The sequence below is a fragment of the Sphingobium sp. WR1 genome (assembly GCF_059693745.1).
In genome coordinates this window covers 1-42,916 of sequence record NZ_JCATID010000033.1, presented here as the reverse complement: position 1 = coordinate 42,916, position 42,916 = coordinate 1, and the positions used below count along the sequence as shown (strand labels likewise).

The 42,916-nt window shown below is 63.4% G+C and carries 34 protein-coding genes and 2 pseudogenes; 17 read left to right on the top strand and 19 right to left on the bottom strand.

Features of this window, described 5'->3' with window-relative positions:
- Positions 1-73: 73 nt before the first annotated feature.
- Together AC58EF_RS25155 and AC58EF_RS25150 are read right to left on the bottom strand one after the other, a co-directional pair.
- The gene (locus tag AC58EF_RS25155; RefSeq protein WP_497279212.1) at positions 74-940 is read right to left on the bottom strand and encodes an SDR family NAD(P)-dependent oxidoreductase; all 867 of its coding nucleotides are present in this window, start codon (positions 938-940) and stop codon (positions 74-76) included.
- 27 nt (positions 941-967) lie between these two features.
- The gene (locus AC58EF_RS25150) at positions 968-1,894 is read right to left on the bottom strand and encodes a LysR family transcriptional regulator (protein WP_497279211.1); all 927 of its coding nucleotides are present in this window, start codon (positions 1,892-1,894) and stop codon (positions 968-970) included.
- A 169-nt stretch (positions 1,895-2,063) separates the two neighbouring features.
- On the opposite strand from AC58EF_RS25150, the gene AC58EF_RS25145 reads away from it, so the two are divergent.
- From AC58EF_RS25145 to AC58EF_RS25120, 6 genes are all read left to right on the top strand, one after another.
- Positions 2,064-3,506, top strand: coding sequence for an efflux transporter outer membrane subunit (locus tag AC58EF_RS25145; protein ID WP_497279209.1), 1,443 nt, complete (start codon positions 2,064-2,066; stop codon positions 3,504-3,506).
- A gap of 23 nt (positions 3,507-3,529) precedes the next feature.
- Positions 3,530-4,690 carry an HlyD family secretion protein gene (locus tag AC58EF_RS25140; protein ID WP_497279208.1) on the top strand — a complete coding sequence of 387 codons (1,161 nt, stop codon included), beginning with the start codon at positions 3,530-3,532 and terminating at the stop codon, positions 4,688-4,690.
- 24 nt (positions 4,691-4,714) lie between these two features.
- Positions 4,715-6,265, top strand: a complete 1,551-nt coding sequence (locus tag AC58EF_RS25135; protein ID WP_497279207.1) for a DHA2 family efflux MFS transporter permease subunit — start codon at positions 4,715-4,717, stop codon at positions 6,263-6,265.
- 92 nt (positions 6,266-6,357) lie between these two features.
- Entirely contained in the window at positions 6,358-6,975 is a 618-nt protein-coding gene (locus AC58EF_RS25130) for a DUF4136 domain-containing protein (RefSeq protein ID WP_497279206.1), read from the top strand.
- A 14-nt stretch (positions 6,976-6,989) separates the two neighbouring features.
- Positions 6,990-7,613 carry a TetR/AcrR family transcriptional regulator gene (locus AC58EF_RS25125; RefSeq protein ID WP_497279204.1) on the top strand — a complete coding sequence of 208 codons (624 nt, stop codon included), beginning with the start codon at positions 6,990-6,992 and terminating at the stop codon, positions 7,611-7,613.
- Positions 7,610-7,909, top strand: a complete 300-nt coding sequence (locus AC58EF_RS25120; protein WP_497279203.1) for a hypothetical protein — start codon at positions 7,610-7,612, stop codon at positions 7,907-7,909. Before AC58EF_RS25125 ends, AC58EF_RS25120 begins: the two co-directional genes overlap by 4 nt.
- Positions 7,910-8,080: 171 nt before the next feature.
- Here the strand turns inward: AC58EF_RS25120 and AC58EF_RS25115 are convergent, their stop codons facing one another.
- The gene (locus AC58EF_RS25115) at positions 8,081-8,725 is read right to left on the bottom strand and encodes a TetR/AcrR family transcriptional regulator (RefSeq protein WP_497279201.1); all 645 of its coding nucleotides are present in this window, start codon (positions 8,723-8,725) and stop codon (positions 8,081-8,083) included.
- Positions 8,726-9,060: 335 nt separating this feature from the next.
- On the opposite strand from AC58EF_RS25115, the gene AC58EF_RS25110 reads away from it, so the two are divergent.
- Complete coding sequence (locus AC58EF_RS25110) at positions 9,061-11,163, top strand: TonB-dependent receptor (RefSeq protein ID WP_497279200.1); 2,103 nt, start codon at positions 9,061-9,063, stop codon at positions 11,161-11,163.
- A gap of 87 nt (positions 11,164-11,250) precedes the next feature.
- Here the strand turns inward: AC58EF_RS25110 and AC58EF_RS25105 are convergent, their stop codons facing one another.
- Genes AC58EF_RS25105 through AC58EF_RS25095 form a run of 3 tightly spaced genes read right to left on the bottom strand, consistent with a single transcriptional unit; the run spans position 11,251 to position 14,754 of the window.
- Positions 11,251-12,753 carry a bifunctional 3-(3-hydroxy-phenyl)propionate/3-hydroxycinnamic acid hydroxylase gene (locus AC58EF_RS25105; RefSeq protein ID WP_497279198.1) on the bottom strand — a complete coding sequence of 501 codons (1,503 nt, stop codon included), beginning with the start codon at positions 12,751-12,753 and terminating at the stop codon, positions 11,251-11,253.
- Between the two features lie 4 nt (positions 12,754-12,757).
- Complete coding sequence (locus AC58EF_RS25100; protein WP_497279197.1) at positions 12,758-13,597, bottom strand: fumarylacetoacetate hydrolase family protein; 840 nt, start codon at positions 13,595-13,597, stop codon at positions 12,758-12,760.
- Positions 13,594-14,754 (bottom strand): VOC family protein, encoded by a 1,161-nt coding sequence (locus AC58EF_RS25095; protein WP_497279196.1) that lies wholly within the window; start codon positions 14,752-14,754, stop codon positions 13,594-13,596. Before AC58EF_RS25095 ends, AC58EF_RS25100 begins: the two co-directional genes overlap by 4 nt.
- Before the next feature lie 146 nt (positions 14,755-14,900).
- Here AC58EF_RS25095 and AC58EF_RS25090 point away from each other — a divergent pair, with 146 nt between their 5' ends.
- Entirely contained in the window at positions 14,901-16,454 is a 1,554-nt protein-coding gene (locus tag AC58EF_RS25090) for an AMP-binding protein (RefSeq protein ID WP_497279194.1), read from the top strand.
- A 30-nt stretch (positions 16,455-16,484) separates the two neighbouring features.
- Here the strand turns inward: AC58EF_RS25090 and AC58EF_RS25085 are convergent, their stop codons facing one another.
- Positions 16,485-17,537, bottom strand: a complete 1,053-nt coding sequence (locus tag AC58EF_RS25085) for an IS3 family transposase (RefSeq protein ID WP_497279193.1) — start codon at positions 17,535-17,537, stop codon at positions 16,485-16,487.
- Positions 17,538-17,850: 313 nt separating this feature from the next.
- Between AC58EF_RS25085 and treA the strand changes: the two genes are divergently transcribed.
- Positions 17,851-19,425 carry an alpha,alpha-trehalase TreA gene (gene treA, locus AC58EF_RS25080; protein ID WP_497279192.1) on the top strand — a complete coding sequence of 525 codons (1,575 nt, stop codon included), beginning with the start codon at positions 17,851-17,853 and terminating at the stop codon, positions 19,423-19,425.
- Positions 19,426-19,479: 54 nt separating this feature from the next.
- Here treA and AC58EF_RS25075 read toward each other — a convergent pair whose 3' ends face one another.
- From AC58EF_RS25075 to AC58EF_RS25050, 6 genes and pseudogenes are all read right to left on the bottom strand, one after another.
- Positions 19,480-21,804: a TonB-dependent receptor gene (locus tag AC58EF_RS25075; protein WP_497279191.1), complete on the bottom strand. Its 2,325-nt coding sequence runs from the start codon at positions 21,802-21,804 to the stop codon at positions 19,480-19,482.
- A gap of 367 nt (positions 21,805-22,171) precedes the next feature.
- Positions 22,172-22,576 (bottom strand): annotated as a pseudogene (locus AC58EF_RS25070) (transposase); the annotation flags it as partial.
- A 164-nt stretch (positions 22,577-22,740) separates the two neighbouring features.
- Positions 22,741-23,206: pseudogene (locus AC58EF_RS25065) on the bottom strand (nuclear transport factor 2 family protein).
- Positions 23,206-23,835, bottom strand: a complete 630-nt coding sequence (locus AC58EF_RS25060) for a pyridoxamine 5'-phosphate oxidase family protein (RefSeq protein ID WP_497279190.1) — start codon at positions 23,833-23,835, stop codon at positions 23,206-23,208. Before AC58EF_RS25060 ends, AC58EF_RS25065 begins: the two are co-directional and overlap by 1 nt.
- 60 nt (positions 23,836-23,895) lie before the next feature.
- Positions 23,896-24,867 carry an alpha/beta fold hydrolase gene (locus AC58EF_RS25055; RefSeq protein WP_497279189.1) on the bottom strand — a complete coding sequence of 324 codons (972 nt, stop codon included), beginning with the start codon at positions 24,865-24,867 and terminating at the stop codon, positions 23,896-23,898.
- 127 nt (positions 24,868-24,994) lie between these two features.
- The gene (locus tag AC58EF_RS25050) at positions 24,995-25,879 is read right to left on the bottom strand and encodes a LysR family transcriptional regulator (protein ID WP_497279188.1); all 885 of its coding nucleotides are present in this window, start codon (positions 25,877-25,879) and stop codon (positions 24,995-24,997) included.
- Between the two features lie 270 nt (positions 25,880-26,149).
- On the opposite strand from AC58EF_RS25050, the gene AC58EF_RS25045 reads away from it, so the two are divergent.
- Positions 26,150-27,637: an ATPase domain-containing protein gene (locus tag AC58EF_RS25045; RefSeq protein ID WP_497279187.1), complete on the top strand. Its 1,488-nt coding sequence runs from the start codon at positions 26,150-26,152 to the stop codon at positions 27,635-27,637.
- A 23-nt stretch (positions 27,638-27,660) separates the two neighbouring features.
- Entirely contained in the window at positions 27,661-29,286 is a 1,626-nt protein-coding gene (locus AC58EF_RS25040; RefSeq protein WP_497279186.1) for an ATP-binding protein, read from the top strand.
- A gap of 157 nt (positions 29,287-29,443) precedes the next feature.
- Here the strand turns inward: AC58EF_RS25040 and AC58EF_RS25035 are convergent, their stop codons facing one another.
- Positions 29,444-30,367, bottom strand: coding sequence for a LysR family transcriptional regulator (locus tag AC58EF_RS25035; protein ID WP_497279185.1), 924 nt, complete (start codon positions 30,365-30,367; stop codon positions 29,444-29,446).
- Positions 30,368-30,467: 100 nt separating this feature from the next.
- On the opposite strand from AC58EF_RS25035, the gene AC58EF_RS25030 reads away from it, so the two are divergent.
- Both AC58EF_RS25030 and AC58EF_RS25025 read left to right on the top strand, forming a co-directional pair.
- Positions 30,468-31,883 (top strand): aldehyde dehydrogenase family protein, encoded by a 1,416-nt coding sequence (locus AC58EF_RS25030; protein WP_497279184.1) that lies wholly within the window; start codon positions 30,468-30,470, stop codon positions 31,881-31,883.
- Positions 31,880-32,611 (top strand): SDR family NAD(P)-dependent oxidoreductase, encoded by a 732-nt coding sequence (locus AC58EF_RS25025; RefSeq protein WP_497279183.1) that lies wholly within the window; start codon positions 31,880-31,882, stop codon positions 32,609-32,611. The genes AC58EF_RS25030 and AC58EF_RS25025 overlap by 4 nt, the downstream gene beginning before the upstream one ends.
- 14 nt (positions 32,612-32,625) lie before the next feature.
- Here AC58EF_RS25025 and AC58EF_RS25020 read toward each other — a convergent pair whose 3' ends face one another.
- Together AC58EF_RS25020 and AC58EF_RS25015 are read right to left on the bottom strand one after the other, a co-directional pair.
- Positions 32,626-33,129, bottom strand: a complete 504-nt coding sequence (locus tag AC58EF_RS25020; RefSeq protein ID WP_497279182.1) for a cytochrome P460 family protein — start codon at positions 33,127-33,129, stop codon at positions 32,626-32,628.
- Positions 33,130-33,171: 42 nt separating this feature from the next.
- Positions 33,172-34,206 carry an alpha/beta fold hydrolase gene (locus tag AC58EF_RS25015; protein WP_497279181.1) on the bottom strand — a complete coding sequence of 345 codons (1,035 nt, stop codon included), beginning with the start codon at positions 34,204-34,206 and terminating at the stop codon, positions 33,172-33,174.
- Between the two features lie 217 nt (positions 34,207-34,423).
- On the opposite strand from AC58EF_RS25015, the gene AC58EF_RS25010 reads away from it, so the two are divergent.
- Both AC58EF_RS25010 and AC58EF_RS25005 read left to right on the top strand, forming a co-directional pair.
- On the top strand, positions 34,424-34,990 hold the full coding sequence (locus tag AC58EF_RS25010; RefSeq protein ID WP_497279179.1) for a TetR/AcrR family transcriptional regulator: 567 nt from the start codon (positions 34,424-34,426) through the stop codon (positions 34,988-34,990).
- Between the two features lie 50 nt (positions 34,991-35,040).
- Complete coding sequence (locus AC58EF_RS25005; protein WP_497279178.1) at positions 35,041-36,003, top strand: quinone oxidoreductase family protein; 963 nt, start codon at positions 35,041-35,043, stop codon at positions 36,001-36,003.
- A 69-nt stretch (positions 36,004-36,072) separates the two neighbouring features.
- Here the strand turns inward: AC58EF_RS25005 and AC58EF_RS25000 are convergent, their stop codons facing one another.
- The 3 genes from AC58EF_RS25000 to AC58EF_RS24990 are packed head-to-tail and all read right to left on the bottom strand — an operon-like array spanning position 36,073 to position 38,580.
- On the bottom strand, positions 36,073-36,843 hold the full coding sequence (locus tag AC58EF_RS25000; protein WP_497279177.1) for an alpha/beta fold hydrolase: 771 nt from the start codon (positions 36,841-36,843) through the stop codon (positions 36,073-36,075).
- 25 nt (positions 36,844-36,868) lie between these two features.
- On the bottom strand, positions 36,869-37,282 hold the full coding sequence (locus AC58EF_RS24995) for an organic hydroperoxide resistance protein (RefSeq protein ID WP_497279175.1): 414 nt from the start codon (positions 37,280-37,282) through the stop codon (positions 36,869-36,871).
- A gap of 26 nt (positions 37,283-37,308) precedes the next feature.
- On the bottom strand, positions 37,309-38,580 hold the full coding sequence (locus tag AC58EF_RS24990; RefSeq protein WP_497279173.1) for an epoxide hydrolase family protein: 1,272 nt from the start codon (positions 38,578-38,580) through the stop codon (positions 37,309-37,311).
- A gap of 215 nt (positions 38,581-38,795) precedes the next feature.
- Between AC58EF_RS24990 and AC58EF_RS24985 the strand changes: the two genes are divergently transcribed.
- Together AC58EF_RS24985 and AC58EF_RS24980 are read left to right on the top strand one after the other, a co-directional pair.
- On the top strand, positions 38,796-39,881 hold the full coding sequence (locus AC58EF_RS24985; protein WP_497279171.1) for a redoxin family protein: 1,086 nt from the start codon (positions 38,796-38,798) through the stop codon (positions 39,879-39,881).
- Positions 39,882-39,988: 107 nt separating this feature from the next.
- Positions 39,989-42,730 (top strand): ATP-binding protein, encoded by a 2,742-nt coding sequence (locus tag AC58EF_RS24980; protein ID WP_497279169.1) that lies wholly within the window; start codon positions 39,989-39,991, stop codon positions 42,728-42,730.
- Positions 42,731-42,916 lie beyond the last annotated feature (186 nt).

The following is a 42,916-nucleotide window of genomic DNA, read 5'->3' as shown; positions in this document are numbered from 1 at the left end:
TGATGCCCTTGCACGCCGTTCCGGTATTGTTCGTCCTTAGCGTTGCTTGGCGTACCTCCCACGCTATGCCCTCTTAATGTGCGAGCGTTCCGCCATTCATCGGCACGCACACGCCAGTAATGAAGTTCGATTTCGAACTGGCCAGGAAGAGCACGATCTCCGCAATCTCGGCCGACTTTTCGAGACGGTTCATCGTAGCGCGCATCGCGAGTTTCGCTTGATCCTCATCGGAACCAAGCGCGCCCAGCGATGCGTCGATAAGCCCCGGCACAATTGCATTGGCGCGGATGCCCTGCTGCGCATAGTCCGCAGCGATGCCTTTGGTGAGTGCGATCAGACCTTGGGACGACGCGCAATAGGCCCCCCATCCTGGTGCAGCGTCCGCGCTGGCAATGTTGGCGAGGTTGACGATTGCGCCGCCGCCAGCCTCGATCATCGCCGGAATCTGCGCGCGCACCGCGTAGAAGAGACCAGATAGATTGGTGGTGGTGATTTCGTTCCAGGTCGCCGGTGAAAGCCCGGCGAGGGGCATCGATGGCGAGCTCATCGCTGCATTGTTGACGGCGATATCGAGCCAGCCATATCGATGCCTGGCGAAGGTCGCCAACCCGAGATGATACTTAGGATCGGCAAGGTCTCCAGGATAAAAGCAGGCGCGACCTTCCGCCGCCTCGATCGCCGCGACGGTTTGCTCGCCGGCCGCGCTGTCCTGGTCAGCGACGATGACGTTGGCGCCCTCATTGGCGAATAGAAGCGCGACCCCGCGCCCGACGCCCGAACCTGCACCCGTGACGATGGCGGTCTTGCCTTGAAGGACTGGAAGGCGCTCTTCTCTGGCGCGAGCGGTATGGAGCGGGAGATCCCGGTAAGTCATGCGTGCTACCTTTTTCGGAATTAGGGGAGACACGCTAAATGTCACGATGCCGGTGGCGCCGATCAACCGCTCATCAGTTCATGGTTGCTGTCCTTACAGTGCGCGATCGCGTGCCTCGCGCTCGCGGTTGATCTGCTGAATTCCGGCATTGAAGAAATCGATGAAGGCACGCACCTTCGCTGAGAGGAATTTGCGGCTGGGATATACCGCGTAGATCTTGGTGGCGATCTGGGCGCTTTCCGGCAGCACCATCTCGAGGCTGCCCGCGATGATGTCGTCCTCGACCATGGCGTGGGGCAATATGGCCATGCCCATGCCTTCGAGCACGACGAGGCGCAGAAGCGATTCACTGCCGCTTTCGAAGCCGACCTGGAACCTGACGACCTCGCGGCCATGCGGCCCCTCGAACGGGACTGCTGCGCCGACGTGCATGCCCTTGCACAGCAGAAGCTTCTGCCCGTTGAGGTCCGCCAGATGCTCCGGGCGTCCGATGCGGTCGAGATAGGCGGGGGTTGCGACGAGATAAAAGGGCAGATCCGCCACCGGACGGGCGATGAGGCCCGGATCAAGTGACCCGGGGACCGTGGCACACAGCAGAAGATCGAAGCCTTCCTCCACCAGATTCACAAGCCTGCCGCTGAGCTCGACATCGAAACGAACCTCTGGATAAAGCAAATCGAATTCGGCGAGCATGGCCGAGAAGCGCGGATTGTCGAACCAGAGCGGCGCAGCGAGCCGCAGCGTTCCGCGCGGAACGACGGTCGTGTTGCCAACAGCCGCTTCAACCTCGTCGAGCGACTCCAGCGTTTGTTTCGCCTGGTTGAAATAAAGCGCGCCGGTTTCGGTCAGGCTGACGTGACGGCTGGTGCGGTTCAGTAGCCGCGTTCCGAGCCGGTTCTCGAGAGCGCGCACATGCTTGCTGGCCATGGTCGGCGACATGTCGTGCCGTTCCGCGGCGGCGGTAAAGCTCTTCAGTTCGACGACGCTGCAGAAGACGCGGAGGCTTAATAGAGTATCCATAGATCATGAACCTACAGGACATGCTGATTGAACTCAAGGCGCGTTGATAAAGCTACAGGACAGGTGCATTTCAACCGGCGTCGGCGGTCGTTGGACTTGCCCCCTCCCAGCCCCCCAGTCGGCGGCTGCCGACAGCTCCTTTTAGATCAATAGCGCAGGACAGATCAGCATGGCGTCGAAAATTGTTCCGCACAAAGCTGCGCGGTTTGGCCGCGTGGCTTTGCTGCTACCCTTTCTCCTCACAGGCGCTTGTGCGTCGATACCCGATCTCGGCACGCAGCCAGAGCCGCGCGCCGCGAGTGACTATGCGTCAACGGTCTCGCTGGCGGGGCCGCGTGCCGAATGGCCGGGTGACGGCTGGTGGCGGGGTTATGGCGATGCGCAGCTGACGCGTCTCATCGATGAGGCGCTCGCCGGCTCGCCCGACCTTGCGGCCGCGGCGGCGCGCATGCGTACCGCCCAGGGCTATGCCCAGGCGGCCGGCGCGGCGCTCAAGCCCAGGATCGATGCCTTCGGCTCAATGGATGCATCCAATCTCAGCCAGAATCAGAGCCTGCCGGCCTCGGCAATCCCGGACGGCTGGAACGACAGCGGCGAGGTCGGTATTGGCCTCACGCTCAACCTCGATCTGTGGGGCAAGAACCGCGCCGCCATGCGCGCCGCACGTCTCGACGCAACCGCCGCCGAGCTCGAGCTCGACGAAGCACGGCTTGCCCTCACGACGGGGATCGCGTCGACCTACGCCGAGCTGGCGTCGCTTTATGCACAGCGCGACAACCTCGAATCCGCGCTCGACATCCGCACCCAGTCGCTCACCCTCGTCAAGCAGCGCGTGGCGTCCGGCCTCGACAATGACAGCGCACTGCGGTTGGCCGAAGCGCGCATCCCCCAGACGCGCGCCGATCTGGCCGCGACCGACGAGGCGATCGCGCTCGCCAAAAACGCGCTCGCCGCCCTGCTGGGCGCGGGGCCCGACCGGGCGCTCACGATCGAGCGCCCCGATATCGCCGCGCTGCAGATGCAGGGCGTGCCCGGCACCGCGTCGATCGATCTTGTCGGCCGTCGTCCCGATGTGGCGGCCGCGCGTGCGCGCGTCGAAGCCGCAGCGCAGCGGATCAAGGAAGCCAAGGCAGGCTTCTATCCTGATGTTAATCTCAGCGCGGTGGCCGGAATGCAGTCCTTCGGTCTCGACAACCTCTTCAAGAGTGGCTCGTCCTTTGGCAGCGTCGGGCCCGCGGTAAGCTTGCCGATCTTCCACGGCGGCGCGCTCCAGGGCCAGTATCGCGGTCGCCGCGGCGAGTATGACGAGGTGGTCGCGCTCTATGACCGCCAGGTCATCCAGGCGCTGCGCGAAACCGCCGACGCCGTGACGAGCCAGAAGATGCTCGTCCAGCGACTGGCGGAATCACGCGACGCACTCGCAGATTATGAAGACGCGCTCCGCCTCGCGCAGCTGCGCTACAAGCAGGGCCTGTCGCCCTATCTCGATGTGCTCACCGCCCAGGAAAGCGTCGTCGGCGCGCGCCTCAAGGTCGCCGAACTCGAAACTCGTGCCTTCACACTCGACGTGCAGCTGATCCGCGCCCTTGGCGGCGGTTTCTCGGCTGCCTGACCCCGTCAAAAAGGAGATTTAAAATGGCTGATAGAGATCCCGGCACCCTGGGTGCCACCGAAGAAGTTACCATCGATGCGGTTGCCGACACCAAAGTGAAATCCAAGCGCAAGAGGCTGTTCGGTGCGCTTGCCGGTGGCATCGCACTCATCGGGGCGGGCGGTTATGCCTATGATGCCCTGGTCGGTTCAAAGCATGCCGTTACCGACAATGCCTATGTCGGCGCCGATGTCGCGCAGGTCACGTCGCAGCTTGCTGCTCCTGTGAGCGCCGTGCTTGTCCAGGATTCGCAGCAGGTGCGCCGCGGCGACGTGCTCGTACGGCTCGACGATACCGACGCGAAGATCGCGGTCGCGCGTGCCGAGGCCGATCTCGCAAGGGCGGTCCGCAAGGTCCAGGGCCTTGTCGCGACCGACGGCGGCCTTGGCGCGCAGATCAGCGCGCGCGCCGCCGACGAGGCGCGCGCCGATGCCGAGATCGCTGCGGCCAGGGCAAGCTTCGACAAGGCGCGGATCGACCTCGAGCGCCGCCAGGCGCTGGTCGACACGGGTGCTGTGTCCGCCGACGAGGTGACCACCGTTCGCAACGCGTTCAACAATGCCGCGGCCGGCCTTCGCGCCGCCCAGGCCATGCGCGCCCAGGCCGCCGCCGCGCGCAATGCCGCTATCGGGGAGCGCGACGCCAACCGTGCGCTGATCGCCAACACCACCGTCGACAACAATCCCGAAGTGCTTGCGGCGCGTGCAGCACTCGCCCAGGCGCGTGTCGATCTCGAGCGCACCGTCATTCGCGCACCGTTGGACGGTGTCGTCTCACGCCGCCAGGTTCAGGTCGGCCAGCGCGTTCAGCCGGGCGCGATGCTGATGGTCGTCGTGCCGGTTCAGGCCGCCTATGTCGATGCCAATTTCAAGGAAGTCGAGCTCGCCCACGTCCGCCCGGGGCAAAAGGTCGAGCTGACGTCCGACCTTTACGGCGAGGACGTCGTCTTCCACGGCAAGGTCGCCGGCTTCTCCGGCGGCACCGGCGCGGCCTTCGCGCTCGTCCCCGCGCAGAACGCGACGGGCAACTGGATCAAGGTGGTTCAGCGCCTGCCGGTGCGGATCACGCTCGATCCCAAGGAGCTCAAGCAGCACCCGCTGCGCGTCGGCCTCTCGATGAACGTCGACGTCCAGATCGCCAAGTAAGGCCCGGCAAAAAGGGGCACGCACATGTCCATATTCAAAGCCTTTGCGGAGGCGCGAGAGGCGCCTCCGCTCACCGGCATCAAGCTCTATATCGCGGCCATCCTGATCGGCCTCGGAAACTTCCTCGTCGTGCTCGACACCACGATTGCCAACGTGTCGATCAACACGATCGCCGGCGACCTTGGTGTGTCGTCGACGCAGGGGACCTGGGTAATCACCTCCTATGCGGTGGCCGAGGCGATCACCGTCCCGCTCACCGGCTTTCTGGCGATGAAATTCGGCGCCCAGCGCACGTTCCTCGTCTGCTATCTGGCGTTCGCGGCGATTTCGCTGCTGTGCGGAATGTCGAGTTCGCTCGGTATGCTGCTCGGCATGCGCGTGCTGCTCGGCCTGTTTGGCGGGCCGATCATGCCGCTGTCGCAGATGCTTCTGCTGCGCATCTTTCCCAAGGAGAAGGCGACGCTCGCCACCGTCATCTGGGCGATGACCACGCTGACCGGGCCCGTCGCGGGCCCGATCCTCGGCGGCATCATCTGCGACAATTACGGTTGGGAATGGATCTTCTTCATCAAGGTGCCAGTCGCTGCGGCCGCGGGAATCGTGCTGTTCATGCTCATGCGCGGTCAAGCCGATCCGAAGTTCAAGGCGACGATCGACAAGATTGGCCTCGCGCTGCTCGTCATCTGGGTCGGCGCGCTCCAGATCATGCTCGATGAGGGCCGCAACCACGACTGGTTCAACGATCCGCATATCCGGATGTACGGCATCGTCGCTGCGATCGGCTTTGTCGCCTTCGTGATCTGGGAGCTCACCGAGAAGAATCCGATCGTCGACCTCAAGATCTTCCGGCACCGCGGCTTCGTCGGCGCCGCGACGACCTACTCGCTGGGCTTTGGCGGCTTCTTCGCGAGCATCGTCATCCTGCCGCTCTGGCTGCAGTCCAACATGGGCTATACCGCCACGTGGGCCGGCTATGCGACCGGCATCATGGGGATCCTCGCGGTCATCTGCTCGCCGCTGGTCGGAAAGGCGGTCGAGAAGTTCGATCCGCGTGGGGTTGTCTGCCTTGGCATCCTCGGCCTGGCCGGGGTCATGGTCTGGCGCATGCTGGAATTCAGTACCGACGTGACCTTCCTGCAGATGGCCTGGCCGACGCTCGTCACCGGCGTGTTCATGGTGATGTTCTTCGTGCCGGTCACGGGTCTCGCCATGGCCAGCGTGGAACCCGAGGAACAGGCGAACGCGGCGGGTATCTCGAACTTCATGCGGACGCTCGCCGGCGCCTTCGCCACCTCGCTCATCCAGAGCGAATGGTCGAACGCTACCCGGGTCAACACGACCGAGATCGCGAATGCGATGCCCCACGGCCAGGCGGCGGTAGACGGCATGATCGCGCAAGGCGTCCCGGCGGACTCGGCGCGAACCATGCTCTCGCATGTCGTCGAAGGTCAGGGAGTCATGCTCGCGACGCTCGACATGTTCGGCCTGATCGCGGTCTGCCTCGGCGTCGCCGCCATGATCATCTGGCTCGTGCCCAAGCCCAAGGGCCCGATCGACACCAGCGGCGCGCACTAACATTGCCGGCACCGCCCTCGAAGCACCGTCAAACGTGCTTCGAGGGGCCGGAAAGCCGGTCCACTCCTCCCTCGTTACAAAAAGGAAATGCAATGACTCTATTCAAGTGGTTTGCCGCAGGCGCGGCTCTGATCAGCGTCGCCGGGGGCGTTCCCGCCGCAGCGAAGGTGGATGTGATCCAGTCGTCCTCCCCCGCGCTCGCCCAGGGCTCTACCTTCGCCTGGGCCTCCATGCGCGCCATCGGATTGGGTGTCCCCGACCCCGCCATCGCCAACGAGATCACGGCCGACCGGCTGCGCTCAATCACCGAGACCGCCCTGACATCGAAGGGCTATCGGCAGATCGACAATCCCTACGAGGCCGACCTGGTCGTCGCCTACACGATCGTGATGCAGCCCGAGACGGACGGAAAATTGACGTCTGACCGGGCGGGCTGCAGTGCTCCGTTCTGCGCTGCACCCAGCAATTACAGCCTCGACATGAACCACTATACCCAGGGCACGCTGGTGCTCGATTTGATCGAGCGCGAGACCGGGCGCCTGGTCTGGCGCGCCACTTCAAAGAAGCGCGTCACCGGCAAGGATGCGTCGGAGAAGAAACTGACCGCGCTGCTGCGCGAGATGACCAAATCGCTGCCCACAAAAAAATCGGTCAGCAACGTGCCTGGCAATGAGTCGGGCCGCCCGCCGGCCGCCAGCTCGCTGCGCTAAAAGGATCGCTGCAGATGTCCAGGGCCGATGAAAAACGGCAGCAATTTGTCACGGCCGCGGCCGAGCTGTTTGAGGAGCGGGGGTTCGACGGGACCTCCATGACGACGATTGTGCAACGAACGGGCGGATCGATGGGCACGCTCTACGGCTATTTCCGCTGCAAAAAGGAACTGCTTCGGGCGGTGCTCGATTTCGATCTGACCGATTGGGTCGACCGGCTTGGCGACGAGTTGCTCGAGAGTGAAAACCTCCGGGATGGTCTGATAGGGCTCGGCATTGCCTATCTGACCCGAAGGATGAGCGGCTCGCACGTATCCCACCTCCGCCTCGGCGCTGCGCAATCAACCCGCTCGACGATCGGCCAGGACTTCTATCGAACGCTTTTACGACCGGCCTGGCAGCGGCTTGCCGATCGATTCGAGCGGTTGATGGATGATGGAAAGCTTCTTCGCGCCGACCCGTGGATGGCGGCCATCCAGTGGAAAGCGCTCAGCGAATGCGACATGTTCGAGCGTCGATTGCTGGGCGATCTGGCAGAGCCCGCTGCCGCGCAGATAGAAGGGGCAGCGACAAGCGCTGCGGACGCCTTTCTGAAAATCTACGAAAAACCTGCAGATCGCAGGCTGCCGTGGTCATGAGCGGGGCATCCCGTTCGGCGGAGGTCGGACATCCTCGTGGCATCGCCCATCGCTTCCGACATCCGCTTCGGCAGTTCGGGGATCGCCGCACCTCCGGCGATGCCCAGATTCAGAGTAAGTTGACGATGCGCGTATTGCTGCTGACCTCAATCATCGTGACAATGATGTCGGGCCTTTTTTCCGTCCTGCAGGCCGCTACCGGCGATGCGCTGAGCGCGATCGTGCTCGAAATCGTCCTGCTGATCACCCTTGCCGGCTGGTTGGCGGCGCCGCTGGCTGCAAGCCGGCGATTTTAGCAAATTGGGAGATATCGAACCGCCCAAAGAATACGCACATCCCAAGAGGATGCGAAAAATCGCGACCGCGCTCTTCGCGACCCGCCGTCATTGCGCATTCAGGGGGGCGCACCCAAAAGGCCTGCACTGACAGTCGGCGCCATTCGCTCAGCCCAGCGCCAAGCGCCGCCGCTACGCAGCCAGTTGATCGGCCTTCAGCATGAAGATGACATTCGTCATCCGCACCGCCTTTTGCTCAGCCATGTCATACGGCAGGCCAAGTCCGGCGAGAAGCATGGTCAGCATCTCCTGTGTCACCGGTACCACCATCGCTTCCTGCTCCAGCTCGAGCAGCCGCGCGACAAGCGCCTGTGTGACCGCGCCGGTGAGACTGATCGCGGCCTCGATCGTGGTGAACCGGAACAGCCCCCCTTCCCGGCCTTCCTCGAGATCTGCGATGAGATCGGCGTTGAGCGGTTCCTCTTCTTCAAAGCTGATCACATGGAACTGCGCAAAAAAGCGCGCATGCAGCGGATCGACGATCGCCATCCGCGCATGAATCGCAACGCCCTGGGCAAGTCGGTCGACAGGGCTTTCTACGCCTGCATTGGTGCGCGCCACGACCTTTTCGAAAATCCGGCGTGATTCAATGCGCAATTCGGCAAGAAACGCCTCGCGATCCATGAAGTGATTGTAGAACGTTTGTTTGGAGATGCCGGCGAGGTTTGTGATCTCGTCGACGCCGAAAGGACCAGCTCCCTGCTGCCCGAGCAGTTCGAAGCCGGCCCGCACAAGGCGTTCGCGCGTCTTGATCCAGCGTTTGTCCTTGATGGTCACGCTTTGAATGGTTCGTCCTCCGCCCCCAGGTTTCGCCAGCCGACGCCCTCTCCGGCGCGGCTCAGCCGAGCGTTCATAGCATAGCTGTCCATCAAGAGTCGGCAATCTGTGCTGCACGCTTGCCTGAGCGGGCTCATTCGGATATTTATTAGACTAATTGGCAAATAAAAAGCGAGCCGTTTGACGGTAACGCCGTGCCGATGGGCCAAAGTGCGGCCCAAGGTTGCAAGAGGAGGGAGACGCTTGTGGAGGTAAGATACGCTATAGCTGTAGGTTTTTTCGCCAGCACATGTTTGCTGACCCCCGCGCATGCACAGGTCGCCGGAGGGGGCGACGTGACGGCGCCCGAGGAACACCAAATGGACTCGGAGGACATCATCGTCACGGCGCGCAAGCGCGGCGAGTCGGTGCAGCAAATCCCGATCGCCATCGATGTCGTGAGCGACAAGACGCTCGCCGCTACGGGCGCCGGATCGCTGCTCCAACTCGAATCGGTCGCCCCAGGGCTCAATCTTGCCAAGGGACCGTCCGGCGCCGAGGTCGGCGTCACGGTGCGCGGACTGGGCTCGGCGCCAGGTGCCCCCTCGTTCGACAGCTCGGTCAGCCTGTTCGTGGACGGCATCTACGCACCGCGCTCGCGCGAGTTCGCAGCATCAGTATTCGACGTGGAGCGCATCGAGGTCATCAAGGGCACGCAGGCCGCGCTGCTCGGCAAGAATACGAGCCTCGGCGCGATCAACGTGCTCACGCGCAAGCCCGGCGACACGCTCGCGGCCGACCTGCGGGGCTCGTACGAATTCGAATTCGGTTCGACCCAGCTTGCCGGCGGCGTCGATCTGCCGCTTGCAGATGGCCTCGCTTTGCGCGTCTCCGGGCAGCGGATCGACGATAATGGCTGGGTTCGCGACACGGTGGCAGGCAGGAAGGCGCCGCGCAATCGGGACGATGCGGTTCGCGCGGTCATGACGTGGGCGCCTTGGGCGGGCGTCGATGTCACGCTGGTCGCGCAGCACGATGAAGCGAAGCAACGAGGCAACCTGGTCGAATTCGCGACGCTCAACCCGGCGGCAGAGCTGCTCGCCGCGCTTGCGGGCGCGCCCGGTTCGCTCGACGACCGCCTCGACTTTGTCAACGCCACCAGCCTGATGGATCCGGGCACCGAGCAATTCGAGCGGATCAAGGTCGATCGCTTCTCGGGGACGGTCAATCTCGATCTCGGCGGCGGCACGCTCACCTCGGTCACGGGCTATTCGCGCTACACCGATGACAACCAGTCCGACGTCGACTTCCTGCCTGGCGCCTGGGCGATCCGTGGCGTGGACGAGACCTCGAAGCAATTCTCGCAGGAGCTGCGCTACGTCTCGCCGACCGGCGGCACGATCGATTACGTCGTCGGCGCGCTCTATCTCAACAACACGCTGGACAGCACGTCGACCCTGACCGCCAACTATCCTTTCGGCCCCGCGCCCGGGGTCAATGTCGCGGGCAGCTTGCGCAACGACTTCGAGCAGAAAACCAACACCTTCTCGGCATTTGGTCAGATGACAGTGCATGCGACCGACGCACTGCGTCTGATCGGCGGGCTTCGCTACACGCATGAAAAGAAGTCCGTCGATCTGGGGCGTGAGGTGCTGGTGCCGGGGCTCTACAGTCTGGTGATCTTTCCGCCCTATGCGCCGTTTCGGTTGTCGCGGCCCGACGATCCGGTCGATTATTCGGTTGGCATCCAATATGATCTGAGCCCCGACATCACGACCTATGTCTCGTACGGCAAGGGCACCAAGACCGGCGGTTTTGCCTCGTCGACGACGTTTCTCGATCAGTCCGAATACGACCGCGAGACGGCGCGGACGCTCGAGGGTGGCATCAAAGCGCAGGACGCGGGGCGTCGCTGGTTGCTCAACCTGTCCGTTTTCGACACCAGGGTGGAAGACTTCCAGGTTGTCACCTTCAACGGCACAAGCTTCAACATCTTCAATACCGACTTGCGCAGCACCGGCGTCGAACTTGAAGCGAGCTGGCGGCCGGTGGAACCACTCAGGCTGTACGTCAACAATACCTATGCCGACGCGCGCGACCGCCGCACCGACGCCCGGATCCCGCTCGCGCCTAAATGGAGCGGTTCGGGCGGCTTTTCGCTCCGTCTGCCAGCGTCCAGGGAAGTCGATGTCCTCGCCGATGGCTCGATCGACTACCGCTCGAGCCGCACCTATCAGCAGGAACCGGACGCGGCCGTAATCGGCAATCCGTTCACGAGCTTGAACCTCAGCCTTGCCGCCGCAGACAGCAACGAGCGCTGGGAAGTGCGGCTGATCGGGCGCAATCTGAGCAACAAAAAGGGCGTCGCCTTTGCTTTCCCGACCCCAATCATCGCGACACAATCGGTGATGTCGGAGCGAAGCCGCACAATCGCGCTGCAGCTTTCCGTCAAGATGTGATGGACATGGGGCAGGCCATCACCTGCCCCATGTCGGCATCCGGCATCTCGGGCCCGGGCGCAAACTCGCCTCCGGGCCCGCTTCCTGTCAGGCGGCGACCAAGGCCTGAGGAGCCATCAGCGCCAACCAGGCAGCGGCGAGCGCGGCGGCACTGCCGGTGCCGAAAATATAGCGATCCGGTCGGACTAGCACCGCCTCTGCTGCGTGTGCGACCAAGACGCGCTCGAGCGTATCGCGGAACGGCGCGATCTGTGGATCGTCGAGCGATACCGTGACCAGCGCGTCGACCGGCGCGACCGGCGTTCGCGCGATCAGCCATGCGCCGGAACCGAGCACATCGTCCAGCTTCAGCTCGCAATCCTCACCCGCGCAGGGCTGTGCGAAATATTGCCCAGCGCCGGAGGCGCCTTCGATAACGAGGCCGCGCTCGATCGGTGGATAGTTGAATGTGCCGTCGGGCGACTGGCCGGCCGCGCGTGCAGCGAGCATCTGGCGGTCGCGTTCGGCAGCGGCCACGGGATCGGTGGTGCAGACGGTGCGGCCCATCATGATCGCCATGTCAATCGTCGCCCGCACATTGGGCTCGCGCTCGGGCTGGTAGCTGTCGAGCAACCAGTCGGGCGCGCCGTCACGCACGATCGCGGCGAGTTTCCAGGCAAGGTTCGCGCCGTCCCGCAACCCCGAGCACAGTCCCTGACCGGCAAATGGCGGCGTCTGATGCGCGGCATCGCCGATGAGCAGGACGGGTCCCTTGCGCCACGCGCGCGCGACGCGGGCGCGGAAAGTGTAGACCGCCGTGCGTTCGAGCGAGACGGCGCCGTCCACGTTCCACGGTTCGAGCAGACGGGCGATCGACTTATCCTTCGACATTTCCTCTGCCGTCTCGCCGGGCTTGATCATGAACTCCCACCGATGGCGGCCTTCGCCCATCAGCGAACAGGTCGTCGGGCGGGCGGGGTCGCAAACCTGCATGATGAATTTGGGCAGCCGGTCAAAGTCATGGACGATCGCGTCCACCACCAGCCATTGCTCCTCAAAGCCAAGATCATCGAACTCAATTTCATAGGCCTTGCGGACAGTGCTGCGCGCGCCATCGGCGCCGACCAGATAGCGCGCATGAACCTCGCGGATGCCATCGGGCGTCGCGCAGTCCACCACCACCCCGGCTTCGGTATCGCGAAAGCTGGTCGCTTCCCATCGCGCGCGGAGCGCATTCGGATCGAGCTTCACCAATGCTTCGCGCAGATGCATCTCGATCGAGGGCTGGTGGATCATGTTGCCGGTTGGCCAGCCGCCCGGCGAAATGCGCTCACCGCTCGCGAAGCTCAGCAGCACCTCGCCCTTCGCATTGATGAAATCATAGCGCTCGCCGCGGCGGCTGGTGCGCATGGCCTGCTGCGCGACACCAACCTCTTGCAGGACCCGCATGCCTTCATGGTCAATGTGCGCGGCACGGGGCAGCGGATGAATTTCCGCGTTCCTCTCGGCAACGATCACCGACACGCCGCGCTGCGCCAGCAGCACGGCCAGGGTAACACCCACTGGTCCACCGCCGACGATGACAATGTCGCACTTCAATGCGCCGCCCATCGCCTCAATCCTCCGCGGCCATTGTGCCGGTAATCGTGCCGAGTTGCTCGACCTCGCAGCGCACCACGTCGCCTGGCGCAAGGAAGCGCCGCGGATCCATCGCCGCGCCGATGCCGCCGGGCGTGCCCGTGAAGATGACGTCGCCCGGCTCGAGCGTCATCCCGACGCTTAAGTGCTCGATCTGCTGCCACAGGTTGAAGACAAGCTGCCTGGTGTTTGACGACTGCCGCAACTCGTCATTCACCCAGCACTTGATGGCGAGCGCATGGGGATCGGCGATCTCATCGGCCGTCGTCAGCCAGGGACCCATCGGCGCATGGGTGTCGAAGCTCTTGCCCAGCGACCATTGCGGCGTGGAGTGCTGCCACAGGCGCTCGGTCACATCGTTCCCGACGCAATAGCCAAAAACATGCTCATGCGCCCGGTCGGCAGGGATATGCTTGCCGGTCTTGCCGATCACCGCGACCATCTCGACCTCATAGTCGGCCGTAGCGGTGCCCTTGGCGATCAGGATCGGATCGAACGGGCCGTTGACCGATGTCTGCGCCTTGGTGAACCAGACCTGCCGCTCGGGCGTGCCCATTTTCGATTCCTCGATATGGTCGGCATAGTTCAGACCGATCGCAAAGATCTTGCCCGGACGCAGCACTGGCGCGCAAAGCTTCACCGACGCGAGCGGCACACCGCCGCCGGACGCTGCCTTTTCATCAAGGGCGGGTTTCACCTCGTCCCAGCGCGCGATCAGGTCGATCATCGTGCCGTCAATGCCGGTGTCGACGAGCGATTCACCGATCACGATCCCGGTCCGGGCGACGCCGTTGGCAAGATAGGTGGCAAGTTTCATGCGGATTGTACCTTCGAGTTGCGCCGGAACAGCCGGCGGATGCGCAGATTGAGGGCGGTCACAAAGGCGATCAGGCCGGGGCTGGGCGCGATCTTGCCTTGGAACATCGGGTTGGGGGCGCCCCACTGGACGGCCAGCAGGTCCTGCATCGTCATCTTGTTGGGCGGAAGGTCGGCGGTCAGAAGATCGCCATCGGTCCAGTGCTCAAGCTCATGGCCCCAGGGATCCAGCCAATAGTCGAAGATCTGGCTGCCCATGATGTGGCGCCCGACGCCCCAGGCAGCGGTGCGCTTCTTCGCCTTGAGATGCTGGTGACCAAGCATCAGGTCGTCAAAATTGGCGACCTCGAAGGCGGCGTGGAGGAAACCCGCCTTCTGAGGCAGCTGGGCGAGGAACAGCGTGTGGTGATCGGCCGGACGGTCGCCGAGGTCGCAACGCATGAACGCGCCGAGCGCGACATTGGGCGCCGCCTCGATTTCATCCGAGGTCAAAAATCCGAACCTCGCCTTGTACCAGGCTTCCGAGGTGCGGAAGTCGGAAACATTGAGGACGCAGTGGCCGATCCTATGAACATGCGCGGGACTCGCGGTGAGGCGGACCAGCTTTCTGAATCGCTCCTGTCGCGTCGCCGAGTTCCGCGGCTGTTCGGGAAACGGCGATGGGATGTCCAGGCGCGCCTGCCCGGCAACGACTTCGACGAGGAAGCCGTCCGGATCGCGCAGCCGGACGACCTTGCCGCCGCCTGGGGCATCAAGATCCTCTATCCTAGCGCCTTCCGCAGCAGCGAGCACATCGAGGTCGGACGTGTCGCGGGCCCGCAGCCCGAGTCCAAGGAATGCAGGTTTTCCCTTCTCGGTGACATGGACGAAGGGACGTCCGTCGGTGCCGCGGGCATAAAGCCGCCCGTCGAATTTGGCACTGGCGAGGCCGAAATCGTCGAGGAAGGCGCGCATTTCAGAAAGATCGGGCGCCGCGAAACGCACATGCGCGATGTCCTCGATCCGAATCAGGCTCATTGCTCTCCACTCCCAGCGATTGAGATGCGCCGTGCTTGACGTGACTGTTCGATAAGAGTTATTGGACGCATAGTCAATTAGAGAGGTCAAGCGGCGCCACGCGAGAAGCGCTCTTTTCGTCGCAACGCCCGTCGCTGGCATTGCGGTGCCCAGGCCGCTCGATCGCCCCTCGTTCGATGCGGTCGGTGACGTAGGGTAGAGGAACAGGTGCCCGGTCGAGGCGCCAAGGACAGAAACGATTCTGGAGAGCGTGTGAGATGCCGAAGTCGATAAGCGCATTCGAAGGGATGGATATCCGAAGCCTGCTCGATTCTGCCGCCGATGACCGGGGCGAGCACCCCTTCCTTATCTGGGAACCCTTTGCAGGTGAGGGTCGGCAATGGACTTATTCCGCGTTTTTCGAGCGCGTGCGCCGTTTCGCTGCGGGTATCGTGGCGCGTGGCGTGAAGGCCGGTGATCGTATCCTGATCCATCTCGACAATTGCCCCGAGGGCCTGATCGCATGGCTCGGCTGCGCCTATGCCGGCGTGGTTCCCGTTACTACCAACGCCCGATCGACCGAGGACGAACTCGCCTATTTCGCGCAGCATAGCGGTGCAGTGGCGGCGATCACCCAGCCCTGTTTTGCCGATATCGTGCTCGCTGCCACGCCCAATGTAGCGTGGCGCGTGGTCACCGAGACCGACAATGGCGAACCCGCAGCAGTGCCCAAACAGGGCTTTTCAGCATTCGGTATTTTCGATGCCTCCCCCGAAGCTCTGCCTGAGCGGCCAATGGACCCCTGGGCGCCGTTCGGGATCCAGTACACGTCCGGGACGACGGCGCGCCCCAAGGCAGTGCTCTGGACCCATGCCAATGCGCTCTGGGGCGCGATGGCGTGCGCGCGGCACGAAGATCTGCGCGCCGAGGACGTGCACCTCGTCTTCCTCCCGCTGTTTCACACCAATGCGCAGGTCTATTCGGTGCTGGCGTCGCTGTGGGTGGGGGCCACAATCGTGCTGATGCCGCGCTTTTCCGCCTCGCGCTTCTGGCCCGTTTCAGTCAAGCATCGCGCGACCTGGACTTCGCTCGTCCCCTTCTGCCTCAAAGCACTGATGGACCAGCCGGTGCCCGAGCAGCACAGCTATCGACTGTGGGGCAATGCGGTCTGCGAGCCGCCGACCGACCACCATTTCCGGGTCAGGACGATTGGATGGTGGGGCATGACCGAGACCATTGCGCACGGAATCGTCGGCCCCGTGCATCGTCGCAACGCGCCGATGTCACTCGGTCGGCCGGCGCCCGGATATGACGTGTATGTGCTCGACGACGAGGACAAGCCTGTTCGCGCCGGCGAAGTCGGAAATCTCTACATCGGAGGCGAGCGCGGCGTATCCCTGTTCCTCGAATATGCCGGCGATCCCGAGGCGACGCAGGCGGCGTTCCGCCCCGACGGCCTGTTCATCACGGGCGACCGCGTCCTGCTCGGCGGGGATGGCTTCCTCTATTTCGCCGATCGGTCGAAGGACATGCTCAAGGTCGGCGGCGAGAATGTCGCGGCATCGGAAATCGAGCAAGTGATCGCAACGGTCCCGGGCGTTGCCGAAGTTGCGGTCGTCGCGATGCCCGATCCGATGCTTGATGAAGTGCCCGCCGCGTTCGTAATCCCGACCGCTGAGGGTGGCGCGGATCTGGCGGAGCGGATCGTCGAGGTGTGCTCGGCGAAACTGGCGCGCTTCAAACAGCCGAAGCTCATCAGGATCGTCGAGACCCTGCCGCGGTCGACGCTCGAGAAGGTCGCCAAGTCCGAGTTGCGCGTGTCCGTCGTCAGAACATTCGGCACAACTCGCGGCGTAGATTAGCGGAGTGCGGGCCTCGTCTGGGGGTTGATGTTAGGCGGCCAGCTTGCGGTGTTGCAAGCGCCGATGCTCGATGGTCTGTCGTTTGATCCTTTCACGCTGTTTGATGATGGCCGGCGCCCTGCCGAAGTAGGCATCGGCGGGTGTCACGTTGTTCAGGCTCTCGTGGTAGCGCTGGTGATTGTAGCGCTCGATGAAGGCCTCGATCTGAGCCTCGAGGTCACCGGGCAAGAAGTAGTTTTCCAGCAGGATGCGGTTCTTCAGGGTCTGATGCCAGCGCTCGATCTTGCCTTGGGTCTGCGGGTGCATCGGGGCACCGCGCACGTGGCTCATCTTGTTGGCCTCGATGTATTCCGCCAGTTCGCCGGCGACATAGCTGGGGCCGTTGTCGCTGAGCAGCCGGGGCTTGTGCAGCACCGTGGCGCTGTCGCAGCCTGAGGCGGCAAGGGCTAAATCCAGCGTGTCGGTCACATCCTCGGCCCGCATGTTGGTGCACAACTTCCAGGCGATGATGTAGCGCGAGAAGTCGTCGAGGACGGTCGACAGATACATCCAGCCCCACCCGATGATCTTGAAGTAGGTGAAGTCGGTCTGCCACATCTCGTTTGGCCGGGTGGTCTTGGTGTGGAACGCATCGGCCGCTTTCACCACGACGTATGCCGGGCTGGTGATCAGGTCGTGTGCTTTCAGCAGGCGGTAAACCGTCGCCTCAGACACAAAGTATTGGCGTTCATCGGTAAATCGAACGGCCAGTTCGCGTGGGCTGAGTTCGGATTGCTCCAGCGCCATCTCAACGACCTGATCCTGCACCTCGCCGGTGGTTGCAGCACGGGCAGTATCACCGGCCAGGCGGCGCTTGCCGGCTTCCATGAACTCCTTGGACCAGGTGTAATACAGGCTCTGGGCAATGCCTTCCTTGCGGCACAGCTCGGCGATGCTGTCCTCACCGCGTAGCCCATCGAGAACGATCCGAATCTTGTCCTCGGCCGAGAAATGGCGCCGGGTTGCTCGGCGGATGTCCTTCACCACCCGCTCAGCAGGGGCTTTCTTGGGAGCGGATTTTTTCAAGGAGGGTTGGGTCTTCATCTTCGTTCCTTCGTCACTACGACGAAGACCCAACCCTCCTTAAATCACAACCTCAAATCTGTGCCATTGGTGCTGACGGGGAACAGCCGAGGTAGCATTCCTTGGTTTTGTCGTAGCGGGTGGCGATCCTCCGCCAGTTCTTGAGCTTGCTGAACAAGCGCTCGACGAGATGGTTCGACGCAGACCGGCGCCACCACTGATCCATCGGATCGCGCGCACCTGCCCATGGCGACGCTGCGGTGCTGCGCCGTAGTACCGGCCGAGCATCCGATTTTGCCGTTGCAAAGGCTGGCTGGGCGACCGAAAGAGGGGCATGAAAACATGGCGATCCTTCGTTGCTGCTGGCCTCGTTTCCTTCCTTGCGTTGGGAAATACGGGCTGGGCGCAATCCTCCCCTGCCGAACTGTACGGCGATCTGTTCCAACGCGTTCAGCTTGAAAAGCTGTTCCCCGACGGCAAGACCTTCGTCGACGCCATGCCGCGATCGGACCCTGCCGTGATCATGGCGGCCTATCGCCAGCAGTCGCCCCAGGGCAAGGATGCGCTCAAGGCTTTCGTGCTACGCCACTTCCGGGTGCCGGGCGTCAACGATCATGGCGCATCCAGCCTGCGCGCCCATGTGCGGACCTTGTGGCCCACCTTGGTCCGCCAGCCGGTCGAGCGGCAGGCGGGCAGTTCCGCATTGCCGCTACCCGCGCCCTTCGTCGTGCCGGGCGGACGGTTTCGCGAAATCTATTATTGGGACAGCTATTTCACCATGCTGGGCCTGGCAGTCGATGGTCAACAGCCGCTGATCGAAAGCATGTTGGTGGATTTCACCTCCACCATCGAGATTTACGGCCACATCCCTAACGGGATGCGCAGCTATTATCTCAGCCGGTCGCAGCCGCCCTTCTACGCGCTGATGCTGAATTTGTCGAAGGACGACAGCGCCGACACCGCCACCCGTCAATTGGCGGCGCTACGGGCCGAACATGCTTATTGGATGAAGGGCGCGTCCTGCGTGCAGCCAAGCGGCGCGTGCGAACGGGTCGTGCGGATGCCCGACGGCACCCTGATCAACCGCTATTGGGACGACAAGGATACGCCCCGCGACGAATCCTACGCTGAGGATGTGGCGACCGCGTCGGAGACAAAGGGCGACAAGGCGATCACCTATCGCCATCTGCGTGCAGGCGCGGAAAGCGGCTGGGACTTCACCTCGCGCTGGTTCGGTGACGGGCGGACGATCGCGACGATCCACACGACCGACATCGTGCCGGTGGACCTCAACAGCCTGATGCTGGCAATGGAACAGGGGATCGAGGTGCGTTGCCGCAAGGCAGGCGACAGCGCCTGCGCCACCGAATTTGCAGGGCTGGCGCGCAAGCGCAAGGCGGCGATCGACCGCTATTTGTGGGTCGGCAAGGAGGGCCGCTATGCCGACTGGGACAGCAAGGCGAAGAAGCCGACCGCCATCCTCTCCGCCGCGACTCTCTATCCGCTGTTCGTCGGCGCGGCCTCGCCCGCGCAGGCCAGCGCCGTGGCGACCACCGTCCGCGCCAAACTGCTGGGCAGTGGCGGCCTGCGCACCACGCCCAACCAGACCGGCCAGCAATGGGATACGCCCAATGGCTGGGCGCCGCTGCAATGGGTGGCGATCGACGGGCTGGCGCGCAACGGACAGGCGGCGCTGGCGCGCGACATTGCCGGGCGCTGGATCGGCACGGTCGCGGCGGCCTATGCCGAAACCGGCAAGATGTTGGAAAAATATGATGTGGAAGAACGCAAGCCCGGTGGTGGCGGCGAATATCCGCTTCAGGACGGGTTCGGATGGACCAATGGCGTGACCAGCGCGCTGCTGGAACGATACCCCGACATTACGGCCGAACTGGAAAAGGCGGAATAAACAAAAAGGGGCCGGGCGATTGGATCGCCCGGCCCCTTTCTTTTGCTCACATAATTAGAAGCTGTACGCTGCGCTGAAGCGGAACGACCGGCCCAGGATCGGACGGGCCAGGATCGTGCCCGCACCCTGCGATCCGATGATGCGCGGATTGCCTTCGGTCAGGCCCAGCTCGTCGGTAAGGTTGTTGCCCGTCACCGCCAGCTTCAGCCGCTGGTTGACGTCCACCGACACGCCCGCGTCCAGCTGATAGTAATTGGGCAGCAGCTGTGCGTTCTCCGGGTCGGAGAAGCGGTCGCCCGTATATTGCAGCGTGGCGAAGATGGACGGACGGAAATCGCCCACGGTCAGCTCGTAGCTGGGCGTCACGCGCCACATCCACTTGGGCTGACGCTGCACGCGGTTACCGGTGTTGTCGATGGTGCCGTTACCGCTGAAGAAGCCGCGATAGGTGCCATCCAGATAGGTGCCCGCCGCCGCGATGCTGAAACCCGCGAACGGACGGATCACGCCTTCCAGCTCGACGCCGGTCGCCTTGGCACCGCCGACAGATTCATTGGGCACGCCGTTGATGATCTGCGTCGTTGCCAGACCGTCGAACTTGTTGTGGAACAACGTCGCATAGAGGTTCAGCATCGGGGTCGAAACCTTCAGCCCGCCTTCATAGGTGTCGACCTTAGATATGATGGTCAGCCCTTCGCGCAGATTGTCGAACTGCGGGAAGCTGTTGCCACGGCTGTACCGGGCAAAGACGCCGATCTGGCTGGTGAAGTCGTAATTGGCGCCCGCCGTCCACGACCAGCGCGACGCGCCATAGTCGATACGGCCTGCACCGCCCAGCTGCACGGTCCGGTCGTAAAGGGTGGCGGCGCTGCCATCCTGATCGAAGGCCGCGCCGGATGTGGCGACATCGCCCACGGCTTCGTGACGTTGCCAGCGCACGCCGCCATCGACACGTAGCTGGTCGGTGATCTGGAGTTCGTCCACCGCGTAGAAGGCGATGTCGCGCCCTTCATAACGGCCGTTCACCAGGAAGCTGGCGCCGGAGGTGAAGCCGTCGCGGGTCGCGACCCGGCCATCGCCCAGCGTCAGGTTTAGGCGACGGGCATTGGGTTCGGCCGTCAGTAATACGTCATTGCCCAGCGCCCAATTGTCGCGGGTGGTATAGTTGGCAAGGTAGAAGCCGCCGGTCAGCTTGTTGCCGCCGGCCTTGAACTCCAGCGCCATGTCGTTGACGAAAGCGTCGATCCGCTTGCGCACGTCCCAGATGCCAGCGCGCATGACCTGCGTGCCGGCCGCTGCCGAGCCGCCGCCCGATGCGTAGGTCAGGCTGCCCACGGTCGAACCCGCGCCGCCCAGCGTCGTCGCCATGGACGCCGCACTCATCGGTGCGTCGGTGGGAACCAGGCCGATGGTGTTGGCCGTTCCCCACATATAGCTGGTGCGTTCGCGGATGCTCAGGCCGTCGACCAGTTCATAGTCGAAGCTCAGGCCCAAATTGCCCAGCTTCGCGCCGCGACCATCGGCCAGATCGACCGTGCGACCGGCATTGTTGGTGGTGACGCGCGTATCGCGACCGGCCAGTGCGCCGGTGCCATGGTCGAAATTGGCGAACTGGCTGATCTTACTGCCGTCCTGATTGACGGGGATAGGCAGCAGCCACTGGCCATGATCGTTAAGATAACGACCGTAGATCAGCAGCGAACCGCGGCCGCCGAAATCATGGCGGATGTTCGCGGTGATCTGGCCACCCTTTTCGGCGCGGAACTGCGGATCACGGATGCCGTTGCCCTGCGCGTAATAGCCGCCGACCATGAAGGTCGTGTCTTCGCTGATCGGACCGGAAATCCAGGCATCGGCGCGGATTTCATCATAATCGGTGTAGGACAATTTGGCGAAGCCCTTGAGCGTCTGGCCGCCTTCGCGCTGTTGCACATTGACGGTCAGGCCCGGCTGACCGTTCGAAAAGAGCGAACCGGTGCCGCCGCGCACGGCCTCCACACGATCGACCGTTTCGTCGAGGCGGATCAGCTGCGAATTTTCGAGGAAGGACAGGGTCGAAGGCGGGAAGAAAGGCACGCCGCCCAATTGGAAGGTCACGAACTGCGCATCGCCGCCCGACGGATAGCCGCGCACGAAAATGTTAGCGCCGTTCTGGCCGCCGGAGCTTTCGGCGCTGACGCCCGGAATGGTGCGCAGCAGGTCGGCCGTGCTGTTGGGCGCGGCGCGAGCGATGGCGTCACTGGACAGGCTGGTGACCGCGAAGGCCGCGTCCTGTCGGCGGGTGCCGCCGCCTGCGGTGCCGACGACGACGATGTCGGCCTGACTGTCATCGGCAGCCACTTCGGGCGCGTCCTGCGTGGCAGGGGCAGTCTGGGCCATCGCGCTGCCGGCGAGCAGGGCGAAGGGGGCTGCGCTAGCGAGAAGCAGCCTGGACGCGGATGAACGGACAGTATGCATTATGATATTCCTCCTGAGCTTCCGGCATTCTAAAAGGAGCCGGATCGCAATCATGTTTGGGAAGCTGCCTTGAACGACATCTTCCACCACCCGTGACCGAATGCGGGCGCAACGGCGCCCTGATCGCTTAATCGCGCGCTCGCAAGAAAGTTTCTCACCTGTTGCAATTCGGTAATTCAGTGTGGCATTGGCGCACCACAGCACTGGGGTCTTTGTGACGGGTGCGAGCCTTCCGGCGAGGATCATCTCGGATGCGAGGATGGTCAGTAGTCATGCTATTCATCTGAATCTAAAGTTCGCCACATAAAGTGCGTTCTGCGGTCTGGCAGAAGCGCTTGACCGAGGCGAGGATTTCGTCCGCTGACTTGGTCCATCGATACGGTTTTGGGTTCTCGTTGTGGTGTTCGATAAAAGTGCGGATGTCCCGCTCCAGTTCACCGGTGGAGGTATGAACGCCGCGCCGCAATTGCTTGCGAGTAAGTTCTGCAAACCAGCGCTCGACTTGGTTGATCCAGGAAGCCGAAGTCGGTATGAAATGTACATGGTAGTGGGGTCGGCGGGCGAGCCATGCTCTGACCAGCGCGGTTTTGTGTGTCGCGTAATTGTCCATGATGATGTGGACGTCGAGATCGGGCGGCACCTGCGCGTCGATCTGCTTGAGGAAGTCGAGAATCTCTGCGGCGCGATGCCGCTGATCCTCGTCGATGGGCTCGCCAGGCCTCCCCGGGCCACTCTTTGACATGATGCGTCAGCGATACCTCGCTCTTTCGACCCTTTGTTGTCATTGAGAGGCCGATTCTTCACCTCGAAGTCCGGTCGGTCCGCTTTCGGGTGGCGAGCTTCATCGCTGATCGCGCTTTACAGCCCGAGATGACTCAATCCCGGATGATCGTCGGGACGGCGCCCTTGCGTCCAGTGTAACTTACGCTCCGCGGCGCTGATCGGCGTATCGTTGATGCAGGCGAGCCGCCGCTGCATCAGGCCGCTCTCGTCAAACTCCCAATTCTCGTTGCCATAGGAGCGGAACCAGTTGCCACTGTCGTCATGCCATTCATAGGCGAAGCGCACCGCGATGCGGTTGTCGCGAAAGGCCCATAATTCTTTGATCAGCCGATAATCCAGCTCCCGCTGCCATTTGCGCGTGAGGAAAGCGATGATCGCAGATCGCCGATGAATTCGGCCCGGTTCCGCCACTGGCTGAGCGGCGTATAGGCCATGGCGACCTGGCCGGATCGCGGCTGTTCCAGCCATCCTCGGCCAGACGTACCTTTTCGGTCGCACTGTCCAGGGTGAAGGGCGGCAAGGGCGGTCTCAGATTTCCCATCATGCATCTCCCAATTTGGCAAGGCGATCCTGTAGTGCCCTGTTCTCGGCTTCCAGCTGCGCCAGCCGTTCATGCAGCGGCCGGACCGCCTGTTCGATCTCGCGCTCGGTGAAGCGCGGGGTGATATGCTGCGGGCAGTTCCAGTCGAACGCTTCCAGCCGCAGCCGAAAGATGCGCTCGGCCCGCGCCTTGTAATCCTTGTCTATGACAAGATCGGTGAGCGCCGGATCGGCATCCATCGCCAGCTTCTCGACATGGACATAGATTTTCAGTCGGGCGCGCCGGGGATAATCCATCAGGATCAGGCAGGCCCTGTCGTTCGCGGCCAGGTTACCGGTGCTGATATATTGGCGGTTGCCGCGATAATCGGCAAAGGCCAGCGTCCGATCGTCGACCAGCTTGAGCAAGCCGGCCGGACCGCCGCGATGCTGGACATAGGGCCAGCCATCCTCAGACACGGTGGCCATGTAGAAACTGTCACGCGCCGCCAGGAAATGGGCTTCATTGTCGGTGAAGCGGTCAAAGGCGCGATTGCCGCTGAACGCCGCCCAATGGGCGTCCGCGCCCATCTCCGCCTGCGCAGCGCGCACGCTCGGCGTCGTCGCGATATCCAGAAAACCGTAGGACATGGTCCGTCTCCCAACATCCGTCAGTTGCGGGGCCATGCATGACCATGGCCCCGCCGGGGTTCAGCGCGCCGCGACCTTGCGATCGAGGAAGTCGCGGATCAGCGGCGCCATTTCATCGAGCTTGTCTTCCAGGGCGAAATGGCCGGTGTCGAGAATATGAATCTCCGCGTCGGGCAGGTCACGCTTGTAGGGATGTGCGCCGGGTTCGGGGAAGATCTTGTCATTCTTGCCCCAGAGGATCAGCGTCGGCGGCTTGCGTTCGCGGAAGAAGCTCTGGAAGGCGGGATAGAGCGGCACATTGGTGCGATAATCGTAGAACAGGTCGAGCTGGATATCCTTGTTGCCCGGCCGGTCGAGCAAGGACTGGTCCTGCACCCAATTGTCGGGGCTGATCCGCGACAGGTCGCGCACGCCATCGGTATATTGGAACCTGGTGGCGTCGAGGCCGACGAGCCAGGCCTGCGCTTCGCGATCCTTGGCCGACCCGCTCTGCCAATAGGTCTTGATCGGATCCCAGAAGGCACCCAGTCCTTCCTCATAGGCATTGCCATTCTGGACAATGAGGCCACTGACCCGCTCGGGATGTTTGAGGGCGAGGCGGTAGCCGACCGGGGCGCCATAATCCATGACATACATGGCGTAGCGCTGGGCGCCGATCTTGCCCATCAGCGTGTCGACCATATCGGCATAATGGGCGAAGCTATAGCTGAACTGGCGATGGTCGGGTGCGTCGCTCTGGCCAAAGCCCGGATAGTCCGGCGCGATCACATGATAGCGGTCGGCCAGCAGCGGGATCAGGTTGCGGAACATGTGCGACGATGTCGGAAAGCCATGGAGCAGCAGAACCACCGGGCCATCGGCGGGGCCGGCTTCGCGGTAGAACATCTTCACGCCATCGATCGTCGCGGTGCGATAATGGACCGTGGCGGCCGCAGCCTGCGTAGCAACGCTGCTCGCGGGCGCGGCGACCGCGTCGGCCGAAGCAGCGATGCCGACGGTGGCCAGCAGCATCGAAATGACCAGTTTCTTCATCATGTCCTCCACCCTGTTGGGGTCGCTGAGCAAGGGCTTCAGCTTCTGGAGACAGAGATAATCCTTGTCCTCATTCCTGATAATTCGAGAAAACTGAAAGTCATTATTCCTTTCGCCGGAATAATTATCAGCCTGGCTGGAACAGCGGATTGGCCCGCAACCGGTCGACCGCCAGATCGACGAAGCTGCGCACCTTGGCGGCCGCCCGCCGCCCTTCGGCGTGGATGACATGGATCGGCAGCGGTTTTTCCATATGATCGTCCAGTATCGTGACCAGCCGCCCGGCCGCCAGTGCGGGCTCGACCTGATAAGATAGCACGCGGGTCAGCCCCCAGCCCTGCTCGGCAGCGGCGATCGCCGCTTCATTGGTATTGCAGAAAAGTTGGGGGTGGACGGTGACGCTGCTCCGGCCCTCCGGCCCGAAATGCCATTCGGGAGAGGCCCATGCCCCGGTCGGGCCGATGATGCGATGATGGACAAGATCGGCCGGGGTCCGGGGCATGACATGCTGCTCGAAATAGGCCGGCGCGCCACAGATGACCCGCCGCACCGTCCCGACCCGAATGGCGCTCAAGCCCGAATCCGGCAGATGACCGATCCGGATGGCGACATCGATGCCCTCCTCGACGATGTTGACCAGGCGGTCGACGAACAGGCTGCGCCCGGTCACCGCCGGAAAACGGTCCAGATAGTCGAGCAGGATCGGCAGCACGTACATCTGGCCGAAGATCACCGATCCGGTGACGATCAGCGTGCCGGTAGGATTGCCATGGGCGCCTGCAGCCGCTGCGTCCGCATCCGCCATGTCGGCCAATATGCGGCGGCAATCGTCGAGATAGCCACGGCCCGCCTCGGTCAGCTTCACCGATCGCGTCGTCCGGGTCAGCAACCGCACGCCGATCTCGTCCTCCAGCGCTGAGATCGCCCGCGTAACTGCCGGCGGGCTCAGATGTAACTGCCGCGCGGCCTCGGCAAAGCCGCCGGTTTCCGCCACGCGGACGAATATCTTCATGGCTTGCCAGCGGTCCAAAACATTCTCCGGATTTAGATTTGCGACCGAGATGTGCGCGGGATGTCATGGGCAGGTCAATCCGCGCATGTGAATGGCTCGGATCAATACATCGTCTATCTCGACCCTTTACGGCCGTTCAGCGCCAAAAATTTGCAGACGAGGAGCAGACGGTCCGCTGACATCGGCGTTGGGGCTAGACAGGTACCAACCTAATCGGATCATTGATGTCTTTCGTGCGTTGGAGCACCTGAATTGGTCGATGGAGCGGTTGTGACCCAAGAGAGCGACAAGGCAGATCTCGGCGTAGCCGGGCTGGACGAAATTACTGCAGGGGGTCTTGCCAGAGGTCGGCTGTTTCTGTTGGAAGGGAGCCCAGGCACTGGCAAGACGACGATAGCCACTCAGTTCCTGCTTGCCGGAGCCGCTGCGGGCGAGCGGTCACTTTATATCACCTTGTCCGAAACAGAAGACGAATTTCGCGCCGGTGCCAACTCCCACGGATGGTCGCTGGGCGGAGTCGATATATTTGAGCTGGTTCCCCCCGAGAGCCTGTTGGATGAGCAGCAGCAACAAAGCTTGCTCTATTCCTCCGACCTGGAACTTGGCGAAACCACCAGGCGCATTTTTGAAGCCTTCGAACGACTTAAGCCGCAGCGCGTGGTGCTCGACAGCCTTTCCGAGATCCGACTCCTGGCTCAATCATCCTTGCGGTATCGTCGACAAATCCTCGCGCTGAAGCACTATTTCTCGCGCAGCAAAGCGACCGTGCTGATGCTTGACGATCTGTCTAGCGAAGCGAATGATCGGACCATGCACAGCGTCGCTCACGGTGTTTTGCGCCTTGAAGAGCTTTCACCTGAATATGGCGCAGAACGTCGACGCTTGCGCGTCGTCAAATATCGGGGACAAAAATATCGGGGCGGCCATCATGATTTCATCATCAGTACGGGAGGAGTTCGCGTCTTCCCGCGTTTGATCTCCGCCGAGCACCGCACGCCCTTCGAGCGCGAGGTACTGAAAACCGAATCCGCGGAGCTAAATGCTTTGTTGGGCGGGGGCGTCGAGCGCGGCTCAAGCGTGTTGATCCTTGGTCCATCCGGCACCGGCAAGTCGCTCTACGCACTTTCCTTCATCATGGGCGCGGTACGCCGGGGCGAACGGGCCGCCATGTTCGTGTTCGACGAGGAATTGGGGTTGCTGTTCGAACGGGCTTTGGGACTGGGGATCGATCTACAGGCCCTATCCGATAGTGAGCAGTTGATTATCGAACAGGTGGATGCCGCCGAACTGACGCCGGGGGAGCTGTCCGAACGGGTGCGGCAATGCGTCGAGGAAAACGGCGCCCGCACCGTGGTGATCGACAGCCTGAATGGTTACCAAGCGGCGATGCCGGGCGAACAGGCGCTGATATTGCACATGCACGAGCTGCTCCAATATCTGAACCGTCGCGGCGCATCGACTTTCCTCACCGTGGCACAACACGGCCTTGTCGGAGACATGAAGGCCCCGGTCGACGTGACCTATCTGGCCGATACAGTCATTTTGCTGCGCTACTTCGAAGCACGTGGGCGGGTTCGCCGCGCCGTGTCGGTGATAAAAAAGCGGACCAGCGCGCACGAGGATACGATCCGGGAATATCGGATCGGCTGCACTGGCATCAGCTTCGGTCCACCCTTGGTCAATTTTCAAGGCGTGCTGCGCGGCGTGCCTGAGCTGATCGACGAGGACGATCAACTGCTCGAAATGTCGAGGGAATGATAACGCACCTTTCGGAGCGCGCGTTGATCCTTGCACCGCAGGGCAGAGATGCCGCGGTTGCCTGTTCGATGCTGCAAGAGGCGGGACTTCAAGCCCATCCGTGCGGAAATTTGGGGGAACTCGTCCAGGAACTGGCGATCGGCTCCGGCTTTGCGTTGATCACGGAAGAAGCCCTGCGGGACACAGACCCGAGCGCACTCGTTAAATGGATCGCCAATCAGCCTGAATGGTCGGACTTTCCCTTCGTACTGTTGACGCAGCGGGGTGGCGGCTTGGAGCGGAATCCCGCCGCGGAGCGTCATTTGAACCTGCTGGGAAACGTCACATTCCTTGAGCGGCCTTTTCACCCCACTACCCTGGTGAGCCTTGCCCATTCCGCGCTGCGAGGACGGCGGCGGCAATATGACGCGCGCACCCGTCTGGAGGAGCTTAATCAACTTGCAACAGATCTGGAGCGGCGAGTTGAGGAACGGACGCATGCGCATGCAGCGGCGGTCGCTCAACTGCATGAAGCACAGAAGCTGGAGACGCTGGGCCAGTTAACCGGCGGCGTAGCGCACGATTTCAATAACCTTCTCACGCCGATCACCGGAACGCTGGATCTGCTGCAGCGGAAATATGGCGACAATGATCCTCGATCGGGAAAGCTGATCGGGAACGCATTGCTGGCTGCGGATCGGGCGAAGACACTCGTACAGCGCCTCCTCGGCTTTGCCAGACGTCAAACGCTGCAGACCCAGGCGATTGATCTAGCTGTCCTGCTTACGGGAATGCGCGATCTCGTCGCGAGCTCCATCGGACCTACGATCGAACTGGATGTGGCCCCGACGCCCAACCTGCCGGCTGGACTTGGTGACCCAAACCAGCTGGAGCTCGCGATCCTGAACCTGTGCGTCAATGCTCGCGACGCAATGCCGGACGGAGGGCGGTTAACCATAAAAGCCGAAGAAATCACGACGGATGTGCACCGGAGCGCGAAATTGGCGACGGGATCATATGTTCGCATTTCCGTAATTGATACCGGATGCGGGATGAGCGATGAGACGCTCGCCAAAGCGATAGAGCCGTTCTTTTCGACAAAGGAAATCGGTCGTGGCACCGGCCTGGGACTGTCCATGGTCCACGGACTGGCCGCCCAGCTTGGCGGCGCTTTCACGCTTTCGAGCGAGGTGGGACAAGGTACGCGCGCGGACCTCTATCTTCCGGTCGCCGAAAATGTTCAGCCGCTCGCTGTCCCCACGGCATCCGGCCCACCCCCCGCGGCCAGCGGCAGGCTGTCGGTGTTGCTTGTCGATGATGAAGACCTGGTGCGCCTCGGTACAGCGGAGATGATCAGGGATTTCGGGCACAGTGTAGCCGAAGCCAGCGGGGGAGCTGAAGCCCTTGCGATGATGGCAGAAGGACTTGAGATAGACGCGGTCATTACCGATTATAAAATGCCACGTATGGACGGAGCCGCACTCGCACAGAGGCTCAACGCTGCCTATCCCTCCATTCCGGTGCTAGTAATTACTGGCTATACAGGCATCACTGAGGATGTGCTCCATCTACCTTACCTCGCGAAGCCCTTCACGCAGTCCGAAATCATTCAGGCCTTGATCTCCTTGGTGGGCAGCAATCTGGGCGTATTTCAAGACACCAAGGTGTAAGCGACCCTTATGAGACGCTCAGAGCCAGAATTCGGCTCCCCAGATGCCGACCGTCCGCTTTTTCCATGCCGTAGGGGCAGGAAGATGGTGAAACGAATGCATTAGACGTAAGCCATCTGTTCGATCACTGTGGCGGCGAAAGCTTCTTGTGGTCTCTCTAGTTCAGAATCGCGCTCGTCAGATCTTTGCTCCGCCGGTGTCCCTCGCGGATCAGATCGATCAGTGCCTGCAACTTGCGCGGGATATGGCGCCGGCCGGCGAAATAGAGCGACAGGCCGGCAAAGGGTGGCGTCCATTCGTCGAGCAGCGGGACCAACCGCCCGGCCGCGATATGAGGCAGCGCGCCGCGCTCCTCGACATAGGCTAGCCCCGCCCCATTGACGGCGGCGTCCAGGATGAGATCGGTCGCGTCCAGAATGAGATTGCCCGCCACGTCGATCAGCGTCGCTTCGCCATGGCGCTCGAACTCCCAGCGGTAGAGACGCCCGCTAGACAGCCGCATGCCGATGCAGCGATGGTCCAGCAGGTCGGCCGGTACGATCGGGGCGCGGCGCCCGGCCAGATAGGCCGGTGCGCCGACCACGATCATTCGCAGTTGCGGGAAGATCGGCACGGCAATCATGTCAGGCGGGATAGCGTCGACCAGTCGCGCGCCGGCGTCAAATCCTTGGGCGGTAATGTCGACCAGCGCGTCTTCGGTCACGATTTCGGTCGTGACCTGCGGATAGCGGCGCGCATATTCGAGGATGATCGGTTGTAGCATCATCCGCGCCGCACCCGATGATGTGTTGATCCGCAGCGTACCGGACGGTTCGCTGGCATCGGCACCCAGATCATCGACGGTTTGGGCGATCGCCTGTAATGCGGGCCCGACCCCCGCCACGAACTGTTCGCCCGCAGCGGTCAACGCCACGCTGCGCGTCGTCCGGTTGAACAGGCGGACGGCCAGCCTTTCCTCCAGCGCGGCAACCGCATGGCTAAGGGCGGAAGAGGACAGGCCCAGGTCGCGCGCCGCTGCGCGAAAGCCACCATGGCGCGCGACCGCCAGCACAGCCTCCATCTCCCCCACGCTGAGCATCATTGCGCGAAAATCCTCATCAGTCTGTGCAATATTGTCCTTCTTATCAGATCGACATCGCAGGTCCACATGCAGCGCGGATGCAAGATGGAGGCGTCACGCCATGCAGATGATCACCGACAATTATATCGACGGCCGGTTCCAGCCCGTTTCGGGCGATGAACAGGCGGCCCTGTTCAACCCTGCCACGGAGAAGCAGATCGGCATTGTCCGCCTGTCCGACGCGGCGGATGTGGATGCGGCCGTGGCTTCGGCGAAGCGGGCCTTCCCTATCCTTGCCCACAGCACGGTGCCCGAGCGCATCGCGATGCTGCAGCGCCTGGCCGATGTCGCCGCCGCCCATGGTGATGCGATGGCATCCGCGATGGGCCATGAATATGGCGCCCCGGCCTATTTCGTCGATTATAGCGCCCGGCGCGCAGGATCGGTTTTCCTGGATATGGCCAACGTGCTGGAAAGCTATGCCTGGCAGCGCCGGATCGGTGCTGCGAAGGTCGAGATGCGCCCGATCGGTGTTGCGGCGGCGATCACGCCGTGGAACAGCAATTTCGGCTTCATCTGCGCCAAGCTGGCTACCGCCATCGCAGCGGGCACGTCGATCGTCATCAAGCCGTCCGAGATGAGCGCGCTTCAGACCCATGTCCTGCTGCAGGCACTCGACCGGGCGGACCTGCCGGCCGGCGCGCTCAACATTGTCAATGGATCTGGCGCCGTCGCTGGCGCGGCACTTACAGCGCATCGCGATATCGCCAAAATCAGCTTCACCGGATCGACCGGCACCGGCCGGGCGATCCTGCATGCCGCCGCCGAACGCATGGCCCGGGTCACGCTCGAACTGGGTGGCAAGGGTGCGCAGATCATCCTCGACGATGCCGATCTCGATGCCGCTGCGGTCCAGCTTCTGGCGAACGGTTTCGTCAACAGCGGCCAGGCCTGTATTGCTGGTACCCGCATCCTGGTTCCGGTCGGCTTGAAGACCGCGTTGCAGGATCGCCTGGTCGCCGCGCTGACGGATTGGCCGGTCGGCCCGTCCAGCGATCCGGCATCGCGCATTGGCCCGATGGTCAGCCAGAAGCAATGGGACCGGGTGCAATCCTATATCCGGCTCGGCCAGGCCGAGGGCGCGACCCTGCTGGTCGGCGGCGAAGGACGGCCAATGGGCCTGGATCGCGGCTGGTTCGTCCGCCCTACCCTGTTCACCGATGTCGACAACGGCACGCGCATCGCCCGCGAGGAGATATTCGGCCCGGTGTTGTCGATCATCGGCTATCAGGACGAAGCGGATGCGATCCGGATCGCCAACGATACCGATTATGGCCTGCAAAATTATCTGCTGGGCACCGACCCCGACCGGCTGATGCGTGTGGCAAGACAACTGGACTCCGGCCGGGTCGTCATCAACGGCGCGGCGCATGAGCCCCTAGCCCCCTTTGGCGGGGTCAAGCAGTCGGGCATCGGCCGGGAATTCGGCAGCTTCGGCCTCGACGCCTTCCTCGAACCACGCACCGTGCTGGCATGAGCCGGGTCGCATTCGTCACTGGCGCCAACAAGGGGCTGGGCAAGGAAGTGGTGCGCCAGCTCGGCCAGGCCGGCATGACGATGCTGCTTGGTAGCCGCGATCCCGGGCGCGGCGCAGAGGCGGCGGCCGAACTGCGCGCCGAGGGGATCGACGTCCAGTCGATCCTCATCGACGTGACCAACGACGCCAGCGTGATTGCGGCCGCCGCTCAGATCGAGGCTGAGCATGGCCGGATCGACATATTGGTCAATAATGCCGGCATGCTGCGGCGCGTGCCCACGATCGAGACGTCGGCTGACAATATGCGCGAAACCTATGACACCAATGTCTTTGGCCTAGTGCGGGTGACGCACCGGATGCTGCCGCTGCTGGTCCGATCCAACGCGCCGCGCATCGTCAATATCGCCAGCACCAGCGCCTCGCTCGCGCTGACCAGTGATCCCGCCACGATGTTCAGCCAGTCGGACACGATCCTGGCCTATGCCTCGTCCAAGACCGCCATTTTGATGCTGACGCAACATTATGCCCACGCCTTCCAGCGCAGTGCGACGCACCGGCATATCCGCATCAAAAGCGTGACGCCCGGCCATATCGCCACCGACCTCAACGGCCATGCCGGCGCCCGCACGGTCGAACAGGGCGCGCGGGTGGTCATGACCTTTGCGATACTGCCCGACGACGGCCCCAGTGGCGGCTTCTTCAACGAGGATGGCCCCCTGCCCTGGTAGGCCGAGGCCGCCCCTTATTCGGCATAGTCGGTGAAGACGAGATCCTTGCCTATCTCCAGCCGCTCCAGCTTCTGGTGACAGGCAAAGCAGCTCTGTACCACGGCCGGGTCGGGATTGGGCCGGCCGCCCTCGAACTGGCCATAACCCCAGCCGCCGGTTGCGGCATAGCGCTTCTCATCCTTGACGCTGACCTGCACATTGGTTGGCGTGCCGGCGACGAAGGATTGGGGCGCGGGAAACACGGCGTCGTTGCGCGGGGAGGATTGGTAGCGCCAGGCCAGCCGGACGATCACGGTGCCATCCGGGAAAGGCCGCTTGCCATCACGAAAGGCCTTCACCGCAATGGTATTGCCCAGAATCGCGCGGATATCGTTATTCTTGCCATTTTCCTGCGCCACGCTGATCAGCGTCCAGTCGCGATAGTCCTTGGGCAAGGTGACGCCATAAATGGGGGAGGCTTGCACCTCGCGGGCCGGGCCGGCGAAGACCACCGATCCCCCCAGCAACAGCGCTGCCATGCCTAGGGCTAGAGTGCCGATCCGCCTCATCGCTTGGCTCCCTCATCCGGCCAAATGTGCCGCGTCGAGCACGGCTTTCGCAAAGGCGGCCGGCGCCTCCTGCGGCAGATTATGACCGATGCCGCCGTCGATCAGCCGATGCGCATAGGCGCCGGTGAACTTGGCACGATAGGCGGCCGGATCGGGGTGCGGTGCGCCATTGGCATCGCCCTCCATCGTAATCGCGGGGATCGTCACCGGCGGCCCGGCGGCCAGCTTCGCCTCCAGTGCATCATATTGCGGCTCGCCCTCGGCCAGACCCAGCCGCCAGCGATAATTGTGGATGACGATCGCGACATGGTCGGGATTGACGAAGGAGGCCGCCGACCGGGCGAAGGTCGCATCATCAAACGACCAGCGCGGCGACGCCAATTGCCAGATCTGCCTGTTGAAGGCGTTGGTGTTGGCGGCATAACCGGCCTTGCCGCGCTCCGTCGCGAAATAATATTGATACCACCATTGCAGTTCCGCGGCCGGCGGCAGCGGCTTAGCATTGGCTGCCTGGCTGCCGATCAGATAACCGCTAACTGACACCAGCGCCTTGCACCGTTCGGGCCACAGCACCGCCATGATGTCTGCCGTGCGCGCGCCCCAGTCGAAGCCGGCCACCACCGCTTGGCGGATGCCCAGCGCATCCATCAGCGCGATGCCATCCGCGCCCAGCGCCGCCTGCTGTGCGTTGCGCGGGGTGGCGGCATCGCTGAAGACGGTGCTGCCATGGCCGCGCAGATGCGGGATGATGACCCGATGCCCCTGCGCCACCAGCAGCGGCGCGACCTCGGCAAAGGCATGCATGTCATAGGGCCAGCCATGGAACAGCAGGATCGGCGCGCCACCGCGCGGCCCCATGTCGACATAGCCGATATTGAGCACACCGGCGTCGATCTGGCGGATCGGTCCCAACGCCGGTGGGCTTGCGCCGGCAACCGGAGCGGCGAGCGCCCGGCCGGCCGCCCCACCGGCCACCAGGGTCGCGGCCGTGGCGGCGGCGACACGAACGAAATCCCTGCGGCGCGGGTCGGCAATATCCTGACGCATCATCATTCTCCCATCCATGGGCTGAGCCGGCTCCGAACTGCCCGGAGTTCGCGGCGACCCCTTCCTGATAGGCGCCTTGCCCACGATGCGCCTGTTAATCGCTGTGATCTGCTGTGAGCGGGCATGCGACATATCCCCATGACGGCCTCGCAGAATTTCGCGACGGGCATGTCTGACACATCTTGAATGATTGTTCCATTACTCTATCTGGAAGGACATGGCCCGTCCCAAGCAATTCGATATCGATGCCGCCGTTGCTGCAGCCGTGGGCGTGTTCCGCGACCATGGTTATGAAGGCACATCCGCGCAGATGCTGGTCGATGCCATGGGGATCGGTCGCCAGAGTCTCTACGACACGTTCGGCGATAAATGGGGCATCTATTGCGCAGCCCTGCGCCAATATTGCCAGCAGGAGGTCTCCGCCCATGTTACGGCGCTGGCCCATGCGCCGCGCGCGATCGACGGTATCCGCGCCATGCTGGAACGGGTAGTGGCGGATGCGGCGGCCGGCTGCATGGGCATCGGGTCGGTGGTCGAGTTCGGCTGTGCACGACCCGAACTTGTCCGCATCCGAGATAGTTTCGGCGCGGTGCTCGCCCGCGCGATGACCGACGCGCTGCACCGCGCGCGCCAGCAAGGCGATCTTGGCGCGGACATCGCCATCGATCTGCTCGCCACCTTCCTGCTCCAGACCATTTCCAGCATCCGCCTGGCCGCACGGGCCGGCGCCAGTGCCGATCATGTCGTCGCGATGATCCCGTTTGCGATGCGCGCGCTGGGCTGACCCCTTTTTTTCCAATTATGGAATGATCGTTCAATATAAGGAGACTGATGATGAAAGCTGTCACCATGCGAGCCTATGGCGGGCCCGAACTATTGGAAGTGGAGGAGCTGCCCGATCGACAACCGGGGGCGGGTGAAATAGCCGTTGCCCCTGTCGCTGTCGGTGTCAACTTCATGGACATCGGTATCCGCCGCGGCATGATGAATGTGCCGCTGCCCCATATACCCGGTGTCGAGGGTGCGGGCCGGATCGTCGCGCTGGGCGCCAATGTCGAAGGACTGGCCATCGGCCAGCGGGTCGCCTGGGTCTATGCGCAGGGCAGCTATGCCGACCGGCTCATCATGCCCGCCGGTTCCGCCGTCCCGATCCCCGCCGATATTGACGACCAGACCGCCGCGTCGCTGATGATGCAGGGCTTGACCGCCAGCCATTTCGCCACCGATTTCTATCCCGTCCGCGCCGGTGACATTGCGCTGGTCCACGCCGCCGCCGGTGGCCTCGGGCAGATATTGACCCAGATCATCCGTTTGCGCGGTGGCCGTGTCATCGGCCGCGTGTCGAGCGCGGACAAGGTCGCCGCCGCCAAGGCGGCCGGGGCTGAGCATGTCATCGTCGACGCCAGTGGCGACTTTGCGGATGCCGTGCTGCGCCTGACGGACGGGCGCGGCGTCGATGTCGTCTATGACGGATCGGGACCGGCAACCTTTGACGGATCGCTGGCTTCGCTGCGCCCATCGGGCACCTTCTGCTGGTTTGGCCCGGTGCTGGGGGCCCCGGCCGACTTCGATCTCATGAAGCTGCCGCGCAGCATCAAGCTCGGCTATGCGGTCTTCTTCGACCATATCCCGACGCCTGATCGGCTTCGGGCGCGCACCGCGCAACTGTTCGACTGGGTGCGCGCGGGCCGGCTGGTGATCGCGCCGGCCACCCCATTCCCGCTGGCTGATGCCGCCGCCGCCCAAGCCGCGATGGAAAGCCGTGCCACCACCGGCAAACTGCTTTTGATTCCTTGAACGCGAAAGGATCGGCTGCACGGTACGCGCAGCCGATCCCTTATCATGCCCTACCTTTGGCAGGCGTCTTCAGCCCGCCGTCGCTGCCTTCTCGATCAGCCGGGCGACTTCGGGTGCGTGCGATACCATCACGACATGCGATGCGCCGCGGATCACCACACTCCGCCGCGCCGCTGCGCGCTGCGCCATGAAGGCCATGGCGGCAGGCGGAATGTTGCGGTCAGCATCGCCATAGATGAACCAGGACGGCACCGTCTTCCACGCTGCTTGCGTCGCGGCTTCCGACAGGGCCGCTTCGGCAATCGGGCGCTGTCCCGCCGCCATCAGCCGCGCCTCGGCCGGCGGCACGTCGGCGGCGAACTGGTCATGGAAGCGGGCCTGCAGGATATAGAGATCCTTGCCCCCGGAACCGAGTGCGACCGGCGGCGCCAGCGCCGGGCCGAGCGTGCTGCCGGGGAATTTGCCGGTCAGGCCAATAGCGGTTTCGCCGACGTCCGGCGCGAAGGCGGCGACATAGACCAGCCCCTTCACATTGGCATGGCCGACCGCCGCTTCGCTGATCACCGACCCGCCATAGGAATGGCCGACCAGGATCACCGGCCCGGCGATGCTGCGGACCAGATCGGCCACGACATCGGCATCGGCGCACACGCCGCGCAGCGGATTGGGCGCGGCGACCACTCGATAGCCGTCCTGTTCAAGGAAGGGGATCACCCCGTTCCAGCTGGAGCTATCTGCAAAGGCGCCATGGACAAGGACGATGGTCGGCTTGACCGGCTGCGCCTGCGCATTGCCTGCGGCGAGGCCTGCCAGCAGCGCGCCCATGATGAGAGTCCGCATGTCAAATCTCCTGATGTTCGGGTTTTCAGACGAGCGTGACCAGGGCATCGATATTGCCCTTGATCGCCTTGGAATAAGGGCAGGTGCGGTGCGCCTGCTCGATGATCTGCCGGGCCATGTCGGGCGCGAGGCCGGGCACCGAGACATTGAGCCGGGCGGCAAGCGAATAGCCTTCGTCGCCATGGCGCAGCGACACCTCCGTATCGATCGCCAGGTCGTCCGGCAGGATCACTCCCTTTGCCTTCGCGGCGATCGCCATCGCGCCTTCGAAACAGGCGGACCAGCCGGCGGCGAACAATTGTTCGGGATTGGTCCCCTGCCCCGGTCCGCCGGGTGTGGAAAGAGGGAGGTTAAGGCGACCGTCGGAACTGCGGGCGTGACCTTCGCGTCCACCGGTCACATGGACCTGGGCGGTGTAGAGCGTCTTGGTGTCGGACATGGCTAATCTCCTTATATTGAGGGGGTTCAGCGCAGCGAGCGGAAGGCGGCGCGCAGTTCCTGTGCGAACAGCATCGGCTGTTCCCAGGCGGCGAAATGGCCGCCGTCGGCCACCTCGTTGAAATAATGGAGGCGGCTGTAACAGCGCTCGGCCCAGCTTCTGGGCGCGCGAAAAATCTCGCCGGGGAAGACGCTGATAGCGACCGGCAGGTCGATGACGCCCCGCGCGTCGAAATTGTTGCTATGATCTTCCCAATAGATCCGGGCGGCCGAGGCGCCGGTGCCGGTCAGCCAGTAGAGCGAAAGATCGTCGAGGATCGCATCGCGGCCCAGCACCTTCTCGGGCTGGCCGTCGCTATTGGTCCATTGCGCGATCTTCTCATACATCCACGCCGCCATGCCGACCGGCGAATCCACCAGCGCATAGCCGATCGTCTGCGGCCGCGTGTTCATCATCGCGGCATAGGCCGCATTGTCGCGGTAGAAGGCGGCAAGCTGGTCGAAGGCCCGGCGTTCCGGCGCACTCAACGTGGCAGGAGGCGGATCGCCGGCGGCAAGGATATGGGCGATCTCCGCCGGCACGACGGCCGGCATGTTGATATGGATGCCGATCAGGCCGGGCACATGCTGCAACGCCATGCGTTGAGAGATCACCGATCCGCAATCGCCGCCCTGGCTGACATAGCGATCATAGCCCAGCCGCCGCATCAGCACCGACCAGGCCCGCCCTATATGGTCCGATCCCCAGCCCGGCACGCTGGGCTTTTCGGAAAAGCCGAAGCCGGGGATTGAGGGAATGACAAGGTGGAACGCATCATCGGCCGTGCCGCCATGCGCGGTCGGATCGGTGAGCGGACCGATGACCTTCAGAAATTCCAGGATCGAACCCGGCCAGCCATGGGTCAGGATCATCGGCAAGGCGCCGGCATGGCGCGAACGGACATGGATGAACTGGATGTCGAGCCCGTCGATCCGGGTCATGAACATCGGCAGCGCATTGAGCTGCGCCTCGACCCGGCGCCAGTCATAGGCGCCAGCCCAGTAGCGCATCAGCGGTTCCAGTGTCTGGCGACGCACGCCCTGGCTCTCGTCGGCGACCGGCTGGGAATCGGCCCAGCGGGTTTCGGCGATGCGCCGCTTCATCGCGGCAATGTCGGCCTGGGGGATGGCGACGCGAAAGGGCCGAACAGCCGTGTCCTCGATCGTGGCGCGTAGCGCGGACGGCATGGTCCCGGCCGCTCCGGCCAGTGCAGCGCCAACCATGAACCGCCGGCGTGATGTCAAATAGGGTTCCGTCATGTTCATTTCCTCGATCCGGGAAGTCATGGTCCCGGAGATAGAGGAGCGTGCGCGGAACGCCCGTTAGTTGGGATGATGGAGCGTTAGCCGTTGCAAATGCGATCTGCCGCCCGCGCCGCTGCCGCCAACTAACGCGCCCGCACAGGGCCTAACAGGCATCCGCGCGGCGGGGCGCTACATTGCAGGCAAGAGGAGCAACCACAAGGCCGCCCGCCATGACCAGAACCCGTTCGATCCGCTTCATCGCCGCCGCCCTGCTGGCAGCCGGTGCCACCACCATCGCCTGCTGCGCCGATGCGATCCGTGCAGCCCCTTCTCTTGCCGCGCCATTTGGCGCCCCACGAAAGGCCATTGATGTGCTCGATCATGCAGGCCCCTGGCTGACGCCCGTGCCGGGCGGCGTGGCCTCCCTGCGCGGCAAGGTGGTGGTGGTGAATTTCTGGACCTATTCCTGCATCAACTCGCTGCGCGCCCTGCCTTATCTGCGCGCCTGGCAGGAACGCTATGGCGACAAGGGGCTGGTCGTGATCGGCGTTCATGCGCCCGAATTCCGGTTCGAGCATGATCCCGCCAAGGTCCGTCAGGCCACTGCCCGTTTGGGCGTGGGCTATCCCAATCTTCAGGACAATGACTATGCCGTCTGGCAGGCGTTCGGCAATCAGGGCTGGCCCGGCTTCTATTTCATCGACGCCAAGGGTCAGGTGCGCGGCTATCGCGTCGGCGAGGGCGATTATGCCGAATCCGAACTGTTGATCCGTCGCCTGCTCGCCGAGACGGGTCATGACCCGTCTGTCATTCCCGTGACGCCAACCCAGGGGAGCGGGATCGAGGCCCCGGCCGACTGGCGCAATCTCGCATCGGGCGAAGCCTATCTGGGCCATGACAAGGCAACCGGCTTCCGGTCGCCGGGCGGCCTGCGCCGGGATGCAACCGCAAGCTACAGGGAAGCAGCCGATCTGCCGCTGGGCAGGTGGGATCTGTCCGGCAACTGGACGGTCGGATCGGAATTTTCCCGCCTAAATGCCCCCAACGGCACGCTGCGCTATCGCTTCCATGCCCGCGACGCCCATCTCGTCCTGGGTGGTGCGCCCGATGGCCGTCCGATCCGGTTCCGCGTGACGATCGATGGCGCAGCGCCCGGCGCCAGCCATGGCGCCGACACCGATGCGCAAGGCTGGGGCGAATTGCGGGACGACCGACTCTATCAGCTTGTCCGCCAGAGCGGTCTCATTCGTGATCGCACCATCGCCATCCAGTTCGCCCGGCCGGGGGCCAGAGCCTATTCCTTCACCTTCGGCTGATTTCCCGGTCCATCTCTCGCCACCCTACTGGTCGTTGCCTTTCGCTAACGATATGGCAATGGAACAGACAGCGGCGTGGGCGTCGCCGGAAATGGGACGGTGCGAGCGTGACAGACGGAGACAGGCAGATTCTGGGCGAACGGCGCAGCTTCGGCCCCTTCGCTCTGCTGCCGGCCGAACGGCTTCTCACCCGCGATGGCGTCCCGGTCGAGATTGGCGGCCGCTCTTTCGACCTGCTGGTGGTGCTGACCGAACAGCCGGGGCAGATCCTTTCCAAGCGTGATTTGTTGAAGCGGGTCTGGCCCGATGTCGTGGTAGAGGATGGCAGCCTGCGCTTCCACATGGCGGGCCTGCGCAAGCTGCTGGGCGAAGGCACCGATGGCGCACGCTATATCGCAACCCAGGTCGGGGTCGGCTATGCCTTCGTCGCCCCGATCGCGGTGGACGAGCCGGAGGCGGGTCAGCCTGTGACATTGCCGCCTGCCCCGCTCGCGCCAACGCACAATATCCCGCCGCGCCTGCCGCACCTGATCGGCCGGATGGAAGATCTGGCGTTGTTGCAGGACCGGGTCGTGGACACGCCGCTCTTCACCATCGTCGGCGCTGGCGGCGTCGGCAAGACGTCGCTGGCGATCGAGATCGGTCACGCCCTGGCCCCGCAGTTCGGCAATCATGTCGCTTTCGTCGATTTCAGCATGTTGGAAAATCCCGGCCTGGTGCGGCCAATGATCGCCGGCGCCATGGGCCTGACCGTGCAGAGCGACGATCCGTTGGCGGTGATCCTGGGCCATCTGCGCGATCAGTCCTTTCTGCTGATGCTCGACAATTGCGAGCATCTGATCGGCCCCACGGCCGAGTTGGTCGAGCATATCATCGACGCCGCGCCGCAAGTGCGTATCCTTGCCACCTCGCGTGAGCCGCTGCGGGTGCGCGGCGAGCATGTCCATCGCCTCGACGCGCTCGGCTATCCCGACGACGGAGAAGCACTGACGCTGCCACAATTGTGCGCCTATCCCGCGATCGAACTGTTCCTTGAGCGAGCGAGCGCGGCCGACAGCCAGTTTCAGGTCGATGAAGGCGATGCGCGCCTGATTGGGAATCTCTGCGCCCGGCTGGGCGGTATGGCCCTGCCGATCGAACTGGCGGCCGTGCGCGCCGCGACCCATGGGCTGGAGGCGACGGCCCGCCAACTGGGGGAACGCTTCAGCCTGATGTGGCCGGGGCGGCGCACCGCCCTCCCGCGTCAGCAGACATTGCAGGCGACGCTCGACTGGAGCCATGACCTCCTGCCCGACGTCGAGCGGATCGTGCTGGAGCGGCTGGCCATCTTTGTCGGCCCCTTCTCGATCGACGCCGCGCTGGCGGTGGTGGCCGATGCGCTCGTCGGCGCGGACGACATCGCGGCTGCCGTCGATCAACTGGTCGCCAAGTCGCTGATTGCGCCCAACCGGATGCGTGGTGCCGGCACCTATCGGCTGCTGGAAATAACCCGTGCCCATGGGCGCCACCATCTGCTCGCCCGTGGACAAGCCGAGGTCGATGCCAATGCCCGGAGACATGCGGGCTATTATCTCGCGGAACTGGAAGCCTTGCTGGCCCAGGAGGATGACGTCCTCCAGGACCAGCGCCCGTTGCGGCAGCAACTGGGCAATATCCGCAGCGCGCTCGACTGGGCCTTTGGCGAAGACGGGGATCGGCGCATCGCCGTGCGCCTTGCCGCTGCCAGTGCGCCGGTCTTCCTCAATCTCTCGCACCTCATCGAATGCCGCAACTGGTGCAGCCGGGCGCTGGCCGAAATGGTGGACAGCGAACGCGGCACCGCCATCGAGATGGAACTGCAGGGCGCGCTCGCCATCGCGCTGATGTTCACCCGTGGCAATCGGCCGGAAGCCGGCAAGGCGCTCGACCGCGCGTTGGAAATCGCCCGGCGACTGGAGGATCTCTGGAGCGAGTTGCGGACTCTCGGGCGTCTGCACATTTTCCATGAACGGATCGGCGAATATCAGGTCGCGATGGATCACGCCGCGCGGGCAATCCAGGTGGCCGAAGCGGTCGGCGAGGATGAAGCCATCGGCGTCGCCTATTCGCTGTCAGGCATTTCGCACCATCTGGCCGGCAACCAGATATTGGCGCGCGCCGATCTGGAAATGTCTCTGGCGCATGCGCCCCAATCGCTGCGCAGCCAGACGGTGCGCTATGGCTTTGACCATCGCAATCGCTCCATCATCGCACTGGCCCGCACGCTCTGGCTGACCGGTGACGAACAGCGGGCCAAGGCCCTGGCGCGCCAGGCTGTCGAGGAAGCCGCGACGCTCAATCATCCCGTGACCCTCTGCATCGCACTCATCTGGTCGCTGTCGATCCACAGCTGGATGAGCGACTTTGCGGCCGCGGAAGCAACGCTCGCTGCCTTTGCCGACTGCGCTGAAGCCAATGCGCTCGGTCCCTATATTGCCGCCGCCAGCGGATTTGCCGGCGAGTTCGCGATCCTGCGCGGGGAAGCAGGTGGCGACGCACTAGCCGCCATCGAACAATGCCTCTTCCGGCTGCGCGCTGCCCGTTATGATCTGCTGACGACACCTTTTTCCATAGCTCTGGCCCAGGGCCTGATGCTCGACACCCGTTTCACAGAGGCAGGCAATGTGATCGACGCAACCATCCGGCGATGCGAGGCGAATGGCGAACAATGTCTGATGCCTGAATTGCTCCGGATCAAAGCGAAGATCGCAATTGGGCTCCTCGACAGCGCAACTGCGAAATCCTCTCTGGACAACGCAATCACGCTCGCTCGCCGGCAAGGGGCTGATGCATGGGAGTGGCGGGCCGCCAGTGATCTGGCTTCTTCGTAAAGGCTGCTGGCAAGTAGGTCCGCTTGGGGCGTAGTGGACGCAGAAACCGACCCTTATCCGACGTTCAGCCGTGTATTTCCCGTTCCCGGCACCGGAAGGTCCGGTTATCGTCGGCTGTCGACCAAAACACGCCCTTCCTATGACACCTCTGGAAGGTCAGCTTTTGGTGACACAAAGGACATCCTT

Coding starts and splice junctions, on each gene's coding strand:
- AC58EF_RS25000 (WP_497279177.1), bottom strand. CDS start 36,843: ATGCGGACTCTCATCATGGGCGCGCTGCTGGCAGGCCTCGCCGCAGGC.
- AC58EF_RS25130 (WP_497279206.1), top strand. CDS start 6,358: ATGACTCTATTCAAGTGGTTTGCCGCAGGCGCGGCTCTGATCAGCGTC.
- AC58EF_RS25150 (WP_497279211.1), bottom strand. CDS start 1,894: ATGGATACTCTATTAAGCCTCCGCGTCTTCTGCAGCGTCGTCGAACTG.
- AC58EF_RS24990 (WP_497279173.1), bottom strand. CDS start 38,580: ATGACGGAACCCTATTTGACATCACGCCGGCGGTTCATGGTTGGCGCT.
- AC58EF_RS25025 (WP_497279183.1), top strand. CDS start 31,880: ATGAGCCGGGTCGCATTCGTCACTGGCGCCAACAAGGGGCTGGGCAAG.
- AC58EF_RS25095 (WP_497279196.1), bottom strand. CDS start 14,754: ATGCCAGCGACGGGCGTTGCGACGAAAAGAGCGCTTCTCGCGTGGCGC.
- AC58EF_RS24985 (WP_497279171.1), top strand. CDS start 38,796: ATGACCAGAACCCGTTCGATCCGCTTCATCGCCGCCGCCCTGCTGGCA.
- AC58EF_RS25105 (WP_497279198.1), bottom strand. CDS start 12,753: ATGGGCGGCGCATTGAAGTGCGACATTGTCATCGTCGGCGGTGGACCA.
- AC58EF_RS25055 (WP_497279189.1), bottom strand. CDS start 24,867: ATGAAGAAACTGGTCATTTCGATGCTGCTGGCCACCGTCGGCATCGCT.
- AC58EF_RS25005 (WP_497279178.1), top strand. CDS start 35,041: ATGAAAGCTGTCACCATGCGAGCCTATGGCGGGCCCGAACTATTGGAA.
- AC58EF_RS25100 (WP_497279197.1), bottom strand. CDS start 13,597: ATGAAACTTGCCACCTATCTTGCCAACGGCGTCGCCCGGACCGGGATC.
- AC58EF_RS25035 (WP_497279185.1), bottom strand. CDS start 30,367: ATGATGCTCAGCGTGGGGGAGATGGAGGCTGTGCTGGCGGTCGCGCGC.
- AC58EF_RS25030 (WP_497279184.1), top strand. CDS start 30,468: ATGCAGATGATCACCGACAATTATATCGACGGCCGGTTCCAGCCCGTT.
- AC58EF_RS25085 (WP_497279193.1), bottom strand. CDS start 17,537: ATGAAGACCCAACCCTCCTTGAAAAAATCCGCTCCCAAGAAAGCCCCT.
- AC58EF_RS25120 (WP_497279203.1), top strand. CDS start 7,610: ATGAGCGGGGCATCCCGTTCGGCGGAGGTCGGACATCCTCGTGGCATC.
- AC58EF_RS25135 (WP_497279207.1), top strand. CDS start 4,715: ATGTCCATATTCAAAGCCTTTGCGGAGGCGCGAGAGGCGCCTCCGCTC.
- AC58EF_RS25125 (WP_497279204.1), top strand. CDS start 6,990: ATGTCCAGGGCCGATGAAAAACGGCAGCAATTTGTCACGGCCGCGGCC.
- treA (WP_497279192.1), top strand. CDS start 17,851: ATGAAAACATGGCGATCCTTCGTTGCTGCTGGCCTCGTTTCCTTCCTT.
- AC58EF_RS24995 (WP_497279175.1), bottom strand. CDS start 37,282: ATGTCCGACACCAAGACGCTCTACACCGCCCAGGTCCATGTGACCGGT.
- AC58EF_RS25020 (WP_497279182.1), bottom strand. CDS start 33,129: ATGGCAGCGCTGTTGCTGGGGGGATCGGTGGTCTTCGCCGGCCCGGCC.
- AC58EF_RS25140 (WP_497279208.1), top strand. CDS start 3,530: ATGGCTGATAGAGATCCCGGCACCCTGGGTGCCACCGAAGAAGTTACC.
- AC58EF_RS25145 (WP_497279209.1), top strand. CDS start 2,064: ATGGCGTCGAAAATTGTTCCGCACAAAGCTGCGCGGTTTGGCCGCGTG.
- AC58EF_RS25010 (WP_497279179.1), top strand. CDS start 34,424: ATGGCCCGTCCCAAGCAATTCGATATCGATGCCGCCGTTGCTGCAGCC.
- AC58EF_RS25050 (WP_497279188.1), bottom strand. CDS start 25,879: ATGAAGATATTCGTCCGCGTGGCGGAAACCGGCGGCTTTGCCGAGGCC.
- AC58EF_RS25075 (WP_497279191.1), bottom strand. CDS start 21,804: ATGGCCCAGACTGCCCCTGCCACGCAGGACGCGCCCGAAGTGGCTGCC.
- AC58EF_RS25090 (WP_497279194.1), top strand. CDS start 14,901: ATGGATATCCGAAGCCTGCTCGATTCTGCCGCCGATGACCGGGGCGAG.
- AC58EF_RS25015 (WP_497279181.1), bottom strand. CDS start 34,206: ATGCGTCAGGATATTGCCGACCCGCGCCGCAGGGATTTCGTTCGTGTC.
- AC58EF_RS25060 (WP_497279190.1), bottom strand. CDS start 23,835: ATGTCCTACGGTTTTCTGGATATCGCGACGACGCCGAGCGTGCGCGCT.